The sequence below is a fragment of the Gilliamella sp. W8136 genome, assembly GCF_016101285.1.
GTDB classification, from domain to species: Bacteria; Pseudomonadota; Gammaproteobacteria; order Enterobacterales; family Orbaceae; genus Gilliamella; species Gilliamella apicola_N.
On the sequence record NZ_JACFQU010000015.1, the window covers coordinates 1 to 57,671 of the forward strand.

Below are 57,671 nucleotides of genomic sequence, written 5' to 3' on the forward strand. Positions count from 1 at the left end.
TTTAGTCCGTAGACTTTAATCTTTCGTCTCGCAAGTGCCCACACAGATTGTCTGTTTCTTCTTTTTAAAGAGCTGACAGCTTTTTCATTTAACTAAATGTTTTGTTATTTAGTTTGCTGTCTCAAGGGTTGCGTATGTTACTCACTTCACTTGCACTCGTCAACCCCTATTTTAGAAATTTTGCTATTTTTGAATTGATTGATTGCTTTTTATTCAAAACAGTGCGTTATAGCGTTATTTTGAGTTGTTTAACTGCACTTACTGCTTTATTTACCGCTTCGGAATTCGTTTCGGCTTTCGCCAATGCGACTCCCATTCGTCTTACACCTTCTACTTCAGGTTTACCAAATAAACGTATATCTGTATGTGGTTCTTGTAATGCTTTTTCTAAATTAGCAAATGTAACTTGTTTTGAAGAACCATTTACTAAAATCACTGCTGAAGCTGCAGCTCCGTATTGTTCAATATTAGGAATAGGTAATCCCAATATAGCTCTGGCGTGCAATGCAAATTCGGACAAGTTTTGAGATATTAATGTCACCAAACCTGTGTCATGTGGACGAGGGGAAACCTCACTAAACCAAACTTGATCACCTTTTACAAACAATTCTACACCAAATAAACCTCGTCCTCCTAGCGCTTCAGTTATTTTTGTTGCAATTTCTTTTGCTAGATTTAAGGCTTGATTAGACATTTGCTGTGGTTGCCAAGATTCTCGATAATCCCCTTTTTCTTGACGATGACCGATAGGTTCACAGAATGAAATACCATTGATATGTTTGACAGTAAGTAAGGTAATTTCGTAATCAAAATCCACAAAGCCTTCTATTATTACTTTTCCCTCACCAACTCGACCGCCTTCTTGAGCATAGGTCCATGAGGAATCAATATCGACTTCACTTCGTAATAATGATTGACCTTTACCAGAAGAACTCATAATTGGTTTGACAAAACAAGGAAAACCGATCTCTGTTATCGCTTGTTTAAATTCTGTTTTATTTGCAGCGAAACGATAAGGTGAAGTCGGTAACTTTAATTTTTCAGCCGCAAGGCGACGTATGCCTTCACGATTCATTGTTAATTGAGTGGCTTTGGCCGTTGGGATTACAGTAAAACCTTTTTTTTCCATCTCAACTAAGGTATCAGTGGCAATTGCTTCTATTTCAGGAACAATATAATCAGGTTTTTCAGTTTCAATGACGTTTCTTAGTTCATCACCATCTAACATATTGATTATATGATAACGATGTGCAACTTGCATCGCGGGGGCATTAGCATAACGATCAACAGCAATAACTTCGCAACCTAATCGTTGTAATTCAATCACAACTTCTTTAGCTAGTTCTCCAGCGCCACAAAGTAAAACTTTTGTTGCACTAGGTGATAATGGTGTCCCTATTTTTGTCATAATATCCTCTTATAGGTTTAATCATTATACTTTGTTAATTAGCTTAAAATAAAAAATCGGGATAATTATCCCGATTTTTCTTAATTTAAAATTATACTGAATATGGATCTCGTAAAATCATGGTTTCACTACGATCCGGACCTGTTGAAATAATATCAACGGGTGTTTCCGTTAATTCTTCAATTCGTTTGATATAGGCTTTTGCAGCTTGTGGTAGTGCATCATAGTTCTTGATTCCAAATGTTGATTCACTCCAACCAGGCATTGATTCATAAACTGGTTTTACTAAACTCCAATCTTCAGCTGCTGCTGGTGCATTTTTTATTACATCACCATTTGGTAATTGATAGCCTACACAAATTTTAACTTCTTTAAGACCATCGAGTACATCCAGTTTTGTTAAACAAAATCCAGAAACAGAATTAAGTTGTACTGCTTTTCGAACAGCAACCGCATCTAACCATCCAGTACGACGACGACGACCTGTTGTTGCACCGAATTCATTCCCTTGTTTACAAAGGTATTCACCCGTTTCATCGAATAATTCTGTAGGGAAAGGTCCTGCCCCAACTCGTGTGGAGTAGGCTTTAACAATCCCTAATACATAACCAACATAACGAGGACCAAAACCAGAACCAGTTGCTACTCCACCTGCGGTTGTATTAGAAGAGGTCACGTAAGGATAAGTACCATGATCAATATCAAGTAATGTACCTTGTGCTCCTTCGAACATAATTTTTTCGCCTTTTTTTCGTGCATCTTCTAAAAGTGCAGGAATATCGGCAATCATAGACACTAAAGTATCAGCAATTGCTAATGTGTCATCAAGAACTTTCTGATAATCAACTGCATCGGCTTTATAGTAATTAACTAATTGAAAGTTATGGTATTCCATCACTTCTTTTAATTTTTCAGCAAATACCGCTCTATCAAGTAAATCCCCGACACGAAGTCCACGACGCGCAACTTTATCTTCATAAGCAGGTCCAATGCCGCGACCAGTAGTACCAATAGCTTTATTACCACGAGCTTTTTCTCGAGCTTGATCTAATGCAATATGATAAGGCAAAATTAATGGGCACGATTCAGAGATGAGTAGTCTTTCTTTAACGGGGATACCTCTAGTTTCAAGTTCTTTCATCTCTTTCATTAAAGCATCAGGGCAAAGCACTACGCCATTAGCAATAATACTAATAACATTATTATGCAGAATTCCTGATGGAATTAAGTGTAGTACAGTTTTTTCACCATTAATAACTAATGTGTGACCTGCATTATGTCCGCCTTGATAACGAACAACATATTTTGCTTTTTCAGTAAGTAAATCGACAACTTTACCTTTGCCTTCATCACCCCATTGTGTACCTAACACAACAACATTATTACTCATAGACTGTTTACTCATTCTGTTATTTATTTGATTTCAATTTCATATACTGGAAAAACTCACTATCAGGACTAATGACCATCACATCATTGCCTGTAAAGCTTTGTTCATACGCTTTTAAACTACGAATAAAACTAAAAAACACCATATCTTTGCCAAAGGCATCAGCGTATAGTTTTGCCGCATTAGCATCACCTTCACCGCGGATAATACGAGATTGACGCTCTGCTTCTGATAATATTTTGGTTGCTTCAAGTGTAGCTGTTGCTCTTGTTTCCTCAGCTTTTCTAACACCTTCAAAACGTTTATCACGTGCAATAACTTCACGTTCTGCTCGCATTCTTGCATAAATGGAACCAGAAACCTCAGCAGGGAAGTTAATCTGTTTAATTCGCACATCAATGACTTCAACACCAAATGCTCTTAGGCTGGTTTTATTGCTTTCAGGATCTTTTTGAGTGTCAGCAACCAATTTGTCAATTGGTGCTGAGTCAACTGAGTCTTGATGATTGCCATTTAAAGCATCTTTAACTCGAATCATCAAAGAATTTCGTGATTTAGTATCAGCGTTAGAATCATTAATAATGTCTTTATTGCTTAATTTACCGATTTCAGCTCTTAGACGACCATTTAAACGCGCTAAAAGTAAATCTTCAACATTATTACCACCAGCAACTGTTTCATAATATCGGTTAAAATCAACAATTTTCCACTGAACAAAATAATCAACAATCAATTCTTTCTTTTGTACGTTAAAAAATCGTTGTTCTTTGCTGTTATTAGAACTATTAGTTGTTTGAATTTTTGCATCAATAACTTTGATGCTATCCATACCCGGAACTTTAAAATGTAATCCTGGATTAGATAATCCAATAATTTTATTAAATCTTAAAACAACACCACGTGTCCCTTCTTCTATCACATAAGCGCTGGAAAAGAACATACCAATTAAAATTAAAACAACAGGAATCAATAATTTACGCATATTCATCTTTCTCCTTATTATTGTCCCATAGTTCGCATAGTTCTTGCTGTGTTACCAGTAGAACTACTGTTACTTGTTGTGGCACTTTTTTGTGATTCACTTGCTGTTTGAGGTATACTTTTTATCGCTTCAGAAGAACTTGGCATATTAAAATTATAGTCACTATTTTGATTTACAGTTGGTGTAGATACTTTTTCGCTTTTATTTTTTAATAATTGTTCTAATGGTAACACCATTAAATTACCGCTTTTATCACTAACGATGACTTTATTAGTTTTCTCTAATATTTTTTCCATCGTTTCAATATATAAACGCTCTTTAGTTATTTCAGGAGCTGCTTTATATTGCGGTAAAATTTGTTCAAAACGTGCAACATCACCTGCCGCTTCAAGTTCTACTCGAACTTTGTAGGCATTAGCATCAGCTAAAATTCTTGCCGATTTACCTTCAGCTTGCTGAACTAATTGGACTTTATCAGCTTCTGCTTGTTTGATTTCACGCTCACTATCGCCTTGAGCACGAATTGCATCATCATAGGCATCTTGAACCTCATCCGGTGGACGAGCCACTTGGAAGTTTAAATCAACAATATTAATTCCCATATCATAATGGGTTATTACATTAACAAGTTCATCTCTGGTGCTACTTTCAAGAATTGAACGACCATCGGAAATGATAGCATCAATATTAGAGCTACCTACAGCGGTTCGAAGGGCACTATCTGCAGCTTGGCGTAGGCTATCTTCAACATTAGTAACATTGAATAAATATTTTAATGGGTTGCTGATACGATATTGTACATTCATCTCAACAAAGACAAGGTTTTCACCTGTAGTAACAATAAAGCCTTGAACATTGAAATTTCGAGTACCTTGGGTGTCAACAACATAGACTTTATCGATTAAGGTAGGTTTCCAATTTAATCCAGGTTGAACAATTTCAGGTTGAACTTGACCAAAGCGGGTAATCACGCCTCTCTGACTTTGATTAATGGTATAAAACCCACTTAGACCCCAGATAAAAATTATAGCAATAAATGCTATAGCAATAATTTTTGATGGACTCATCGGTAATTTAGTTTTTGATGAACCACCATTGTTATTGCCTAAATTACCTTTTTTTAGAAAATCTTTAATTTTATCCAATATATCATTTGTTGAATTGGAAAGTTTTTTGTTGTTACTTCCCCATGGATCGTTATCTTGTCCGTTATTTCCGGGCTGATTCCACGCCATATTTTATATGCTCCATTTAACGATTAGTTGTTATTTTGCGTATTAATTAAGTATAACAGATCTGGCTCCTGTTTACAGAGACGATTCCATTCAATAGACGGCATTCTCACATCTAGTCGAAAACTACCATCATCATTAATAAATTCACGTTCTACTGCATTTAACTGGTAAAAACGACTTCTGAGTTTTGCCAAATGAGCTGGTAAATTCAACTGGCAAACTTGAATCTGTTTAGCAAGCCTTTCTTTTAATGCTATAAATAATAGATCTAATCCTAAACCATTTTGTGCAGAAATCCAAACACGAATTGGGACTCCTTCTTCATCACGATCAATACTTGGCTGTCTACCTTCAATTAAATCAATTTTATTCATTACTAACAATGTTGGAATATCATGTGCATCAATTTCAAATAGTACTTCTTCTACTGCATGTATATTATCCAACATATTAGGATCCGCCGCATCTATAACATGCAACAATAAAGCGGCTTCTTGCGTTTCTAACAATGTTGCTTTAAAAGCCGCAATCAGATCATGAGGTAAGTGACGAATAAAACCTACGGTATCAGCCAATACCACTTCGCCTACATCATCGACTGTAATCCTTCTTAAGGTAGGATCAAGTGTAGCAAATAACTGATCAGCCGCATAAACATCGGCATTCGTTAGAACATTAAATAGTGTTGATTTACCTGCATTGGTATATCCAACTAAAGATGCCGTAGATAAATCGGCTTTATTTCTTGATTGACGATTTTGATTACGCTGTTTTTCTACTTTAGCCAATCTTGATAAAATTAACTGAATTCTATGACGAATCAAACGTCTATCGGTTTCTAACTGTGTTTCACCAGGTCCTCGTAAACCAATACCACCTTTTTGTCGTTCTAAATGTGTCCATCCGCGGACTAAACGAGTGGATAAATATTGCAATTGTGCTAATTCAACTTGTAATTTACCTTCATGCGTTCTTGCTCGTTGAGCAAAAATGTCTAAAATCAAACCAGTTCGATCCACAACGCGACATTCACATAGTTTTTCTAGATTCCGTTCTTGAGTAGGCGTCAATGTATGATTAACTAAAATAACTGAAGCTTGTAGTTCTTTAACTTTTTCTGCAATTTCTAGGGCTTTACCCTCACCAATAAAATATTTGGCTTGAGGTGTTTTTCTTGATGTTGTCACAATATCGAGAATCTCTATTTGAGCAGAAGTAACCAATACTTCAAACTCTTTTAGATCCTCGATATCGCTTTCTTGAGGAAGGAAAACATGGACTAATAAGGCAGATTCTCCGCCCTTATATCGCTCAAACAATCAGATTCTCCGCTGATTTAATCAGTTTCCATTTTCCTCTTCTGGCTGAGATACTAATCCAGAAATTGATCTTGATGGTACAACTGTTGAGATAGCATGTTTATAAACCATTTGGCTTACAGTATTTTTTAGTAATATAACAAATTGATCGAATGATTCGATTTGACCTTGTAATTTAATACCATTAACCAAATAAATTGATACAGGAATATGCTCGCGACGAAGCAAATTCAAATAAGGATCTTGTAATGACTGCCCTTTTGACATGAGATTATCCTTTAAAATGAAATAATATGAAGATTGAAATTATATTTTCAAAAATAAATATCTACTGTAATTGCAATTATAGAATATTTACGTAAGTAAATACCAAAATAACATAAAAAAGACGGCACTTGAACCGATCAATAGCAATTTATGCACAAATAACTAAAATTTTAATAAATTTACATTAACTAGACAAAAAAATATACGAAACCGCCTCATTAACTTAAAATATTTTAACAAAACTAAATAAACTATCAATAAATAAAAAGACCAAGGAATAAGCAACAAAAATATCTATTTGAAATTAAAAGAGATGATTGAAAATATTTTCCATATTATTTTTATTTAACCACGTTATAGGCTGCTTCCAACCACGAAGCCAGGTAATTTGCCGTTTTGCTAATTGACGAGTCGCGCAAATTCCTTTGAATACCATTTCATCATAACTGGTATCTCCATTTAAGTATTCCCACATTTGGCGATAACCAACACAGCGTATAGAGGGTAAGTTTAAATGTAAATCAGATCGTTGCATAAGCGTCTTGACCTCATTTTCAAAACCTTGATCTAACATCTGTAAAAAACGCTGCTCAATACGCTGATGAAGTTCAGCCCTATCATCTGGCATGATAGCAAATTGCATAACATCATATGGCAAAGCTTCACCACTTTCTTGGGTTAGCTCAGTTAAACTTTTACCTGTAATAAGATAAACTTCCAAAGCACGATTTAGGCGCTGTGGATCATTAGGATGGATACGCTCAGCCGATACTGGATCAACTTTTTGCAATTCTTCATGAATCGCTTGCCACCCCATTTTATTGGCTTTTTCCTCTATTTGTTTACGTATTTCCGTGTTAGCAACAGGAAGCGGTGACAACCCCTCAATTAACGCTTTAAAATATAACATGGTGCCACCGACTAACAATGGAATACGTCCTTTACTTAGAGTCTTTTCGATTTCGACAATCGCATCATGCCGAAAATTAGCTGCCGAATAGCTTTGTGCAGGATCGCAAATATCAATCAATTTATGTGGATATTTCTGTAGCTCTGCTTTTGTTGGTTTTGCTGTTCCAATATCCATGCCACGATAAATGAGCGCTGAATCAACACTTATAATATCAATAGGATAACGCTCATAAAGAGCCATAGCAAATGCCGTTTTACCAGATGCAGTCGGCCCCATTAAAGAAATAATTTTTGGTTTGTTCATGATAAAATCGATTGAGTAAATAATTGTATATTAACTGGATATAAAAATGTTTGTTGCTGTAACAGATTAATATCTATCTGTTCTAACTGAGCTAATAACTGAATCACTTTCGCTACGCTCCAACATACTGCATGGCCGTCATCATATTGATTGGCTAACCAATTAGCTATTTGTGTTGGATCTAATACTACTTGTTCTGATTCTGATAAAAAACTAATTAATGCTGGCAAGATTTGTTGCCAATTCATAGTCCGCAACATTTTTGGCACACTTTGTAAATGTAATTTTGCTTTATCTACATAAAAATCAAAACCTAAAAAATTTAATTGTTTTTGATAACTCGTAAAAACTTGCTGTTCTTTATGATCAATTAATATCGTTAAAGGAATTAATAATTTTTCAGATTCTTGAGATAATAATTTAATTGCCGTTACTTTTTGTTGGGCAACCGGTAATTTCATCAACATTAATTTTTGCTGATTATCTTCATACTTTTCAAGCAATGCCACATCAGATTGAATGACCGTTAATACTCGGCCAAATTGCACTAACGATGAACTGTCAAGTTGTTGTTGTAATGATTGTAATGGCACATTTCGTTTAGGAAATAGTGCCTCAATAACTGCCTGTTGTGATGCGGTTATTGCATCCTTATCTTCTGTCGATTGAAAGGATTGTGGCTGAGTTTTTTCTAATTCAACTTTTGGTTTCGTTTCGACTAACTGACCATAAATTGCATTTTCTTTAATATGATTAATTGGTTTTTTAGGTAACGAGCCAATTGTTGGATAATTTTTCTGCTCAGTTTCGATTTTTTGATTAAAGATGTTTTCACCAGCAGCTTGTCGATTTGGAGCCATTACCATTTTTTCGTTATATGCGAGCTGTTGATTTGATTCAAGTGCCATGACAATTGCTTGATAAACAAAATCATGTACTAATCTCGCTTCATGGAAACGAACTTCGTGTTTTGCTGGATGTACATTAACATCGACTTGCTTAGGATCAATTTGTAAAAATACAACATAACTCTGTTGTTCATGAGTACGGCTATTGTAAGCTTGTCGCAATGCATGATTGAGCAATTTGTCTTTTATGACACGACCATTAACATAAAAGTATTGCAGTTCGCTACTTTCACTACTAGTAACCCAGCCTTGAATCACTAAATCATCGTGTTGCCAATCCAGTTTTACCGCTTTTTGCATAAACGCTCGGCCGCAAACTAATTCCACCCTTTTTTCTAATTTTGATGCTCGATACTGTTTAACCAATTTACCGTTATGTTGCAAATTAAAAGAGACATCAGGACGAGCCAGTGCAATGCGACGTACAAATTCCTCGATATGCATAAATTCGGTTTTTTCTGTTTTTAAAAAACGGCGCCTTGCTGGAGTATTATAAAATAGGTCAAGAACTTCAACTGTTGAGCCAATGGGATGAGCCGCTGGTTTAATAGTTGGCGTCATATCTCGACCTTCCGCATAAACTTGCCATGCTTCAGACTGTTCAGCGGTTCTCGATGTTAATGTTAATCTAGAAACAGAACTAATACTTGCTAATGCCTCGCCACGAAATCCAAGACTAATAATTGCATCTAAATCATCTAACGTACTGATTTTACTGGTTGCATGACGAGCTAAAGCAAGGGCTAATTCATCTTTATTAATTCCACAACCATTATCACGAATACGAATTAATTTACAGCCGCCTTGCTCAAGATCTATATCAATTTGAGTACTGCCCGCATCAAGGCTGTTTTCAACTAATTCTTTAATAACCGATGCGGGGCGCTCTACTACCTCACCTGCTGCAATTTGATTTGCTAATTGGGGAGATAGAATGTGGATTGCCATTAATGTTGTTCTCCAAATTTAGGGTTCTGTTTTACGTAGTTTTTTATACCTTGATAAATGGCTTTAGCAATCTTATCTTGATGGGCATTACTGCTTAACAGACGCTCTTCTTCTTGGTTAGAAATAAAACCAACTTCAATTAAAATCGATGGGATATCAGGTGAACGTAAAACACCTAAACTTGCATGTTCCGGCAGATTTTTATGAAGATTAGTTACACTTTTGATTGATTTTAAAACTTGCGTTGCTAATTCATAACCTACTCGCTGAGAATAAGAAAATTGTAAATCTAACACCGCTTGATTTAAGTGACGATTATTATCGTCAGCGAGAACATCACCAGCCCCGCCTAATAATTGAGATTTTTTTTCATCTTGTTCAAGCCATCGACCAAGCTCAGTATCGGCTCGTTTGGTCGATAAAACCCAAACTGATGCGCCAGTTGCATTACGATTTGGCGCTGCATCAGCATGAATTGAAACTAATAAATTAGCTTTATTTTTTCGAGCAATGTCTGAACGCTGGGGAACCGAGATAAAAGTATCACTGCTCCGGGTTAATACTCCTTTAAAACTAGGATCTTTATTTAACAAATTAGTCAATTTTTTGGCAATTGAAAACGTAACAGTCTTTTCATATAAATTACTTTGACCTATTGCACCAGAATCTTTACCACCATGCCCTGCATCAACGGCGATCACTACTTTAGTTGCATAAGCTGAACTACAAAACACTAATAACATTAAGAAAGTAAGTAATTTTTTCATGATCTTTTACCGTTAATGTTTATTGTTAAAGATTAATAATAGTTCGACCCTTTTCGCTTTTTGCTTGCACACAAGCCGTTCGCTCACAGGCTAAATAAGCCAAATGAATTTCGAGATCAGCACTTGGTAATATACCTTGTGCTTGTTCAGGCCATTCAACTAAACAGATCGAACGCGAAGAAAAATATTCACGAATACCCATAAACTCAAGTTCTTCAGAATCAATTAACCTGTATAAATCAAAATGATAAACAGAGAAATCACTAAACTGATAAGGTTCAACTAAAGTATATGTTGGACTTTTGACATTACCTATATGACCTAATTGTTGTAAAAATCCACGACTAAATGTGGTTTTACCTGCACCAAGGTCACCCATTAAATAAATAACTATCGTATCATCATGTGTGGATAAATAGTTTAAACATTGCTTAGCAAGTTTGCCACCCAATGAAATGGTTGCTTGCTCATCGGCTAAAATAATAGGTTTCATGATGAATTCTTTGCTCAATAAATAGTCCTTATTATATACTAATAACCATTAAAGATGTACCAAGCAAGATTAACTTGCTTTTCTGTCAAAAAGTTTCAGGTTAACTATACGTTTCAGTATAAAAAGTGAGAATTATGTTACATACTATTTCAACCGCTAATCAATCAATCGTAGATACACAATTAATATCGCAACAAGATGCCGTTTTATTTTGGCAAAACGGTGTGATTATTGCGCTACAAGATAATCCATTATTGGATGAAATTATCAAGAAAACTGCACATTGCTACATTATTGATAATGATATTCAAGCACGTGGTTTACAGCCATTTATTGATCCAAGAGTCAAAATTATCAATATGCAGCAAGCAGTTGAATTAACAGCAATCAATTACCCACAAATGAATTGGCAATAATAAGGTTATTTGTAAACCTGCCCAAACTGTCAGTTTTAATTCTTAATCATTGTGTTTTATTATCGATAATTGTGATGTTTTAAATTAATCTCAGCTAATTTGCAAATCTAAATCCCTAGGTTTAATATAATTTTCAATCGTTTTAATTAACATTTAAATCTTAATGACAAATTTATTAACACTATCAGAATGTAATGATCGTTTAAAAAAGGGTGATGTTATTGCTTACCCGACCGAAGCGGTTTTTGGATTGGGTTGTGATCCTAACAGTGAAGCTGCTGTACTAACCCTACTAAAGTTAAAGCAGCGCTCAATTGATAAAGGGCTAATTTTAATTGCAAGTCATTATCAACAATTACTCCCTTATATTGATGATTCATCCCTTAATAAAGAACAAAAGCAGTTAGCATTTACGAGCTGGCCCGGACCAGTCACTTGGATTTTTCCCAAAAATAGAACGACTCCCTATTTTTTAACGGGTAAATTTGATTCTATCGCGGTGCGAGTCACTGATCATCCTTTAGTTTGTCAGCTTTGTGATCTATTTGGTAAACCACTCGTTTCATCAAGTGCTAATCTTTCAGGTCATAATCCCTGTCGAACTGTTTTGGAAGTCAAAAGACAATTTGGGGACGATTTTCCTGTATTAAACGGTGAAACCGGCCATCGCTTACAACCTTCTGAAATTAGAGATATAAGAACGGGTAAAATCATTCGACAAGGATAACATTATGCAAAATTTATATATTGGTGTAATGTCTGGTACCAGTATGGATGGTATTGATATTGCTTTAGTGAATATAACAGAAAAAAAAGTTACATCAATCGCTAGTGATTGTTATCCAATGCCAGCCCATTTAAAACAACTTCTACTGACGTTATGCGAAACCAAACAAACCTCATTGCAAAATTTAGGTGAAATTGATCACATACTTGGGCAGCTTTTTGCTGATAGCATAAATCAATTTTTAAAAGATAATCAGATAAAAAAACACCAAATTACAGCTATAGGATGTCATGGGCAAACCATTTACCATGCACCAAGTGGCGCAAATCCGTTTACCATGCAAATTGGAGATGCCAATATTATTGCAGCCAAAACAGGCATAACCACTATCGCAGATTTTCGCCGTAAAGATATGGCTTATGGTGGTCAAGGCGCACCACTGGTGCCAGCTTTTCATAAAGCTGTATTGCAAGATCCACATATCAATCGTGTGATACTTAATATTGGAGGAATAAGTAATATCACTGTTTTAATACCTCAATATCCTGTAATAGGTTATGACACAGGTCCAGGTAATGTATTACTCGATGGATGGATCAAAGAGCAGTTAGGTAAAAACTATGATCAAGATGGATTATGGGCAAAAACGGGGAACATTAACCAAGATTTATTAGATTATCTTTATAAGGAAAATTATTTTCAAATGCCTGCACCTAAAAGTACGGGTCGAGAACTATTTAATTTACCTTGGTTACACAATAAATTAGCAGGCTTCAATTTAGCTGCGCACGATATCCAAGCAACTTTAGTTGAGTTGACTGCTTTATCTATTTCCAATGAAATAAAGAAATTACCAATAGAAAATAGATTATCTTGTGAGCTGTTAGTGTGTGGAGGTGGCGCAAAAAACCCTCTTCTTATGGCGCGTTTATCTCGATTGCTTCCGTCATGGACAGTATTAACAACAGATACAAAAGGCATAAATGGTGATGATATGGAAGCGATTGCTTTTGCTTGGCTTGCTTATTGTAAAATCAATAATCTTCCATCAAATATTCCAGAAGTAACAGGAGCAAGCCAAGCAGTAAGTTTAGGGGTTATTTATCAATAATTATCGTTAATCTGATGATTTTGACTGCTTATTATAACCAATTAATTCAGATATTTTTGCTGCAGCTTGACTAATTTCACTCACTAGTTTAGCTTCATCTTCCTCAGTACTGCATCTAAAAATTGAGGTTGATAGACTTAAGGCAGCAATAATATTGCCTAAACGATTATAAATGGGTACCGCAAAACAACGTAAACCAAGCTCAGATTCTTCATCATCTTTGCCGTAGCCTAAACGTTTAACTTCATCAAGTTCAGCAAAAAATGCCTCTTTACTTGTAATAGTTTTAGGTGTGTATTGAACAAAATCTATACCATCAACTAAGCTTTTTTTGCTTTCATCATCTAACCAAGCTAATAATACTTTACCTAATCCACTAGCATGAACAGTCGCTTGATTACCTATTTTAGACGTTAAACACAGACTATATTGTTCTGATGCCACTTTATTAATGTAGATAATTTGGTCACCTTCACGAACGGCTAAATGAATCGTTTCTTTTGTTTTATCCCTTAACTTTCTCATCTCTAAATCAGCAATAGCTAAAAAGTTTTGGTGATAAAGCACACGGTTACCTAAATCAAGTAATTTCAAATTAAGAGAATATTTATCTGAATCTTCTTCTTGATTAACATAACCTAATGATTTCATGGTTTGTAAAAATCGATAAGCTGTGCTTTTTGGCATCATTACTTTTTGCGATAATTCTGATATAGCAATGTCTTTAGATTCAGATAAAGCTTCTAAAATTCCGAAAACTTTTAAAACCGAAGCAACCGATTCTGGTGAGCTATCATTCATTATTAGCACATCTCCTTACTAAAAATTAGTCATTATTCTATTATTAAACGATCAACTAGAACAAATAAAAACTATCGAAAGTATATCATAATTAATAATGAGTCGTTACTAGCTATTTTATAAAAAATCTAATCTCTGCGGAGTAAACATATCAAGCAACACACCCGCTTGTTTGCAAACGCAACCATGCTCAATATTAGGCTTTTTATATAACGTATCGCCAGTACGAACAATTTTGGTTTCATCACCAATAGTAAATTCGAATTCACCCGATAAAACATAAGTGAGTTGTTCGTGTGGATGATGATGCATTGCACCAATAGCGCCTGTTTCAAAATGAACTTCAACCGCCATCATATTACCATCATGCGCTAAAACTTTACGTTTAACGCCATTTCCTAAATCAATTAATTCAATATCCGAATTAAAACAAAACATGACATGACTCCTAAATTCATAAAATAAACAAGAGATAATAAAAATATATCTTTATTTTATTATCTCTTAAATTAACTAATTTTTAAGCTTATTTAATTAAGGTTGTTTACCAATATAAGCCAAAATACCACCATCAACATAAAGAATATGACCGTTGACAAAATTTGAAGCTTCAGATGCTAAAAATACGGCTGCACCGGCTAAATCATCAGGAGTACCCCATCGTCCTGCAGGTGTTTTAGCAATAATAAACTGATCAAATGGGTGACGAGAACCATCTGCTTGTTTTTCACGTAATGGTGCAGTTTGAGGAGTGGCAATATAACCCGGACCAATACCATTACATTGAATATTGGCATGACCAAATTCAGAACAGATGTTTTTAGTTAACATTTTTAAACCACCTTTAGCGGAGGCATAACCAACAACCGTTTCACGGCCAAGCTCACTCATCATTGAACAGATGTTAATAATTTTACCACTGCCTTTTTTGATCATTGAAGGAAGAACCGCTTTTGCCATAATAAATTGACCGGTAAGGTCGATATCAATAATTTTTCGATAATCAGCAGCACTTGTTTCAAGCATTGATTTGCGTTGAATAATGCCAGCATTATTCACTAAAATATCAATCACACCATGTTCTTTTTCAATTTGAGCAATGGATTTTTCAACAACCGATTCATCTGTAATATCAAATAGATAGCCATGTGCATCAATACCAGCCTCTTTATAAGCATCAAGGCCTTTTTGTAAATTTTCAGGTACCACATCATTAAATACGATTTTCGCTCCAGCACTCGCTAATGATTTTGCTATCTCAAAACCGATGCCATATGAAGCGCCGGTTACCAGCGCTATTTTGTTATTGAGTGAAAATTTATTTAAAATCGACATAATTATATTCTCCGTTATCGTTATGATAGACAAAAAGGGTCTATCACATTTCTTCTAATATGTTAGCAGGCACTTTGGTTAAATAAAGTGCAGGTTCATCTTGTGCATCACATGAGTATAAAACGTATTTATTATCAGGTGAAAATGATGGATGAGGATGAGTCACTTGACGATCGCCATCTAAAACTCGCCATGTACTATTATGTTTAACCAATTTATGTGCTGTTTTTGTTTTAGGTGCTAAAATATAAAGCCATGGATCATTTTCAATTTTGTAACCACTGGTATCAATTACGTCAACTGGGCTGCCAGTTCCATCTCCAATATACAGCGTACCATCAAAATTACTCATTAAGTGTGAACAAGCTGGCATCTCCATAATTTCTTTATCTTCATTCGTCACAGGATTATAAAGACGAATATATCGTTCTTGTTGTCCTTTCATATAAGACACATAAGCAAGTCCTGATCCATCTGGAACCCAAAATTCATGAGTACAACTCTCACCAGGTAAATTATCATGGGCTTTTCGTTCATTTTTACCATCACGATCGACCAACCAAATTCTTGCATCAACTAAATCATGAGGCCCTTCATGGCAAAATGCGATAGTATTATCATCAAAAGGTCTAAAAATTGGATGTCCTAACCATACATTTTGATCAATTACTGTTTTAGCTACACCCGTTTCAATATCAATCTTGATTAAACGGCAGTGTGGATTTTTATCATAAAATGCTTTAAATATTGTCCAGTCGGTAAGTGGTGTCCAATCTTTTTTATCAATTTCAATACCGACAATTTCATTACAATCACTATTGGCAACCCATGTACCATAACCTACCCATTCATCGGGTACAGTATAAACATTTTTTTCTTCTAAAGTTTCAAGATTAACTTGTTGTAAATTGCGTTCGTTTTTTACATAGTATAAAAATTTATCATCTGGCGATAAAAAACCACCAAAGGTATTATCACCAGGCCCTTCGGTTAGTTGTTTTGCTGTTTGGTTTTCAATATCAAGTAAATAATAGTTACGATTAGTATCAAACTCACCAGCAAAAAGTAGCTTTTGGCCATCATTAGTAAAGCACTTTTGATAGAAATAATTGCGATGGCATAAAATACCTTCTGGTGTTAACCGAATAATTTCATTTTTTGAATCTTCATCAGTAAATGATGAATATGATAGCTTTACGATATTCCCCTTAGCCATATAAACTCCCTGAATAGAAATACACAAATGTTTAAAAGATATTCATTTATAAATATAGTAATATAAAAAGATTGATGATTTTGTGACTTTCATCACATTGCAATAAATTTATTAAAACATCGTTTTATTTTACTTAAAAAAATTGATATATTTTTTTTCAAGTTTATAATGAAAGTAAAATGTACTAATAACCAATTACAACACTTTGTTATGTAATAAGTTATTATCTCAATCAAAATAGAGGGAAATTATGAAAATAGCACTAATGAACGAATTTAGCCAAGCAGCTAAAAATCCAATTATTTTAAATGAATTAAAAAACGCAACTGAGAAACATGGACATACGGTTTTTAATGTTGGTATGGATGGCGACAACGATAAAAAATTAACTTATGTTCATTTAGGTATTATTAGCGCTATTTTATTAAACAGCAAAGCTGTTGATTTTGTTATCACAGGCTGTGGAACGGGACAAGGCGCATTAATGGCATTAAATGCATTTCCAGGTGTTAACTGTGGTTATTGTATTGAGCCTACTGATGCTTACTTATTTGCACAAGTGAATAATGGTAATGCTTTATCGCTTGCTTTTGCTAAAGGCTTTGGTTGGGGCGCAGAACTGAATGCTCGTTATATTTTTGAAAAAGCATTCGATGGCGAAAAAGGGTTAGGTTATCCGCCTGAGCGTCGCGAATCTCAAAATGCTAATGCCGTAATTTTAAATGATATGAAAAATGCAGCTGGAAAAAGTTTAATTGAAGCCTTGAAATCGATTGATCAATCATTACTTAAAGATGCGATCAGAGGCGAACGTTTCCAAAAATGTTTATTTGAAAACAGTCAAGATCCTGAGATTACAGATTTTATCAAAAGTTTACTAGCTTAATTTAGAATTAATTACTTATTGCATCCTAAAAATTTGTGTCATTTCAACTTAATTGATGAAATGGCACATTTCTCATTACTTCTTATAATCTCTTTATTTAATAGATTCAAATAGAGTGATATTAAATATCACTATTAAATTTAATTAATTTTTTAGCAACAAATCTTAAATACAATTAATTATCATGTAATAAAAATTGAGCAATTAGATTGGAAAAGGAAAATTTGAAGATAAAAAAAGCGCTAAGCCTGATTATTAGACTTAGCGCACTATCTTTTAATTATATCGTTTGATTATTTTGCTTTATTTTTTTCGATTAAGGTTTTTAACTCTTTTGGTAATACAATATTACCCTTTTCATCTCGAGTTATTTTAAATTCAACATCACGTTGCCATAATTCATCACTGGCCACTGATTTAAAATGTTTACTTTTGATCTGTGGTCCAAATGAATCTTTGATTGCTGATTCCCAGCTATCACGAATAGAATAGTTATTTTCAAACGTCACCTTTGGTTTTAAAAACGCATAAGGATTAGCTCGTAAAATATAATTATATCTTGCACTATTAATCGAAATATTATTGTTCATTATATAAGAACCAGTATTAAAGTTATCTGTAAATCCATCCATATTATTGTTTAATGAAATAGAATTGATAATTTTATGATTTACTGGTTGTCCTTCAGCACCTAATTTAAAGCCATTACCAATACTTCCTTTAGCAATGTTTGGTTTAGAGAAAGGAAAACCATTTGAATAAGTGACTGAACTGTCAATTAATACTGGTTCATTTGGACCATCTTCAATTTTATTATAAAGATCAAACCCATCATCGGTATTATTATGTGCAATACATCCTCTAAAGACATTCCCTTTACCAACACCTAATTTAGCAGCAAAGCCATCCGCATTTTTACCTGATTTATCCATATTATTATAAGAATCAGAGTTAAGAATTAAGTTATAAGATGGCCAATAAATTCTATTTTCGTTTTTATTTTTGGCTGATATTGCAAGCCCTGTATCACTATTATTACGGGTAATAACTTGATCAATGACATTATGACTACCCGAAATTCTTAAATAGGCTGGCTTATTATCTTTATCATCAATATTTCCATCAAAGATAACGTGTTTAATAGACCAATAGTTGCTGTCTAACTTAAATGTGTTATTGATAAAAATGGCTTTATGTTTATTAATTGCTTGTATCGTTTTTAATTTATCTGGCAATCCGCTTAATTGAGCTGGAAGAGTGATACCGTCGTAATAGCCATCCATCAAATGAATAACACCACCTGGAACAACACTATTAACGGCGGTTTTAAAATCCACTGGTGATTGCTCGGTACCTTTATTATCTTTTTTACCTTCTGGTGAAACAATGATGTTAGATAAATCTTCAATTGATGATTGATTTAAATCTACTATAAAAGTTTGTGTATTAGTTTTTCTTTTATCTTTAAACTCTACAGTAAAGACATTGCTACCCTCTTTTAGCTGAGTTGGGAACTGTAATAATTTACCCGTTTGCGCCTTTAATTTTTTATTAATTTCTTTAACGGTTACAGTACCTGAAGTATTTGGGAAAAACTGTAATGTATAATTTTTACTAAATACATTTTGTGGTGATGATAAGGTTAAAGTTGGCTTAATATCCACAATAACTTCTGGTTTAACCGGCAATTTATCATAGTTAACTTTTTCATCATTAAGCGTTAATTTAGAATTTTTAAATTCAACTTTTGCATTTCTAGACGCAAAAAAACCAACATAAATATTTTTATTATCTTGTTGATTTAAAAATCCTGAATAATCATTGGTTGCCCACTGTTTCTCTTCACCTGTCGCATTATTTTTCATCGATAAGATAAATTGATTGTCTGTTCTTGTCATTGTTAAATGCATACTTTTCACATTAACATAGTTAACATTTTCAACATAACCAACTTTCTCAATTGATATGCCTTCATTACCCCATGCTTTTTTTACGCCATCACGTACTAAGCCAGTTACTTTTACTAAATTATCATTTTTTTGATTTTGAGTAATTAATGCATTCATAATTACATTTGAAGCATTAGGAAACTCTTCGTAACCCGCTGGTTGCGGTTCACTTCTAGCAACGCCAATGGTATCACGAGCAAATAAACCAACCGCTTCTTGAGCAGCAGGAGTTTTACCATCCACTTCAGGTCCGATTTGCTCTAAGGTAACATCACTTTCTAATATAAAAGTTTGGTTAGCCGGTAATTGGGTATAAAACACCACCATTCCATCATGCGAGTTAGCAATTTTACCTCCACGACTTTCTAAATAAAAATCAGCAGGTAACTGATAAGATTGATTTGGAACTAAATAATCGTTTTGACCAGCTATCCAAGCATTATTGGTTCCCACTTTTTCTGGTTTTATAAGCGATGCAAAGTTTAAGTCTGTCGATTGACCAAAGGCTATCGTTTTCCATTCTTGTGCAGAAGCAACATTAGCATAAAGCGTAGATAGACAAAGTATTGAAGTTAATATTTTTTTCATTATGGGTCCTAACATTTTTTATTACAAATTTTAAAGCTTTCCATTACCGACTAATTGATTGTAGTTATTGCTAAACTGTTTGATATCATCCAAGTTATATTGATAAGGCACAGACCAATTCAAATTATCATCAAAATCACAAGAAGATAATTTCAATTTAGATTCGTTAAATAAAGATTTTCTATCTAGTAGATTATTACCTTTAAATTGTTTAGCTACTTTGCAGTGATCTTTCAAACCATCAATCATAAATTGGTTATTTTCAGAAATAACACTACCTCTATAGCCTAGACCAATTGAATATTGGTAAGGATAGATCGTTTTTGATTTATTAACTGACCCTTTAAAAAGGTTGTTATACATGTGGATTTTGCCAAACCTAACTCGTGGAGCTCGCTGAGTAATATCAGAAAAAACATTATGATGAAGTGTGATATTTAATTTATTTTCATCTTGTTGAGCATTTTTATCACTGTGCCCAATTAACATGGTTTTATCATGATTTTCAAATAAACAATAAGAAATAGTAATCAAATCGCTACCACTCTTAATATCTAATAAACCATCATGTTGTACATATTTCCAGCCATCTTTTTCTTGATACATATCATCAGTAAATTTACCGTCAGTAAAAGTGACATGATCAACCCAAACATAATTTGAAGAAATAATATTAATACCGTCCCATTCAGCATTCCAACCATCACCCTCTTCAAATTTTGGTTCAACATCAATTGGTGCTTCAATTTTTAAATTACGAATAATAATATTCTCTACATTAGATAAAATAATTGAGCCATTGATAAAACCCGCATCGTCACCCACACCAATTAACGTCGTATTACTAGGAATTTTGATCAGGGAACGTGATTTTTGATCTTCAAAATTTTTATAAGGTTTATTTTCACTAACATCAATCACTCCTGAAATTTGAATAATCCGCGGTTGATTTTTGTTGATCTTAATAGCATCAAGAAGATCTTTCTTATTATTCACTAGGAAGATCATCTCTTTTTTCGCTTTAGAACCACCTGTTGTTCCACGCTTTGTTGCGGAATTGAATCCACCAAAGCCATTGTCAGGTGCAACATCAAGTGCCTGTTTAACTTTTATGGGTGCGGGTGATAATGCGTAACTGTTAAAGCTATATGAGTTAATTGCTAATGGAATTAACACAGCGATAAGTCGTTTTTTCATTTTAATTGATACCTTAATTTTTATTGATGAATTTTATTAAGATCAACAACCAAATCTTGTTTTAACTGAGGATCGTTGTTGATAGCTGTCGCGATAATTTTAGCTATCGCTTGTGCACCTTTTTCTTGAAAATGGGTAGCATCAGGATTACTAATCACGCCAGAAGTTTGATTTTTATAGTAGGGGTATTTAGGATCATTAGGATCAATAACTAACCAGTAAGACTGCCAGTCATTTTTATGTTGATTAGCAAAGTCAATACTTAATGATTCTAAATCAATTAAAGTTACTTGATTGACTTTAGCGGTATGTTTAATGGTACTGGAATAATCCCCCCAATAAGCAAAACCGGGTTTATTGGCGGTATAATGCATATGACTAACAGGATCGTTACTCTTATTTTGATAAGCAATTTTATTATTTTTATCTTTAAAACGAGTAACTGGCGTCATTAAAATAGGTGTCATCTCTAACTCTTTTGCCACAACAAGGTAATTTTCCAGAGAAGATTGAAATGACATACTCTCTTGTTTTAATGGATGTTGTTTTTGATTGTTATCGTCATTAGGGTAAGTACATAAATTAGCAACATCTACTTTACCTCGTTTCGGATTGTTACCATCACATTTTTCATCATTATGTCCAAAAGCAATGATCATATAATCGCCTTTTTTCATAAAAGGCTTCATCAAGTGAAACCAACCTTCTGTTTTAAAACTACGGCTTGAACGACCAGATTGTGCGCCATTAATGACAATCGTATCTGCTTTATCATTGATGAACTGATCAAAAACTTGTCCCCACCCCATTCTTGGATAAACTTTTTTATCGTAATTCGAGGCGGTTGAATCTCCCAAAATGAAAATACGTTTTTTAGCGTTTATATTTTCTTTTTTTTGTTTAACCGATTGTTGATAATCAAAAGGTGAATCTTGGCTTATTGGTTTAAAACGCATATCAAGCAATACCGTTTCACTTATTTGACCTGTTGCGGAATGATATCCTCGATTAAATAACATAACATCAAGTAAGTCTTTTATTTTTCGACTATTCGTCGTAATTGGATCAAAAGAGTTATCCTCAATACCTACTTGAAGCAATGCTTTATCAAATAATAGATGAAATTTATTATACGTTTTCTTTAATAAATCATCTTCCACAAGAGAAGGTAACGGATTATCAACAAATTTTTCAGGCCCAATAAGATTAACTTGCTTAGCCAGCTCACTGGTTAAATAATCAGTTAACGGATTAATATTAACCGTATTTTTTTCATCTTGTTGTAAGGTATAAACATATGAAAACAGACAATTACCATTACAAAATTGATCATCATGCGCTTTACGTTCTAGCGAATTTTTGTTCGTAAAAACAATCAGTGGTGGTGTAAGATTTGATACATCTTGCCGATAAAACCCATCATTATTGGTGGTTGTTTGTAAAACTTTATTATTAGCATCACGAATAATCACGGATGCGTCTATGGGTTTATTTGCATAAGCATAACCTTGTATGATTGTATTTGCTGATACTTGATTAATTGAAACGCCAACTAATAAAAGTCCAAAAAAGGTTTTCTTCATCATCTTTTCACCACGAACTGTTTTTCCTAACTTTTTATTAACTCACTGAAATTAAAATAAATATGATAATCCTAGGGCTAATTTAGTTTCCCTTGAGTCAGAATGAACACGTTTAGCCACATCTTCTGCGGCAAAATTCACTTGCCAAGCTTTTGTTACTTGCCAATTTATATCTAACTCTTGCTGATAATCATGTCGTTTATCATTTTGTAATACATAGTTCCCTTTTAAGTATGAAAAGCGATAACCAATGTTCCAATCAGGAGATAGGTTAATATCGGTTCCAATATCAAAGCGATTACGTGATCGGTTATCAACATAACCTTGAACACTATCTTCGCGTTTGCTTCTTGAAACTTTACGATATTCAAATCGATATTGACTATAAAACGATACATCATCGCTTTGTAACCAAGTCAATTTTAATGCTGGAGAATATCGAACACCTGGGCGTTGTGAATCACTTACATCACCCAACTGGTAATGAGGTAAGTTTTCGACACTTTTCGCTTTATAACCCCCGCCAGAATAGAATCTAACTTCGATATTTGGTGTCAGAACCCATTGATCAGCTAAATAGAAGTTATAACCGCCATAGATTTGATAATGACTTGAAACAAGATCATCAAATAAAATTCTATTTTTTATTTGGTTATAGGTATTTAAACTAAGGCCGATATAGCCTTTTTTATCAAAATCTGCGTATAAACCAAAACTATCGCCATGATAATGAGAACTTAAACCATAATGGTGTGCATATTTAAAATAGGTTTTGTAGGAAAAATCGGAATCTTTACTATTTGATTGACCAAAAGCATAATTGAAACCAACTTTAAACTTAGCTTGCCTTGTATCGGTTGTTTTATTTTTTGATACATCAGAAATAGAAAAATAAGGACGAAGTAATTTTGAATAATTGTAGGTTATTTTAAATTCTTGTTCATAATCATTTTTTTTGTTGTTATAAGCAATATATTTATTCTTTTCAAATGTCCCTTTAGAAAATTTATAAGAATTATTAGTAAAATCACCAAGGTAATAATTAAAGGTATAAGCAAGATTGAATGCTTTAAATCCAGAATAGTTCAATGCCCAATCAAAGCGGTGTCTACCACTATTACTTGTGGCTTTATATTTAACTTGCTGGCCAGATACTTTTGCTGTTTTGTAGCGTTCAGCTTGGGATATTTTTTTCCATTCATAGCGATAACGTATACTGCTTGACCAATCACTATTAAATTTATAACTGTATTTTAAACCTGGCTGATATAGAACTAAATCTTTACTAAATCCTAATTCTAATGCTGGAATTATCGATCCCCATCCATTATCAAGAGTGATATTTTTTTGAATAACGACACCACCTGATCCACCATGCATATCATCATATAAAACATCGCGTTTGTTTCCTCCACCTTCAGTAACACCAAATTTGAATTCATATTGCCAATTATTATCTGTTTTATGTATTAGTTTAATGGTGTCTCCATGAATTCTATCCATTGATTTCCAGTTATGTTCATATTGAAAAACGGTTTGACCTGAACCAGCAAAGCTATAGATAGGAAAGGTAGATAGAAACATTAAAAGCGGTATTTTTTTTAATTTAAAATTACTCATTATTGTTTTCCTATTTTTTAAAATGCTGTTTTATATTTTTTAACATTTTATTAATGTTTTCTGTTAATAAGATCACAATTTAAAAAAACAGTTCTAAAAAAATAATAAAAACATGATATTTATAATGTTACTTTTTAATACTACACATATAGTAATTTTCACATTAACCAAATTGTTACCAAAATCACATTTCTAAAAAAAATTTTGAAATAAACTTGTATAAATTAAATATTATTTTAATAATATTTTTAAAACAGTATTTCATAATTATTAAGGAAAAATAGATTTATGGCTAATAATCAGAAAAAAATAACCTTACTAACTCGATTTTCGTATGGTAGTGGTAATTTAATAGGAAGTGGTGCGTTAGCTATCAGTGCTGCTTGGTTATTGTACTTTTATACAACCTTTTGTGGACTTTCGGCAATTCAAGCAACGTTGATTTTTTCAATTGCGACTTATTTAGATGTGATTTTAAATCCATTAATGGGATTTATTACTGACAATTTTAACCACACTAAGCTTGGGCGTCGATTTGGACGTCGTCGATTTTTCATCTTATTTGCCATTCCATGTATGATTATTTACCCATTACTTTGGCTTGATGGAATGAATTTCTGGTATTACTTAACGACCTATATTTTATTTGAATTCATCTATACCATGATTATGATCCCCTATAATACGTTACCAGTAGAGATGACTAAAAACTTTGATCAACGTACTTACTTAGCGGGTTCAAAAGCAATGTTTGGTAAAGTTGCTAACTTCTTAGCTGCGGCTATCCCTGGCGTATTTTTCTATTTATTTGATGGAAAAGAATCACCATTACCATTTTTATTAACCGGTATAACTTACGCATCTATCATGGCAGTTGCACTTATTTTACTTTACTTAAACAGTTGGGAAAAATCAGTTGATGAAATTGAAGATGAAACAACTTCTGGTCTTGGTGAAAGTATTATTAAATTATTTTCCGATGTCTTTTCAACTTTCCGTTTAAAAACCTTTAGAAACCACTTAGGTATGTATCTATTTGGCTTTGGTGCTGAATGGTTATTTGCTGCAACGTTTACTTATTTCGTTGTCTTTAACTTAGGTCAACCAAAAACCTTTGTTTCGCAAATGAACAGTTTAAGCAGTATTTGCCAATTAATTTCAACTGCTTTCTTCATGGCTTGGTGTGTAAAACGTGGATTTAAAAGACCATTTGTCATTGCTATATTAATCGTAATCTCTTCAGTAGTCGGTTATATCGGTGTCTACTACCTTAACATGCCTCATGTTACTTGGATTGTTATTGGTATCACTATTTGGTTCGGTTTAGGAACAGGTGGTGTCTATTATATTCCTTGGAGCGTATACACATTCTTAGCGGATATCGATGAAGTACTAACAGGCAGACGCCGTGAAGGTATTTATGCTGGAGCAATGACCATGGCGGGTAAATTAATGCGCGCAACAATTGTCTTTGTCTTAGGTATTGTATTGAAATATTCTGGTTTTGTATCTGGTGTAGATGCGGTTCAACCACAAAGTGCAATTACAGCAATTAACTTAGTATTAGTTTTAGGTGTGTGTGGAATGGCATTGTTAGGTATTTTCTTCACATATCGTATGAAATTAGACAAATCAACTCATGCACTTATTATTCAAGAGCTTGATAGATTGAAAAATGGTGGTAAAAAAGAAGATGCAACACCAGAAATAAGAAGCTTAGTTAAAGAGTTAACTGGTTTTGATTATGATAACTGTTTTGGTAACAATAACGTTGGTTTTAAACAACACTAATAAAAATAAATAAAAATAAAAATAATAATAATAATATAATCAATTACAAATCATCTAATCTAACCAATTAGATGATTTTTTTTATATTCTAGATTAAACCAAATTTTTCTAATGCCTTAGCAATACCATCATTATCATTGGTATCTGTTATATATTCAGCTTTGTCTTTTAACCCATCAACCGCATTTCCCATAGCGATTGGATGATCAACAGTAAGAAACATTTCTAAATCATTCATACCATCACCAAAGGCATAAGTTGGCACATCATCAAACCCTTTCATTTTTAAAAGTTCCTTAATACCTCTGCCTTTTGAACCACCATGATTAAACACATCAACACAATAAGGAGTATTACGAATAAAAGTGAGTTCAGGAAACAACTCACAATAAGCCGATTCACCTTGTTCACAAAGTAATAGCAACATCTGAATAGGTTCTTTTAAATAGATTTCATCATCAACTGGTGGAACATCTTGTTTTAAATAGTGATAAAATTTTTGTGCTGGTTGACTATTTTCACTAATTCGCATTGTCTTGTAATTATAAAAAGACAAAGGAATATTTGTCTTTTCTCTAGAAAATTCATATAACCGAGTGATGACATTTTTATCAATATTATTGGTAAATATCACCTCTTTTTCATAAACAACGACTTGTCCATTCATCCCTATAATCGAGTCTATGTTGGTTTCTTTCATCAAATTAACAACTTCAAGCGGAGTTCTTCCTGTTGCAATCATTGGTATCATATTATTTTGCTTAAGTTTTTTTATTGCATCATAAGAACTCGGCAATAGATCTATATTGCTATTAAATAAAGTACCATCTAAGTCAAAAAATACGATAGCTTCAGGTTTTTTAGTCATATTACAAATCCAAGATATTTTTAATAAAAGGAATAGTTAACTTACGTTGTTGAGCTAATGTTGCTACCTCAAATTTCTCTAATAACGAAAATAAGGTTCGCATATCACGATTTACACGTTTTAATAAAAATAACCCAACTTCTGTTGATAATTCAAACCCACTTAATTGAGCTCTTAGCTGTAAAGCTTTAAGTTTATCATCATCACTTAATTCTTTTAATTGATAAACTTGCCCCCAAGACAATCTAGAAACCAAATCTGGTAAGATAAAAGAGATCTGTTTAGGTGGAGCACTTGCAGTAATTAATAACTTAGTAATGTTCTTTTCTGTTAATCGATTAAATAAATCGAAAATAGCCTCTTCCCAATCCCTATGACCCGCTATAGCATCAATATCATCTAAACATACTAAATCATAATTATCTAATCCCTGTAAAATTTCTGGTACCAAATGATAATACTGTTTTAAAGGAATATAACTGGCTAACTTATTTTGACTTGATGCATGTAATAGATGAGTACGGCCAGAAACCGTTGCTGACCATATATAAAAGGCATTAAAACTCTCTTTACCTAATAAGGTTTGCAAAGAATCAAACAATAATTGATTATCACCTACATAAAAACTATCAAAAGTTTCATTATTAGGTAATGAAAAAGGTAAAGGTAGCTGTGAAAGAGTAATAAAGAAACCTCACAATAAAAAACGAATCGTATTAAGTATAAATTTGCTTTTATAAAAATCAATCACTTTTATGGAAAAGTAAATAAGATCCTATAAATGTCTATAAAATATTTAATTTTAAAGCAACAAAATACTTTGTAAACTTTCTAAGTTATAACTTCAAATAATTAAATATACAATTTGTATTGGTATGAAACTAATCACATTATCATTATTTATTAAGAACAAAATAACTGATGTTCAATTACATAAAAATACGTTGAGTCGTTCAAATATCATTACACAATTTTCATCATGCTAATTTTGTTTTTTTATAATAAATAATTTAAGCACAAATACTCTTATATACTATTATAAACGAACTTTAATATATCATAAAATCATTGAATTAACCTGAGCTATATTTTCTGATCTAAAAGTAGTTCTGCTAAGTAAAAAAATTAAAAATATTTTCAAAGATCCTCTTATTAATTTGATCTCGGAATCAATATTATAAAAATAGATCATATTAACAAGTGTAAAAATAACCCAATAAAAAGCTAAAAATTAAGCAAACAAACTTATTTTTTGTGGATAACTCTGTGGTAAAACCGGATCATAAGCTGTGATAAGCATATTAACAACCTAAAAAAATAAATTAGTTGTGGATAAGTAATATAGTTATCAACAATCTTAAACAGGAAAAGATCCGATCAATTAACAGAGTTTATTCTTCAATAAGATCTTATAAAATAATTAGAAATAAAAGTTATCAACACAAAGGATCCACACTAATAGTAATAAAAATAAAAAGATCATATAAAAGATCTTATTTAATTTAGATCGCGATCAAAATAGATCATTTGACGTAATGAAAAAGATGAGTAAAATTCCTTACGCTAAATAAAACCAAATCACTTGATCAAAAAAATTGATCACCTATATATAAAATAACAAACGAGGCTTTTTTATGTTTTATCCAGATCTTTTTGATGTCATTATCGTTGGTGGTGGACATGCTGGAACCGAAGCCGCTATGGCATCAGCAAGAATGGGGCGGAAAACACTACTTTTAACCCATAATATCAATACATTAGGACAAATGTCTTGTAATCCAGCCATCGGTGGTATAGGTAAAGGTCATTTGGTAAAAGAAATTGATGCTATGGGAGGATTAATGGCACATGCCATTGATCTGACAGGGATCCAATTTCGAATATTAAACAGCAGTAAAGGACCCGCGGTAAGAGCAACACGCGCGCAAGCAGATCGATCTTTATATCGAAAGGTAATTAGAACGACACTTGAAAACCAAGAAAATTTGATGTTATTTCAACAATCAGTTGAAGATGTGATCATTGAAAACGATCAGATCACAGGTGTTGTCACGCAAATGGGTGTTTCTTTTAAAGCAAAAGCAGTAGTATTAACCACAGGTACCTTTTTAGACGGTAAGATCCATATAGGACTTGATAATTATAGTGGTGGACGAACAGGCGATCCTGCTGCTATCGGTCTATCTAAAGCATTGCATCAATATCCATTTAGAATGGGGCGTTTAAAAACCGGTACTCCACCAAGAATTGATGCCAGAACAATTGATTTTTCACAATTAGGTACACAATATGGTGATGATCCTGTGCCGGTATTTTCATTCTTAGGTAAAGCAAGTGAACATCCTAGACAGATCCCGTGCTATATCACCAGCACCAATGAAACGACACACGAGATCATTCGTAATAGTTTGGATCGCAGCCCTATGTATACAGGCGTTATTGAGGGTGTTGGGCCACGATATTGCCCATCAATAGAAGATAAAATTATGCGTTTTGCGGATCGTAATTCGCATCAGATCTATTTAGAACCAGAAGGATTAGACAGTAATGAGATCTATCCGAATGGGATCTCAACAAGTTTACCGTTTGATACTCAACTTGCTTTTGTTCGAAGTATGAAAGGATTAGAGAATGCGAATATTGTCAGACCGGGTTATGCGATCGAATATGATTATTTTGATCCTCGAGATCTCAAACCAACGCTTGAAAGTAAAGTGATCAAAGGATTGTTTTTAGCAGGACAGATCAACGGTACTACAGGTTATGAAGAAGCCGCAGCTCAAGGTATGTTGGCAGGATTAAATGCCGCACGCTTTGTTTATGATCAAGATCAATGGTATCCAACTCGTGATCAAGCTTATTTAGGAGTATTGGTTGATGATCTTTGTACACTTGGTACCAATGAACCTTATCGTATGTTTACTTCACGTGCTGAATATCGTTTAATGCTTCGTGAAGATAATGCAGATATTCGCTTAACGGAAATTGGCCGTAAATTAGGTATGGTTGATGATTATCGTTGGCAACGTTTTAACGAAAAATTTGAAGCTATTGAGCAAGAAAGAGCGCGTTTACGTGATATATGGGTACACCCGCATATTGAAACAATCGATGAAGTAAATGCGGTATTAAGTGCTAATCTAACCAAAGAAGCCAATGGTGAAGAGCTGCTTAAACGTCCTGAAATGAGCTATCAAACCTTAAAATCACTGTCACTTTTTGCGCCTGGACTGTCTGATGAGCAAGCTGCTGAACAAGTTGAAATTCAGGTCAAATATGACGGCTATATCAAATTACAGATAGAAGAGATTGAACGTCAAAAACGTAATGAAGAGACACTTATTCCTGATCATATAGATTATGCAGAAATTTCAGGTTTATCAAACGAAGTTGTTGCCAAATTAAAGCAACATAAACCTGTATCAATTGGACAAGCTTCACGTATATCAGGTATTACGCCGGCAGCGATCTCAATGCTATTAGTTTATTTAAAAAAGAAGAATTATGTTAAAAAAGAAACTCATTAATCTTATTGATCAAACGGATCTTTCGATCTCTGATCTGCAAATTGATCAGCTGGTTCACTATGTTGAAATGCTTAATAAATGGAATAAGGCTTATAATTTAACTGCGGTGCGCGATCCAAACGAGATGCTCATTAAACATATTATGGATAGCTTAGTTGTGTCGCCTTATTTAATGGGTCAATCTTTTATCGATGTGGGTACGGGGCCTGGGCTACCAGGCGTCCCATTAGCCATTATTAATCCTGATAAGCAATTTGATCTGGTTGATAGTTTAGGTAAACGTATTCGTTTTTTAAAACAGGTGCAATTTGAATTAAAACTTACCAATATCAATCCAGTGCAAAGCCGGATTGAAGAGTATACCGATAAAAAATTTGATGGTGTCATTAGTCGCGCTTTTGCTTCTTTGCAAGATATGCTTAGTTGGTGTAAACATCTGCCTAATCAACAAGGCGCTTTTTATGCCCTAAAAGGCAGTGATATTGATGCTATTCCTGTTGGTTTTACACTTAAACAACATATTAAACTTACCGTTCCACAATTAGATGCGGAGAGAAGTTTAGTTATTATTCAATAGTTTTATACTCAAACGTATAGCTTACCTGAAACTTCTTAACAAACTTATTTTTTACGTTTTTTCAGGTAATCTTTAATACCATTAACAATAGCATTAGATATTTCGATCTGGAATGCAGCTGTATTTAATTTTTTTTCTTCATCGGCGTTACTAATGAAGCCAGTTTCAACTAAAACAGATGGAATATCAGGCGCTTTTAATACCGCAAAACCGGCTTTTTCAATTGATGGTTTATGTAATTTATTGACATTTTTCATGCGATTCAAAATTGAACTACCTAAAATTACCCCATTGGTAAGCGTGGTTTTTTGTACTAAATCTAAAATAGTGTTATCTAAATATTTATCGCCACTGCGACTTACTCCACCTATTTGATCAGCTTCATTTTGAGTTTGTGCCAGATAACTAGCAGCTGAACTGCTTGCTCCTTTAGTTGATAGGGCAAAAACAGTTGATCCTTTTACGGATCGATCAATAAAGGCATCAGCATGAATGGAAATAAAAATATCTGCTTGTAAAGAACGAGCTTTCGCCACTCGCACATTTAAAGGTATAAATACATCTTCATTACGAGTCATATAGACTTTTATATTAGGCTCTTTCTTAAGTAAATTGTAAGTACGCCGAGCTATTTGCAACACAATATCTTTTTCGCGCGTTTTTTTTAAACCAATAGCCCCAGGATCTTCACCACCATGACCAGGATCAAGCACCACTACTACTGGTGCCGTTTTATTTTGTGTGTTTTTCTTCTGTGGTGGTTTCTTTTTATTGTGATCAACTTTGATTTCAGACTGTTTTTTACTAAGATCGCCATCTTTATACTCTTCTAATAGAGCAAGTAAAGGATCATCATCTTCAGCTGAAGCTACTTTAGAAGGATAAAGATCGATGACTAAACGATTCTTATATTTTTCAATTGGTGGAAGTGTAAAAGTATTTGGTTTAACATCCTGTTTTAAATCAACCATTATTCTTACGGTTTTGCTATTTAGCTGAGTAACGTTTATCGATTTAATATAAGGATCGTGACTTAACACTTTTGATGATATTTTTTTTAGAGTCGTATCTAAATTAATATCATTGATATCAATAGCCAGTCTTTTTGGTTTGTTTAATAAAGAATATTTATATTTTAGACGTGTATTGGTCTCTATTGTCATTCTTGTATAGGTAGATGAGGGCCAAACACGTACTGCAACTACTTTCGCTAATGTAGCAGCAAAGCCAACACGAGTGACAGATAATAAACATGTCGCAATGATACCTTTAATTAATAGGCGCTTTGTTGGACTGTGTGTTTTGGGCATATCTAAACTATTTACTTAAACAATTGACCGCGAATAATAACATAAAATATTTATTTTTTAAAAAGAATCATTATCATCTTCGCCTGCTTTTTTGATAGAAGATTTATCTATATTTGCTATTTTAGATGAATTGTTTTCTTAATAAATGATTAATTTTTATTTATCTTATTAATTTATTATTATTTTTTTATTAATAGATCCATTTTAATAAATATAATAATGCAAAAAAACTGCTTTAAATTCAACATGAAGTTAATTTTTATGTGATTTGCTCTTATTACTTTAAATTAAACATTGTTTTAGTTATCTCTTTTCTATATAACGAATTAATCAGAAATAGAGAGTTAACCAAATTTTAGCGTTTGTGTCGAAATTATGAAAATTTTGACTGGGGTTAATTTATAATCTGCAATATAGCCGTAAATTTTATTAAAAAATATAAAGTATTACCTTATTTTACCGTTTTTTATTTTATTATAGACCCTACAATCACAAAGGATTACAATATAAGGCGCTAAAATCGCGGATTTAAACCCGTTTTCATTTTAACAATTAATTATAGCTGAGTTATTGATGAGCAAAAAATTACATATAAAAACATGGGGATGCCAAATGAATGAGTATGACTCAACCAAAATGGCTGATCTCCTTGAATCCACCCATGGTTTAACATTAACTGAAAATGCCGAAGAAGCAGATATTTTACTACTTAATACCTGTTCTATTCGAGAAAAAGCCCAAGAAAAAGTGTTTCACCAATTAGGACGTTGGAAAAATCTTAAACAGCATAATCCTAATATTATTATTGGAGTTGGTGGTTGCGTGGCTTCTCAAGAGGGTGCTCATATTCGTAAACGTGCCCCTTTTGTTGATATTATTTTTGGACCACAAACGTTTCACCGTTTACCTGAAATGATAGAGCAAATTCGTAGCGGTAAAGGTCAGCATGTTGTTGATGTTAGTTTTCCAGAAATTGAAAAATTTGACCGTTTGCCTGAACCTCGCAGTGAAGGTCCAACAGCATTTGTCTCCATTATGGAAGGATGTAACAAATATTGTACTTATTGCGTGGTACCTTATACCCGTGGTGAAGAAGTAAGCCGACCTTGTGATGATGTTATTTATGAAATAGCACAACTGGCTGAACAAGGTGTGCGTGAAGTAAATTTATTGGGTCAAAATGTTAATGCTTATCGTGGACCAACTTTTGATGGTGATATTTGTTCATTCGCTGAGTTATTACGTTTAGTCGCTGCCATTGATGGTATCGATCGTATTCGTTTTACCACCAGCCATCCAATTGAATTTACTGATGACATTATTGATGTATACCGTGATACGCCTGAACTGGTTAATTTTTTACATCTACCAGTACAAAGTGGTTCTGATCGAGTATTAAATTTAATGAAACGAACTCATACGGCAATTGAATATAAATCCATTATTCGCAAATTACGTAAAGTACGTCCTGATATTCAAATAAGTTCGGATTTTATTGTCGGTTTTCCTGGTGAAACGCAAGAAGATTTTGAGCAAACTATGAAACTCATTGCTGATGTGAATTTCGATTTAAGTTATAGTTTTGTTTATTCTGCTCGTCCAGGCACACCTGCTGCAGAAATGGAAGATAACGTATCAGAAGAAGAGAAAAAACAGCGTCTGTATATTCTTCAAGAACGTATTAATCAACAAGCAATGCAATTTAGCCGTCGTATGTTAAATACAGTGCAACGTATTTTAGTTGAGGGTCCATCTAAAAAAGATTTGATGGAATTAACCGGCAGAACGGAAAACAATCGTATTGTTAATTTTGAAGGTTATCCCGATATGATTGGAAAATTTGTTGATGTTGAAATTACCGATGTTTATCCAAATTCATTACGAGGTAAAGTGGTTCGAACCGAAGATGAAATGGATTTACGCGTGAGTCAATCACCAATGTCTGTGATATCTCGCACTCGTAAAGAAAATGATTTAGGGGTGGGAATTTATCATCCATAATTATACAAATAGTAGTGTAATTTAATTAATAATTAAAAACGATTTTATAAATAAGGAATGTAAAATGTTTATTATATTTGGTACAAAAGGACGTGAAGTTAATGAAAAAACAGGACAATTTAATTGCCCAAAATGTTGTGCTCAGCAAAATATTGCCAGCGATCAAAAACAACATCGGTATACGCAAATAAAGATAGCTAAATATTTTACGCTTTTTTTTATTCCTATTTTTAGTTTTAAAACTTTAGGTCGATATATTAAATGTCAAGACTGTAATTCTGATTTTAATGATAGTGTTTTAACTTATATACCACCTACATTTGAACAGCAAGTGGCATCTTATGTCGAGCAAGAGTTAAAAAGCGGTACACCTATCACGATGGTTATAAATAAATTGAAAAGCCAAGGGCTAGATAATAATCAAGCAACTAGTGCTGTGAATAATATCGTTGGTGATGATATAGTGACTTGTCATCATTGCCATATGGATTTTCTTAAAGGCATTGAAAAATGTTCTTTATGTGAACAGTGTATTTAGTCATTAACCTGAATAATTAGAGGACTTATCATTGAATATTACGACATATGAAATCATGCTAGAACCAGCCGATAATAATAGACTTAATAGCCTTTGTGGTCCTCATGATGACAATATTAAACAACTTGAAAGTCGATTAGGTATTGAAATTAATCATCGAGGCAATCTATTTGCCATAACCGGTAATGCTATCTGTGTTAAAGCTGCAGAGGATATTTTACAGTCTCTTTATAAGCATACTAAAAGCAGAAATAAAATTGTAGAAATTGAATCTGAGCAAGTTCATTTAGCCATAAAAGAGTCAGGCGCACTGGAAAAAATAAGTGAACATCCACAACAAGTATACATTCATAACCAAGCAGGTAAATTGGTTATGATAAAAACTAAGCGTGGTGTTATAAAACCGCGAACCCCTAATCAAGCCCAATATATTGCGCATATATTGGATTACGATATCACTTTTGGTATTGGTCCAGCGGGAACAGGTAAAACTTATTTAGCTGTAGCTGCAGCTGTTGATGCGTTAGAAAAACAACAAGTTCGCCGAATTGTATTAACTCGCCCTGCCGTTGAAGCAGGTGAAAAACTTGGCTTTTTACCTGGCGATCTAAGTCAAAAAGTAGATCCTTACTTACGACCTCTTTATGATGCCTTATTTGAAATGCTCGGTTTTGAAAAAGTTGAAAAACTCATTGAGAAAAGCGTTATTGAAATTGCACCACTTGCTTATATGCGTGGACGCACACTTAACGATGCTTTTATTATTCTTGATGAAAGCCAAAATACGACTATTGAGCAAATGAAGATGTTTTTAACCCGTATTGGTTTTAATTCCAAAGCGGTAATAACGGGTGATGTAACCCAAATAGATCTTCCTCGCAATCAAAAATCTGGCTTGCGTCATGCTATAGAAGTATTAAGTAAAGTTGATGAAATAAGTTTCAACTTTTTTAATAGTGATGATGTGGTTCGTCATCCAGTCGTTGCCAGAATCGTTAATGCTTATCAAAAATGGGAAGAAGAACAGCAGCAGGCTACTAAAAGTGTTTAAAGGAGTATTACTATCCCTATCTCAAGTAACAAAAAGAAAGGCAATATTCGTGATCACTCGGCAGAAACCAATTTGTTTTTGCGACGAGCACTGTTTGCTTTTATTGTAATTATTTTATTATTATTAGTTTTACTTGTTAACTTAGCGGATCTTCAGATTGCTAATTTTAGTTATTACAGTACTAAATCTAATAATAATCGTATTGAAATTATTCCTATTCCACCTAGTCGTGGTATGATTTATGACCGTAATGGTACACCATTAGCCATTAACAATATCACTTATCAACTTAATATTATTCCTGATAAAGTCAAAAACCTGAATGAACAGTTTAATCAGTTAAAAGCTATTGTTGATTTAACTGATGAAGATATTGAAAACTTTCAAAAGGAACGCCGAAATTATAAAGCGCATCGTCCAGTCCCATTAAAAGATAATTTAACTCAACAACAGATAGCGCATTTTGTTGTTGATCAGCATCGTTTTCCTTATGTTTCCATTGTTGGGATACAACATCGTTATTATCCATATGGAGCATCATTAACTCATATTATTGGTTATATTTCCAAAATTAACAGCCAAGATAAACAACGTTTAGAAGAGGAAAACAAAAGTAGTAATTATGTCGCTACATTTAATATCGGTAAAATGGGAATTGAAAAATATTATGAAGATGTATTACATGGCATCCCAGGTTATGAAAAAGTAGAAGTTAATAGTCGAGGACGAATTGTCAATCAACTTAATCAACACCCACCTCAAGCCGGTGAGGATATCTATTTATCCATCAATCTTAAGTTACAACTTTATATAGAACAATTGTTAGCGGGCCGTAAAGCTGCGGTCGTCGCTATCGATCCTAATAATGGTGAAATTTTAGCCTTGGTTTCAAGCCCTACTTACGATTCTAACCCATTTGTAGGAGGGATATCGAGCGATAAATATAAAGCCTTACTTAACGATCCTAATAAGCCTCTTTATAACCGAGCATTACTTGGTTCATACCCACCTGCTTCAACGGTCAAACCTTATATTGCGATTGCTGCTTTAAGCGAAGGTGTTGTTACATCAAAAAGCGTAGTTAACGATCCCGGATGGTGGCAATTACCAGGAACCGAGCGACGTTATCGAGATTGGTTAAAATGGGGACATGGCAAAGTTGATGTATTAAGAGCAATTGAAGAATCCGTTGATACCTATTTTTATCAGGTTGCTTATGATATGGGCATTGATCGCTTAAATGCATGGATGACTAAATTTGGCTTTGGTGAAAGAACAGGAATTGATATTTCAACCAATGAAGAGAGCCGTGCTGTTATGCCAAGCCGTGAATGGAAAATACAACGCCATAAAAAATCTTGGCTACAAGGGGATACAATTCCTGTTGGTATTGGTCAAGGTTATTGGACCGCAACCCCAATACAAATGGCAAAAGCATTAACCATATTAATCAACAATGGTAAAACCTATACCCCGCACTTTTTATTATATAAAAAGAGCGACATTATAAATTCCAATGAGCAACAACCAATAATTAATCCTGAAAAATATGTAGAAAATAATAGTTTATCTGATGTTAATTCAAGTTATTGGGCACTTGCTAAAGAAGGTATGCATCGTGTTATGTTTGGTTCGCGAGGAACGGCTCGTAAAGTTTATGCTGATGCCAAATATCAAGCCGCAGGTAAATCGGGGACCGCACAAGTTTATGGGTTGAAAGTAGATGAAGTCTACAATGCCCATAAGATTCCTGAGCATTTACGTGATCATGCCTTGTTTGTTGCTTATGCACCTTATGATAAACCCCAAATTGCTTTGGCTATTGTGTTAGAAAATGGTGGAGGTGGAAGCTCAAACGGCGGTGCCGTGGCACGAAAAATATTAGATTTTTACCTTCTTGGTAATAATTCAACCGAGTTAGATGAATCATCACCAAATACAGGAACTGAAGATTAATTATGAGTAATATCAAAAAATCTTTTTGGCAAAAGATACATATTGATCCGCTATTTTTTCTATTTATTACCTTATTACTTGGCTACAGCCTCTATATTCTTTGGAGTGCAACCGGTCAAGATATCAATATGATTGAAAAACGCGTCATCCAAATTGTATTAGGTTTTATTGTGATGATTGTCTTTGCACAGTTTTCACCTAGAACATATGAAACATGGGCGCCAACACTGTATGTAATTTGTATTATCATATTACTGTTAGTGGATATTTTTGGGTATACCAGTAAAGGGGCACAGCGTTGGTTAGATTTGGGGATTTTACGCTTTCAACCTTCAGAAATAGCCAAAATAGCCGTGCCATTAATGGTGGCAAAATTCATTCATCGTGATGGTTGTCCACCACCACTAAAAACAACTTTACAGACATTGGCCATCATTGGTGTGCCTACCTTACTTGTAGCGATGCAACCTGACTTAGGTACGGCTATTTTAATTGTCATGTCTGGTATTTTTATTATTTTTTTAGCTGGGATCGATTGGCGTTTTATTCTGGTTGCTGTTGTTTTAATTGCTGCTTTTTTACCGATTATGTGGTTCTTCTTAATGCATGACTATCAGCGACTTCGAGTTTTAATGTTATTTAATCCTGAACTCGATCCTAGTGGTGCTGGTTATCATATCATCCAGTCGAAAATAGCAATTGGGTCGGGAGGGATCTGGGGTAAAGGTTGGCTTTGTGGCACTCAATCGCAATTAGAATTTTTACCTGAAAGACATACCGATTTTATTTTTTCGGTTATTGCAGAAGAATTTGGTTTTGTTGGCACAATCGTTCTACTTATTCTATTTTTATGTTTAATTATTCGTGGATTGATTATTGCTTCACAAGCTCAAACAACCTTTGGCAGAATCTTATCGGGTGGGCTAATTTTAGTCTTTTTTGTGTATGTGTTTATTAATATTGGTATGGTCAGTGGCATCTTACCAGTAGTTGGTGTACCATTACCGCTAATAAGTTATGGTGGCTCTTCTTTAGTCGTTTTAATGGCAAGTTTTGGCATTATGATGTCTATTCATACGCATCGATACATGTTATCTAAAAACATTTAACGGAATTCAAATAAATGAAAAAGAAATTTAAATTATCTTTCGCGTTTTTAGCACTCGCGATTTGTTCAACTGCGTCAGCTGAAATGGCTTTTCCTATTCCTGCTATTCCACAGTTAAATGCAGAGGCATATATTTTAATTGATGCCAAATCGGGTGAAATTTTAGCGCAATATAATGCGGAACAACAACGCGATCCAGCCAGTTTAACTAAAATGATGACCAGTTACGTTATCGGTCAAGCATTGCAATCTGGTCGTATAAAAAATGATGATATGGTTGTTGTAAGCAAAGATGCTTGGGCAACGGGTAACCCTGTACTAAAAGGGTCATCGTTAATGTTTTTAGAAGTGGGTAAAACCGTTTCAGTCGCTAATCTAAATAAAGGTATTATCATTCAATCTGGTAATGATGCCTGTATTGCCATGGCTGAACATGTTGCTGGTAGTCAAGGTGCTTTTGTTAATTTAATGAATGAATATGCTAAAAAAATTGGATTAGAGCATACCCATTTTGAAACTGTACATGGGCTTGATGCGCCAGGACAATATACAACAGCCAAAGATATGGCATTTTTAGGGCGAGCGTTAATTCGTGATCTACCCAATGAATACGCCATCTATAAAGAAAAAGAATTTACTTATAATCTCTCTAAACCGCAATTAAATCGTAACGGTTTACTTTGGGATACGACATTAAATGTTGATGGAATTAAAACTGGGCATACTAATGCAGCCGGTTATAATTTAGTGGCTTCTGCTGTAGATGGAAATACTCGTTTAATCTCAGCAGTATTAGGCGGTCGCACTTTTAAAGGTCGTGAAGAAGAAAGTAAAAAATTATTAGTTTGGGGATTCCGTTTTTTCGAAACGGCCAATCCTGTTAAAGCAGATAGTTCATTAGTGAATCAAACCATTTGGTATGGTGATCAAAATAAAATTTCATTAGGATCAATTGATGGTGCTTACGTTTCTGTACCAAAAGGACGCGCTGCCGATGTACAAGTACAATATACCATTGATAATTATATTTATGCGCCAATCACTAAAGGTACTCGTGTTGGTAAAATGCAATTTATATTAGATGACAAGGTAATTAATGAACAACCACTAGTTGCTTTACAAGATGTACAAGAAAGCGGCTTTTTTGGCACAATCTGTGATTGGATCGCTCTTCAGTTCAATAAGCTATTTAGTTAATTCTGATTGTTATTTAAAAAAGGGCTTATCAAAGCCCTTTTTTATGATGCTAATTTGTATTTTTATTAATTTTTAATCGCCTATTTTCATATATACTTGCTTTTTCTTACTTACTTTAATTCAACCTATCTAGCGAAATTCAACTGGATTTCTGTTACATAAATTACCTGCCATTATCTTCTCACTAGGTAATAACCAACAGATAAGCTTAACTGGTATAGATAGCCATAACCAAGCTGTTTAGTTGTCTTTGAGCTTATAATGAAAGAACGATAAATATCTTGTTAATATTCGAATGATTATTTTACTAAAACTCATTTATTAGGTTAGCAATCAGGTATCTTTTTATAGGTAACTTATTGATATTTTTAAATGTTATTTTAAAGTTAGTTGATGGCAGATAAACACTTTACTTTCTTTAATATTCAATTAAAACATAAATAAAAGTTGAAACGGTATAGACTCCTGAATAATTTTTACAAAACTTTCCAAATTCTTTTTTGTACAATTAATTTTCAAACCTTTCAAAAGGTAAATTAATGACAATAATAGAAAGTGGATAGCCAGAATGTAATCTAATCAACATTAGCTTTAAATAAAGCTAGTAATATTTACCTAAATGTGGTATAAAACGCGCGCTACTTTTTGTATTATATTTTTGAAAAGTTAATGCGAATAAGTAGCATTAAATTTAATTATTAATTAACGTTATAACACACACATATCATTACTCTTTGCCGGGGTGCCTTTTGCTAAGTACAAACAGGTCGGATAAAGCGGATATGTGGAGGCATAACCCCAACGTCAAAATGAGGAAATCATGACTACAGTATCAATGCGCGATATGTTACAAGCGGGTGTACACTTTGGACACCAAACTCGTTATTGGAACCCAAAAATGAAACCATTTATTTTTGGTGCTCGTAACAAAGTTCACATCATCAATCTTGAAAAAACAGTTCCTTTATTCAACGAAGCATTAGCTGAATTAAACAAGATTGCCGCTCGTAAAGGTAAAATTTTATTTGTTGGTACAAAGCGTGCAGCTAGCGAAGCGATCAAACAAGCGGCTGAAAGCTGTGGGCAATACTATGTAAATCACCGTTGGTTAGGTGGTATGTTGACTAACTGGAAAACAGTACGTCAATCAATCAAACGTCTAAAAGATTTAGAAACACAAGCTAGTGATGGTACATTTGACAAATTAACCAAAAAAGAAGCATTAATGCGTGCTCGTGAAATGGCTAAATTAGAAAATAGCTTGGGTGGAATTAAAAATATGGGTGGCTTACCCGATGTGATTTTTGTTATTGGTGCAGACCACGAACATATCGCTATCAAAGAAGCTAACAATTTAGGTATTCCAGTCATTGCTGTTGTTGATACTAACTCAGATCCTGATGGTGTTGATTACATCGTTCCTGGTAATGATGATGCGATTCGTGCAATTCAATTATATGCAAATGCAGTAGCTGAAGCAGTACGTTCTGGTCGTGAGCAAAACCAATCTCCAGTATCTGAAGAAAGCTTCGTTGAAGAAGCTCCAGCAGCTGAGTAATAAACTCAAATATTTTCAGGGTCGATAATAAATATCGACCCATTCTAATGACAATCATCACAATGGTTAACTAGAGGATTTAAAAATGGCTGAAATTACCGCTTCTATGGTAAAAGAACTGCGCGAAAGAACTGGCGCAGGTATGATGGAATGTAAAAAAGCATTAGTTGAAGCGAATGGCGATATCGATCTTGCTATCGACAACATGCGTAAATCAGGTCAAGCAAAAGCGGCTAAAAAAGCAGGTCGTGTTGCGGCTGAAGGTGTAATTATTTCTAAAATTGCTGCTGATAAAAAATCAGGTGTAATCTTAGAAATCAACTGTGAAACAGACTTTGTTGCTAAAGACGCTGGTTTCTTAGAATTTAGTGAAAAAGTTGCTACAGCAGCATTAAATGATGGCTTAACTGATCTTGCTGCATTACAAGCAAAATTTGAAGAAGAACGTACAGCTTTAGTTGCTAAAATCGGTGAAAACATCGGTATTCGTCGTGTTCAAGAAATTGCTGGTGACGTTGTTGGTAGTTATCAACATGGTGCCCGTATTGGTGTTTTAGTTGCTGCAAGCAGTGGCAGTGATGAAGAATTAGTTAAACATATTGCTATGCACATTGCTGCAAGCAAACCAGAATATGTTAGCCCAAGCGATGTTCCTGCTGATGTGGTTGAACATGAACGTAATATCCAAATTGATATCGCTATGCAATCTGGTAAACCACGTGAAATCGCTGAAAAAATGGTTGAAGGCCGTATGCGTAAATTCACTGGTGAAGTTTCACTTACTGGTCAACCATTCGTTATGGATCCAAGCAAAACAGTTGGTGATTTATTAGCAGAGAAAAAAGCGACAGTTGCTAAATTTATCCGCTTTGAAGTGGGTGAAGGCATCGAGAAAGTCGAAGTTGATTTTGCAGCCGAAGTTGCTGCGATGTCGAAACAATCTTAATTGTTTCATAAAAACCGCCGTTAAGGCGGTTTTGTTTATCTACAAAATATTTTAAAATTACTGTTAACAAGTATAGCTTGTCAGGTAATTAAGTATCGAAATAACGAATAGTGAGACTTCATATGGCAACCCCTTTCTACAAACGAATTTTACTTAAACTCAGTGGTGAAGCACTACAAGGCGACGAAGGTTTTGGTATCGATCCAACCGTTCTTGATCGTATGGCACGAGAAATTAAAGAACTGATTGAAATGAATGTTCAAGTTGCGGTCGTTATCGGAGGGGGAAATCTATTCCGAGGTGCGGGTCTTGCTAAAGCGGGAATGAACCGTGTTGTTGGTGATCATATGGGGATGTTGGCAACGGTAATGAATGGTCTTGCTATGCGTGATGCGTTGCACAGAATTGAAGTTAATGCGCGTTTAATGTCAGCCATTCCTTTAAATGGTGTATGTGATGATTATCGTTGGACTGAAGCGATTAGCTTGCTTCGTCATGGTAAAGTGGTTATTCTTTCTGCAGGTACTGGTAATCCATTTTTTACAACTGATTCTGCTGCATGTTTACGTGGTATTGAAATTGAAGCTGACGTAGTTTTAAAAGCGACTAAAGTTGACGGTGTTTACTCAGCCGATCCTGTTAAAGATCCAACAGCAACATTGTATAAAACGTTAAATTATGAAAAAGTATTAGATGACGAATTAAAAGTAATGGACTTAGCTGCCTTTACTTTAGCACGCGATCACAATTTACCTATTTGTGTATTTAATATGAACAAACCAGGTGCATTACGTCGAGTCATTTTAGGTGAACAAGAAGGAACATTAATTAATAATCAGGCAACAGTGAGCTGTTAGTCTTTTTTATTTCAATATAAGGTTTTTATTATGTTAAATGAGATTTTAAAAGAAGCGCAAACGCGCATGGAAAAAAGTATTGATGCGTTTCAAACTCATATTTCTAAAGTTAGAACAGGCCGTGCATCGCCAAGTTTATTAGATGGCATTATGGTTGAATATTATGGTAGCCCAACACCACTTCGTCAGTTAGCTAATGTGGTTGCGGAAGATGCCAGAACGTTAGCAATTACTGTTTTTGATAAATCATTAACGCCTCTAATTGAGAAAGCAATTTTAACTTCAGACTTAGGACTTAATCCAGCATCAGCAGGTACGGTAATTCGTGTACCATTGCCACCATTGACTGAAGAACGCCGTCGTGATTTAACGAAAATTGTGCGTAATGAAGCTGAACAAGGTCGTGTATCAATTCGTAATATTCGTCGTGATGCCAATGATCAAATTAAAGCATTGTTAAAAGACAAAGAAATTTCTGAAGATGATGAACGCAAATCACAAGATTTAATTCAAAAAGCAACCGATGCGGCAATTAAGAAATTAGATTCAGTACTTGCTGATAAAGAAAAAGAACTAATGGAATTTTAATCTCAAATTATAATTTTATTGCTAAGACGCTCAGTTTTTAACTGGGCGTTTTTTTTGGTATTTTTCAACTAAATTGATCATCTTTAACCATTATCTTGATTTTAAATTATCATAATTTAAGTATATAATGTTACTAAAATAACAATATTTGCCCATGTTTGTTATTTTTATAACATTGTTATTCATTTACATACAACAATATTTATATTAGACATCATTATTAACATAATTTAAGGATCCCATTATGAGTTATGCAAAGTATATTGATCATACTTTACTGGCGATGAATGCGACAGAAGATCAAATTCGTAAACTCTGTGATGAAGCGAAAGAATATCATTTTTATTCTGTTTGCGTTAATTCAGGCTATGTACCTTTAGTTGCAAGCTTATTAAAAGGCAGTGATGTAAAAGTTTGTTCAGTGGTTGGTTTTCCACTTGGCGCAATGTTAACTTCAGCTAAAGCGTTTGAAACTGAAATGGCAGTTAAAGCGGGTGCACAAGAAATTGATATGGTTATCAATGTTGGTTGGTTAAAAAGCAACGATTGGCAAGCCGTTAAAAATGATATTGAAGCTGTGTTTAACGCATGTGGTGATGTACCATTGAAAGTGATTTTAGAAACCTGCTTATTAAGCAAAGACGAAATTGTAAAAGTTTGCAATATCTGTAAAGAGATCGGTGTTGCTTTTGTTAAAACTTCAACAGGTTTTAGTGTGTCGGGTGCAACGGTTGAAGATGTTAAATTGATGCGTGAAACCGTCGGTGATAAAATGGGCGTTAAAGCTTCTGGCGGTATTCGCGATCGTGCAACAGCTGAAAAAATGGTTGAAGCTGGCGCAACACGATTAGGTGCAAGCGCAGGCATCGCTATCGTATCAGGTAACGGAACATCGTCAGGTAACTATTAATTTACCTTTAAGCTACCTTTATCAGGTAGCTTATTGCTGTTTATGGAATAGCAATGCAATCACAACCACAAAAAAGAGTAAATGCACTTATTGAACTCTTAAAAACGATGGATAAAATTCACTTAAAAGATGCTGCACAATTACTCGCTGTATCTGAAATGACAATTCGTCGTGATCTTAATCATTTATCAACCTCATTGACGGTTCTTGGTGGTTATATTGTTAATCAAGCTCGCCATTCTATCGCCACATATTTTGTATCCGATCAGCAAGATAAACAGGTGAAAGAAAAGCTTCATATTGCAAAACTGGTGAGCCAATTAGTAAGCGAAAATGATACAATCTTTTTCGATTGTGGCACAACTATGCCATTTATCATTGATGCAATTGATGATCAAATATCGTTTACCGCCATTTGCTATTCTTTCAATGCTTTTTTAGCATTACAACATAAACCCAATTGCAAAATTATTTTATGTGGGGGCAATTATCATATTAATAATGCCATATTTACCAGTATCAATCAGCATAACCAATTAGATACTATCTGCCCTAATAAAGCCTTTATTTCAGCTGCTGGCATTGATTTTACACAAGGTGTCACTTGTTATAATTTTGATGAACTTAGCATGAAGCACAAAGCAATACAAAAATCTTCTACGAATATTTTGATCGCCGACCATACTAAATTTAATCAAGTTAAGCCCGCTTTAATTGGCGATCTTAATTTATTTAATTTAGTTATCACTGATAGAGCGCCAAAATCGCAATATATCTCTTATTTTAAAGAAAATAACATTGGGTTAATGTATTAATTATGAAAAATATCACAATTTTAGGTTCAACGGGATCAATTGGTTGCAGTACCTTAGCCGTTATTCGGCAAAATCCGACTTTATATAAGGCTTATGCGCTAGTCGGTGGTAAAAATGTTGTCAAAATGACACAGCAATGCCAAGAATTTAAACCAAAATATGTGGCTATGGCTGATCAACATGCTGCAAGTGAACTTAAAGCCAATCTAATTAACTTAAATTTAGATATTGATGTTTTTTCTGGTGATGAAGCGATTTGTGATTTAGCTCAATTACCCGAAGTTGATCAGGTTATGGCTGCAATTGTTGGTGCTGCGGGGTTAAAACCGACGCTTGCTGCTATAAAAAAAGGTAAGTGTATTTTACTAGCCAATAAAGAATCGTTAGTCACTTGCGGTCATTTATTTATGCAGGCTGTTAAACGTTATGGCGCCCAGTTATTACCTGTTGATAGTGAGCATAATGCTATTTTTCAAAGTTTACCAGCATCAGTTCAACAAGATCTAGGTTTTGCCAAGTTAGCCGATCATGGTATTACTAAAATTGTATTAACCGGTTCGGGTGGTCCATTTCGAGATTTTCCTATTGATAAGTTGGCACTTGTCACGCCAGAACAAGCGGTTGCACATCCGAACTGGTCAATGGGTAAAAAAATTTCGGTTGATTCTGCAACCATGATGAATAAAGGACTTGAATACATTGAAGCACGCTGGTTATTTAATGCAAGTCCAGAAGAAATGGAGATTATTGTTCATCCTCAATCGATTATTCATTCAATGGTTCGTTATCAAGATGGTAGTGTGATTGCTGAATTAGGTGTACCTGATATGTGTACGCCGATTGCTTATTCGATGTCTTATCCTAAACGTATTAATTCGACTGTTCCAGCGTTAGATTTTACTAAAATAGCATCACTTACTTTTAATCAGCCTGATTTTGATCGTTATCCATGCTTAAAATTAGCCATTGATGCTTCTAATCAAGGTCAAGCCGCAACAACAGCATTGAATGCTGCTAATGAAATTGCTGTAGCTGCGTTTTTAGAAAATAAAATTGGTTTTATGGACATTGCTAAGCAGGTATCAAAGGTTTTAGAAAAGCTTACTTTTCCAGAGCCAACAACGATTGAAGACGTATTTGCTATTGATCTATGGGCAAGAGAAACCTGCTTAAAATTATAGTAATACGACCCAAAAGTTAAGATTAAGGCTCTTATGTTTCAATCTTAGAAATTATCGCTAGATAGATTATTTTGTGCTTGCTCAGTAAGTGCTTGCACAATAGCAGCTTTATGTACCTCATCACTATAATCTTGGCTCTGTTCTGGACTAATACCTAATTTTAAAAATAAAGCATTATCTTTATCGACTTGAGGATTGGATGTAGTTAATAACTTATCACCATAGAATATTGAATTAGCACCGGCTAAAAAAGCCAATGCTTGCATTTGCTCATTCATTTGTTCTCTTCCTGCTGATAAGCGTATATAAGATTTAGGCATCATAATACGAGCGACCGCAAGCATTCTAATAAAATCAAATGGTTCAATATCTTTTTCATTTGCTAACGGTGTTCCTTTAACTTTAACTAAATTATTAATAGGAACACTTTCGGGGTGTTGGTCTAAATTAGCAAGTTGAATCAATAAATTGGCTCGATCTTTTAATGTCTCACCCATACCCAAAATACCACCCGAGCAAATTTTAATACCGGCCTGTCTTACATAAGCCAATGTTTGTAAACGCTCACTGTAGGTACGAGTGGTAATTATTTGCTGGTAAAACTCAGGCGAAGTATCTAAATTATGATTGTAAAAATCTAAACCTGCATCGGCTAATGCGTAAGCTTGTAGCTGGGATAATAGTCCCAGAGTCATGCATGTTTCCATACCCAGAGCTTTAACGCCTTTTACCATCTCTAAGAGATAAGGCATATCTCGGTTTGTCGGATGTTTCCAAGCAGCGCCCATACAAAAGCGTGTAGCGCCTACAGCTTTGGCGGCTTTCGCTTCTTCAACTACTCTTTGTACTTCAAGTAATTTTTCTTTTTCTAAGCCAGTATCATGATGGATAGACTGAGGACAATATTTACAATCTTCAGGACAAGCACCTGTTTTTATTGATAACAGAGTAGAAACCTGTACTTTATTTGCATCAAAATATTGTCGATGTATGGTTTGTGCTTTGAAAATAAGATCATTGAAAGGTAATTGAAAAATATCCATTACTTCAGACAATACCCAGTCATGACGAATGGCATTTAATGACATAGAAAATCCTATTAAGAATCAACATAAATCTGTATGCATCATAATACATAATCTTATATTGTCAACTTTTTTGATTAAATATAGTTGACAATATAAGAGGATCATTAATGCCTTTTGTTATGCAAAAGTTGATTTAACTCAAAACAGATATCTTGCGCATAAAGCCGTTCATTAGCGAGTAAGTTGATACAAGGATCGTACAGCAAGCCTGCTAATATTTTTCTTTTTCTGTCATTTTGTTACGCTATTTGTTTGGCGTATAAAGTGGGATTATCGCTTATAAATGGTTGCAAAAATGCGCTATCAAGTAGTGCTGTTAATACTCTTTTAATGTTTTATGTACACGGCAAGGGCTGCCCATTGCAACCACATTACTTGGTATGTCACGATCAACAATGCTTCCTGCTGCAATAACACTGTTATCACCGATTGTTACATTAGGTAATACAATTACATTGCCACCAATCCAAACATTATTGCCAATCGTAATTGGCTTAGCAAATTCTAAGCCACTATTTCGAGTTTGGCTGTCAATTGGATGCCCTGAGGTATAAAAACCACAATTGGGTGCTACCAGCACATTATCACCAAATGAAATTTTGGCTGCATCTAACATGATACAGTTAAAGTTAGCGAAAAAATTTTCGCCAATTTCGATATTATAGCCATAATCACATTGAAACCCTGGCATGATAGTAAATTGTTGCCCTGTTTTTCCTAATAGTTTTTCAAAAAGACGTTGCCGTTGGTTTTCGGCTAATGGCGATAATTGATTAAGTTGAAAACAGATATCTTGTGCATAAAGCCGTTCCTTAGCAAGTAAATTGATACAAGGATCGTACAATAAACCTGCTAACATTTTTTCCTTTTCTGTCATTTTGTTATGCCATTTGTTTAGCACATAAAGCAGGGTTATCGCTTATAAATGATTGCAAAAATGCGCTATCAGGTAGTGCTGTTAATGCCCCTTTTTTGGTAGTGGCTAAGGCACCACAGGCACTGGCAATGGTCATCATACTTTCTAACATTAATTTATCTTCAGGCATTCCTGATGAAGCGATACTACTAAGTAAACCCGCAACAAAAGCATCCCCCGCACCTGTTGTATCAACGCTATTAACATGGTATGAATCAAAAGAGAATATTTTGCCTTGCCATAACACGATGCTACCATCTTTGCCTTTAGTGACCAGTTTTAGTGGTGCATTATAGTGTTGTTGCAATTTATTCAAGGCAATATGCCAATCATCGCTTTCAGTTAGCCAAAAAAGTTCTTCGTCTGATAATTTGAGGATATCGGCATCATGGCAAAATTGAGTAATGGTTGTGCGCATTTCATCTTTATTTTCCCACATTTGTTCACGAAGATTAATATCAAAACTGATTAAACCATTTTTAGCAGTGAGATTTTCAATAGCTGTTTTTAATGTTTTTCGACAGGTATGACCAACTAATGCTAAAGAGCAAAAATGTAATATGTCTTGATTGAAACTAGGAATTGCCTGTTCTGATAAAAATTGGTCAGCAGAGGGTGAAACTAAAAAGGTAAAACTTCGCTCACCATTATGCCCTAAATCTACCACCACTGTACTGGTTCTATGATGATCATCTTTTTCAAGACTCTGACAATCAACATTATATTCACTAAATGTCTTTTCCATAAAGTGACCAAATGGATCGTTACCCACACGACCAATAAAAGCGGAAGGTAGACCTAATTTTGATACACCAATTGCAACATTAGCAGGCGCACCGCCAGCACAAGCTTGATAATTCATATCACCAAATGGCAACAAATCGATAACAGCATCCCCAAGAGACCAAACTTTAGTATTATTCATTTTTTTACTCGATTATAGTTAGTTGCTACGGTAATTTAGCTTAGTATAAATATAAGTTATTGCCAAATTCCGTGAAATTAGCCATCTTTTATCTTTTTTACAAAATAGTTGATGTACAGTTTATTATGAGAATTAATAAAAATCTTTTTTTTAAAGTTAGACATAGACTAAATGATTTGCCAAAAAATTCATTGTTAACGTTAAAAATGTGTGACGTTCATCACAAATTTTATCTATTTTCTTAACAATAGTTAACGTTAACAATTAATTTAGAGTAGTATGCTTAATCATGATATGTCATACTGGATAAAAAAGGGAGGGGTTTTTTATGTCTACTGCCATTGATGAAGCTAATTTAGCTGTGAAAGAACTAGAAAAAGTGATGAATAAACAATATTATCCACATTTCCATCTAGCGCCACAATCTGGCTGGATGAATGATCCTAACGGTTTGATCTATTTTAAAGGTCAATATCATGCTTTTTACCAGCATCATCCTTATGATGAAAATTGGGGACCCATGCATTGGGGTCATGCTGTTAGCGATGACCTAGTGACATGGCGAAGGTTACCTATTGCTATCGCACCGGGTGATGAATGTGATAAAAGTGGCTGTTTTTCTGGTTCGGCCGTGGACAATAATGGCGAGTTATACTTAATCTATACCGGTCATATTTGGTTAGCAGGTCAAGGAAATGATGAAAAAATTTCTCAATCACAATGCTTAGCAACCAGTAAAGATGGGATCCATTTTAAAAAATATGGCACCATACTTGTACCAGAAAACGGTATTATGCATTTTCGAGATCCGAAAGTTTGGCTACAGGATGATACATGGTGGATGGTTGTTGGGCAACGTGATACAAATGATGTTGGACAAATCTTACTTTATCATTCAAAAGATCTAAAAAGTTGGACATTCGACCATGTTGTTGTAAGCAATATCGATCCTAATGTATACATGCTTGAATGTCCTGATTTTTTTAAGCTTGGTAATAAATGGGTTTTGATGTTTTCACCACAAGGCATGAAAGCTAAAGGCTATCAATATCGAAATCGTTTTCAATCTGGTTATATTGTTGGTGATTGGCAGCCAGGTAAAAAGTTTTCAATAATCAAACCATTTCAAGAAATGGATTTTGGTCATGATTTTTATGCACCACAATCGTTTCTCGCCGCTGATGGACGACGCATTGTATTTGCTTGGATGGATATGTGGGAATCGAGTATGCCAAGTAAACAAGATAAATGGATGGGTTCATTTACGCTTCCTCGTGAATTGATATTGGATAAAAACAATAATGTACGTAATCGCCCAATTAAAGAGCTGGTAGCGCTGCGTCAACAACCACAATCATTAAGTGAAATAATCCTTAATAATGAACTGAAAAATACCCATATTCAATCGATTAGTTGTGAACTCAATGTTGAGTTTGATTTATCACAAAGTACCGCAGAACGATTTGGTTTGCAGCTATCGGCAACCAAAAATGGTGAACAAGCAACATTGTTATATGTAGATTTGCAATCAAAACGTATTGTTCTTGATCGCAGTCTTTCAGGACTTGAGTTAAAAGGCTATCGTAGTGTGCCACTACCAAAAACAAAAAAACTATCATTACATGTTTATATTGATGCATCATCGGTTGAAGTATTTGTTAATAATGATTTGTATAGTCTTTCGAGTCGTATCTATCCTAAATTACCAGCAGAACGTAAGATAAATTTATTTGCGGAAAATGGTAGTGCCAAAATTACTCAACTTGACAGTTGGCAACTAAAATCTATTTATGCTTAAGGTGTACTTAAATTGACCGCTTGATAGCGGTCAATTCATTTATATTTGTTAATAATGATTTGTATAGTCTTTCCAGTCGTATCTATCCTAAATTACCAGCAGAACGTAAGATAAATTTATTTGCGGAAAATGGTAGTGCCAAAATTACTCAACTTGACAGTTGGCAACTAAAATCTATTTATACTTAATGTGTACTTAAATTGACCGCTTGATAGCGGTCGATTCATTTATATTTGTTAATAATGATTTGTATAGTCTTTCCAGTCGTATCTATCCTAAATTACCAGCAGAGCGTAAGATAAATTTATTTGCGGAAAATGGTAGTGCCAAAATTACTCAACTTGACAGTTGGCAACTAAAATCTATTTATGCTTAATGTGTATTTAAATTGACCGCTTGATAGCGGTTGATTCATTTATATTTGTTAATGATGATTTGTATAGTCTTTCCAGTCGTATCTATCCTAAATTACCTGCAGAGCGTAAGATAAATTAATTTGCGAAAAATGGTAGTGCCAAAATTACTCAACTTGACAGTTGGCAACTAAAATCTATTTATGCTTAATCTGTATTTAAATTGACCGCTTGATAGCGGTCAATTCATTTATGTTTATTACAAAGAGTTCCTTTCTAAATAAGGCGAAGCCACATAGCTGATTTCTGTTTCTGTTTGACCATTGATGATATGTAGCGCTGCTTGCTCGCCTATTTCATAATGCGGTAATTGAACCGTCGTCAGCGGTGGGAAAAATAGTTCGCCAGTGCCGACCATGTTGTCGTAACCTAATATGGCCACATCTTTGGGTATATGAAACCCTTGACCAAGTAAGTATTGGTAGGCAACAAAAGCAATGCGATCATTACCACAAATTAATACATCAAAATCTGGTGTGTTATTACAATGTTGTTTCAATATATCAATTGTCATCATATATTCTTGGGCGATATTATTTTCCAATATCGGCATATGATAACTGGTCATTTTTTTCAAATTTTTACCTGCATCAAGCCAAGCTTGTTCTGCACCCTTACGACGGGTTTTACCAGCTAATGTTTTTTCTGATAAATAGATGCATAACGGTTTCTTATAGCCTTTTTGTATCACTTGTTGCATCGCTTGGTATTGACCTGTGTAGTCATCGGGAATATAGCAAGCCAGTTTTTCACTGTCAGTAACACAATTCGCCAAAACAATATTTTTGCCAAGCAGCTTTTCTGGAAGATCAACTTTTCTAAGTCCCATTGTGGTGTAAATAATACCGTTAGGGCGATAGGATAAAAGAGTATTAATTGCATGGTCAGGATCTTTATCATCAAATAAATTAACAATAAAAGTATTCCAACCATGATTTTGGGCTGTTTTTTCTATAGCTTGTAATAACTCTACTGAAAATGGTGTCATTGCTGTTTCTAAGGCTAAAACACCAATAGCACAAGGGCCTGAGTTATCGCCACGAATTTTTCTGGCTGAGAGATCAGGGACATAATTAAGTTGCTCAATGGCTTGTTTGACGCGTTGATATGTCTGTTTATTTAATTTTTCAGGATTATTAATCGCACGAGAAACTGTCATCAGTGATACTGATGCCAATTTTGCCACATCCTTTAGTGAAGCCATAGTTAGATCCTTTTGCTCAATATAATAAAAATTGTTATCAATCATTGCCTAAATGTGATGATACCACAAAAATTAATGATAAAAAGTGTGAGCTAAGTAACAATTATGATAATCGATCGTATCTATTTTGTTTCAAATATGACAATAATGTTAACATTAACATGTTAACGTTAAACTTCAACAATAAAAGAGTTATAAACATGAATATGATGCAAAATAGAAATTATTGGTTCTCGTCAGGTTATCTTATTACTTTCTATGCCGCTTGGTCACTTTGGTGGTCTTTTTATGCTATTTGGTTAAAAAGTAAAATTGGCTTATCCGGTGAGCAACTTGGTATTGTTTATGCCGCTAACTCTGCTGCTGCTATGTGTTTTATGATTTTTTATGGCATTATTCAAGATAAATTACAGATAGGCAAAGCGGTAATTACCTTTCAAAGTATCGTTATGATTCTTATTGGACCGTTTTTAATTTATGTGTATGAACCGTTATTACGAAATGATTTTTTGTTAGGTGTCTGTATTGGTGCGCCAGTGTTAAGTGCTGGTTTTATTTCTGGATGCGCTTTGATTGACTCTTTTATTGAACGAATTAGTCGATTGTTTGGTTTTGAATTTGGTCCTGCGAGATTTTGGGGATCGTTTGGTTATGCTGCTGCAACTTTTGTAGCGGGTATTTTATTTGGTATCGATCCCCATATTAACTTTTGGATGGCATCTGGGATTGCGGCTATCTATTTTATAATCAATTTAGTTTATAAACCTAACCAAGAATTTTCTGCAAACAGTGAAACACAAGCAGTTATACAAAAGCCAACCATCCCAACTCTGAGTGAAATTCTTTCCCTATTTGGTATGAAAAAGTTTTGGTTATTTGTCTTTTTTATCATTGGTACTAATAGCTTTTATACTATTTATGATCAGCAACTGTTTCCAAATTTTTATACCAGTTTCTTTGATAAACCAGAGGAAGGCTATCAAGTCTATGGTTATTTAAATTCGTTCCAAGTATTTTTAGAAGCAGCTTGTATGATTTTAGCACCTTTCTTTATTAACAAAGTAGGAGCAAAAAAATCACTATTAGTGGCGGCCATGGTGATGATTTGCCGAATTTCATTATCAGCAACCTTAGATAATGTTTGTCTGATTTCGTTAGTTAAACTGTTTCATGCAATTGAAACACCACTATTTATCTTAGCTGTGTTCAAATACGTGGTAGGTAATTTTGATGAAAGATTGTCATCTACTTTGTATTTAGTCGGTTTTAATATTTCATCAAATATTGGTGTGATTGTTTTATCATGGTTAGTGGGTAAATTATTTGATAAAACAGGCTATTCAACTACATTTTATGTATTGGCAAGCATTGTGCTATTTATTTTGATAATTGCGATATTTACCTTAAGTGATGATAAAAAAACCAAACAACCATAATATTAAAACGTATGCAATGCGATGTTATTTTGTATCAAAATGGGAACAGTTGCTTTCCATTTTGATTATTAAATTAGGATAAATGAATACAAAACTTGCTTCCTGCATAAGTTTGCGAAACAATGTTAGCAATACTGTTTAATATAGGGACTTGTTGTGAACAATACAAAAATAGTTGTTAAGCCTGAATTATTATGGCAAACCATCCGACAAGAAGCATCCGAATTGGTTGAAAGTGAACCGATGCTTGCTAGTTATTTCCATGCTACTTTACTCAATCATGAAAATCTAGGCAGTGCTTTAAGTTATATTTTAGCGAATAAACTTTCAACGCAGGTTATGCCCGCTATTGAAATTCGTGAAATTGCTCGGCAAGCCTATCAAGCAGATGAAAATATTATTCAGTCGGCGATAAGTGATATTATAGCCGTTTATATTCGTGATCCCGCGACCAATCATTATTCAACCCCACTTCTGTATTATAAAGGTTTTTTATCATTACAAGCTTATCGAATCGCACATTGGCTTTGGCGGCAAAATCGCAAGTCTTTGGCGATTTTTTTGCAAAGTCAGATTGCAATAGTGTTTGGCGTTGATATTCACCCAGCGGCTAAGATTGGCTGTGGGGTAATGTTTGATCATGCAACGGGTATTGTCATTGGTGAAACCGTTGTTATTGAAAATGATGTCTCTATTTTACAATCAGTGACGTTAGGCGGTACGGGCAAAGAAAATGGTGATCGCCATCCTAAAATTCGTGAAGGGGTGATGATTGGTGCCCATTCGACTATTTTAGGTAATATTGAAATTGGAAAAGGGGCTAAAATTGGCGCAGGTTCCGTTGTTTTGGAATCTGTACCGAAACACACAACGGTTGCGGGCGTTCCTGCTAAAATTGTTGGTTGCCCTGATTGCGATAAACCTGCATTAAATATGGATCAAGATATTTAGTTTTATAAGGGGATTTGTATTCCGTTGCTGATTAACAACGGAATACATTAATTAAAAATTATGACTGGGTGTTTAGATTTACATCCATTGTAGGATATGGAATATTAATACCATTTTCGGTTAATCCATTTTTAATATTTTCAAGTAATTCAGCCTTAACTGGCCCGTAATTGGCATTTGTTGTCCAAACTAACACATTGAAATTCATTGATGAAGCATCTAGCTGATCCAAACGAATAGTCGGCTCTTTCTTTGTTAAAATATTGCTGGTTTTATCAACGGCTTGTTTTAACACTTGATAAACTTTTCGAATGTCAGAATCATACCCAACATTTACAACTAAATCTAAACGTCTTTCCGGTAATCTGGTATAGTTAATAATATTGGCACCCACTACCTGACTATTAGGTATTACTACTAATTCGTTGGTTGGCGTAACGATGGATGTTGAAAAAATTTGAATCGAATCAATAACCCCTTTTTGGTTATTAATAATCACGGTTTCCCCCACTTTGAACGGACGAAAAATAATTAAAATAACCCCAGCAGCAAAATTAGATAGTGAACCTTGTAGTGCCAAACCAACGGCTAAACCAGCTGCACCAATAATGGCAACAATTGATGCGGTTTGTACACCAAGTTGCCCCAACACCGCCACCAGAGTCATTACAATAATGGCATAATAGGATAGAGAACTTACAAATTTAACTACTGTTGGATCAACATGACGATTGGTTAATATTTTTCTGAGTTGACGAGCGACAAATCTAGCAATGGCTCGTCCAATGATAAAAATAAGAATGGCAAAGCAAAAATGAGCAATATAACTAAGTACTACACCATCATATTTTTCAATAATAGAAATGGCATTATTGATTAGATCTTCAAAATTCATTTAATTATCCTTATCAATGGGTAATAGACATTACGGGAAAATATCTAGTTACAAAACCAATTAAACGAGCTGTTTAGATAATAATGTCCAGCGAGTATCAAAATTAGTTGTAGGTAGATATTTAAAACCCGAACGAGAATAACGCACCATCATACCTTCACAAAATGCAAGTAATTGGCTAGCTAAAATGCGTTCATCTGTAGTAAACGCAACACCTTCACGAATCTTCCTTTCTCGTATAACTTGTTTTATCTGCGTTTCGATTCGCTCAAAGAGTTGACTAATGCGTTCTTGCAACTGTTCTTGTTCAAACATCAATGCATGGCCTGTCATAATTCTAGTTAATCCTGGGTTTTTTTCAGAAAAACCTAGAATTAATGCAAGGATAAGTTTTAATCGAGTAAAGGTATTCGGTTCATCTTGCATGATGATATTAATGCGGGACAGTAAGATATCTTCAATATAGACAATTAAACTTTCAAACATTTTGGTTTTACTTGGAAAATGTCTATACAGCGCCGCTTCAGAAACGCCTACCGTGGCTGCTAATTTGGCGGTAGTAATTCGCTGAGTCCCTTCATTAGATTCAAGCATTGTTGCTAATGCTTGTAAGATATCTTCTTTGCGATTTTTATTTTTGTTGTTCACAATCATTTTTTACCCGAATGCCCAAATCCACCTTCACCACGAGCTGATTCAGTAAATTCATCAACAATGTTAAATTCTGCTTGCACAACCGGTACGATAATTAGTTGAGCAATACGATCGCCGGCTTCAATAACAAAAGGTGTTTGGCTGCGGTTCCAAACCGGAACGAACAATTGACCTTGATAATCCGAATCAATTAAACCAACTAGATTACCAAGTACAATACCATTTTTTGAGCCTAAGCCAGAACGAGGCA

53 protein-coding genes and 1 pseudogene (1 of these 54 running past the window's edge) are annotated in these 57,671 nt (G+C 34.2%); 25 read left to right on the forward strand and 29 right to left on the reverse strand.

The annotated features are described in order from the left end of the window. Window positions 1-226 precede the first annotated feature (226 nt). From purT to tsaE, 10 genes and pseudogenes are all read right to left on the reverse strand, one after another. A complete protein-coding gene (gene purT, locus H3T96_RS10695) occupies window positions 227-1,408 on the reverse strand; it encodes a formate-dependent phosphoribosylglycinamide formyltransferase (protein WP_144092576.1) in 1,182 nt (393 codons plus the stop codon). 91 nt (window positions 1,409-1,499) lie between these two features. Then, window positions 1,500-2,798, reverse strand: coding sequence for an adenylosuccinate synthase (locus tag H3T96_RS10700; protein WP_065602006.1), 1,299 nt, complete (start codon window positions 2,796-2,798; stop codon window positions 1,500-1,502). Window positions 2,799-2,817: 19 nt separating this feature from the next. Beyond that, window positions 2,818-3,780, reverse strand: a complete 963-nt coding sequence (gene hflC, locus H3T96_RS10705) for a protease modulator HflC (protein WP_144092665.1) — start codon at window positions 3,778-3,780, stop codon at window positions 2,818-2,820. 17 nt (window positions 3,781-3,797) lie between these two features. Beyond that, window positions 3,798-5,015, reverse strand: coding sequence for an FtsH protease activity modulator HflK (gene hflK / locus H3T96_RS10710; RefSeq protein ID WP_144092578.1), 1,218 nt, complete (start codon window positions 5,013-5,015; stop codon window positions 3,798-3,800). Between the two features lie 23 nt (window positions 5,016-5,038). Further along, window positions 5,039-6,334, reverse strand: coding sequence for a ribosome rescue GTPase HflX (gene hflX, locus H3T96_RS10715; RefSeq protein WP_144092580.1), 1,296 nt, complete (start codon window positions 6,332-6,334; stop codon window positions 5,039-5,041). Between the two features lie 21 nt (window positions 6,335-6,355). Beyond that, window positions 6,356-6,601 (reverse strand): RNA chaperone Hfq, encoded by a 246-nt coding sequence (gene hfq, locus H3T96_RS10720; RefSeq protein WP_065738153.1) that lies wholly within the window; start codon window positions 6,599-6,601, stop codon window positions 6,356-6,358. Window positions 6,602-6,905: 304 nt separating this feature from the next. Beyond that, window positions 6,906-7,817, reverse strand: coding sequence for a tRNA (adenosine(37)-N6)-dimethylallyltransferase MiaA (miaA, locus tag H3T96_RS10725; RefSeq protein WP_086326193.1), 912 nt, complete (start codon window positions 7,815-7,817; stop codon window positions 6,906-6,908). Next, a complete protein-coding gene (gene mutL, locus H3T96_RS10730; protein WP_144092582.1) occupies window positions 7,814-9,673 on the reverse strand; it encodes a DNA mismatch repair endonuclease MutL in 1,860 nt (619 codons plus the stop codon). The genes miaA and mutL overlap by 4 nt, the downstream gene beginning before the upstream one ends. Before the next feature lie 20 nt (window positions 9,674-9,693). Beyond that, window positions 9,694-10,398, reverse strand: a pseudogene (locus H3T96_RS10735) (N-acetylmuramoyl-L-alanine amidase); the annotation flags it as partial. A 67-nt stretch (window positions 10,399-10,465) separates the two neighbouring features. After that, window positions 10,466-10,933: a tRNA (adenosine(37)-N6)-threonylcarbamoyltransferase complex ATPase subunit type 1 TsaE gene (gene tsaE, locus H3T96_RS10740; protein ID WP_065738149.1), complete on the reverse strand. Its 468-nt coding sequence runs from the start codon at window positions 10,931-10,933 to the stop codon at window positions 10,466-10,468. Window positions 10,934-11,067: 134 nt separating this feature from the next. Between tsaE and tusB the strand changes: the two genes are divergently transcribed. From tusB to H3T96_RS10755, 3 genes are all read left to right on the forward strand, one after another. Continuing rightward, window positions 11,068-11,349: a sulfurtransferase complex subunit TusB gene (tusB, locus tag H3T96_RS10745; protein ID WP_086271722.1), complete on the forward strand. Its 282-nt coding sequence runs from the start codon at window positions 11,068-11,070 to the stop codon at window positions 11,347-11,349. A gap of 163 nt (window positions 11,350-11,512) precedes the next feature. Beyond that, window positions 11,513-12,076, forward strand: coding sequence for an L-threonylcarbamoyladenylate synthase type 1 TsaC (gene tsaC, locus H3T96_RS10750; protein WP_144092584.1), 564 nt, complete (start codon window positions 11,513-11,515; stop codon window positions 12,074-12,076). Window positions 12,077-12,080: 4 nt separating this feature from the next. After that, window positions 12,081-13,187 carry an anhydro-N-acetylmuramic acid kinase gene (locus H3T96_RS10755; protein WP_144092586.1) on the forward strand — a complete coding sequence of 369 codons (1,107 nt, stop codon included), beginning with the start codon at window positions 12,081-12,083 and terminating at the stop codon, window positions 13,185-13,187. Between the two features lie 6 nt (window positions 13,188-13,193). Here the strand turns inward: H3T96_RS10755 and kdgR are convergent, their stop codons facing one another. From kdgR to H3T96_RS10775, 4 genes are all read right to left on the reverse strand, one after another. Then, entirely contained in the window at window positions 13,194-13,988 is a 795-nt protein-coding gene (gene kdgR, locus H3T96_RS10760; RefSeq protein WP_086271719.1) for a DNA-binding transcriptional regulator KdgR, read from the reverse strand. 117 nt (window positions 13,989-14,105) lie between these two features. Continuing rightward, window positions 14,106-14,426, reverse strand: coding sequence for a cupin domain-containing protein (locus tag H3T96_RS10765; RefSeq protein ID WP_065601995.1), 321 nt, complete (start codon window positions 14,424-14,426; stop codon window positions 14,106-14,108). Window positions 14,427-14,522: 96 nt separating this feature from the next. Next, entirely contained in the window at window positions 14,523-15,317 is a 795-nt protein-coding gene (locus tag H3T96_RS10770; protein WP_144092667.1) for a gluconate 5-dehydrogenase, read from the reverse strand. Between the two features lie 49 nt (window positions 15,318-15,366). Then, on the reverse strand, window positions 15,367-16,539 hold the full coding sequence (locus H3T96_RS10775) for an oligogalacturonate lyase family protein (protein WP_086326199.1): 1,173 nt from the start codon (window positions 16,537-16,539) through the stop codon (window positions 15,367-15,369). Between the two features lie 250 nt (window positions 16,540-16,789). Between H3T96_RS10775 and H3T96_RS10780 the strand changes: the two genes are divergently transcribed. Continuing rightward, window positions 16,790-17,425 carry an RpiB/LacA/LacB family sugar-phosphate isomerase gene (locus tag H3T96_RS10780; RefSeq protein ID WP_065738144.1) on the forward strand — a complete coding sequence of 212 codons (636 nt, stop codon included), beginning with the start codon at window positions 16,790-16,792 and terminating at the stop codon, window positions 17,423-17,425. 293 nt (window positions 17,426-17,718) lie between these two features. Here H3T96_RS10780 and H3T96_RS10785 read toward each other — a convergent pair whose 3' ends face one another. Genes H3T96_RS10785 through H3T96_RS10800 form a run of 4 tightly spaced genes read right to left on the reverse strand, consistent with a single transcriptional unit; the run spans window position 17,719 to window position 24,362 of the window. After that, a complete protein-coding gene (locus H3T96_RS10785) occupies window positions 17,719-19,962 on the reverse strand; it encodes an exopolygalacturonate lyase (protein ID WP_144092588.1) in 2,244 nt (747 codons plus the stop codon). 30 nt (window positions 19,963-19,992) lie between these two features. Next, window positions 19,993-21,159 (reverse strand): polysaccharide lyase family 1 protein, encoded by a 1,167-nt coding sequence (locus H3T96_RS10790; RefSeq protein WP_144092590.1) that lies wholly within the window; start codon window positions 21,157-21,159, stop codon window positions 19,993-19,995. Between the two features lie 20 nt (window positions 21,160-21,179). Further along, the gene (locus H3T96_RS10795) at window positions 21,180-22,745 is read right to left on the reverse strand and encodes an SGNH/GDSL hydrolase family protein (protein ID WP_144092592.1); all 1,566 of its coding nucleotides are present in this window, start codon (window positions 22,743-22,745) and stop codon (window positions 21,180-21,182) included. A 48-nt stretch (window positions 22,746-22,793) separates the two neighbouring features. Continuing rightward, window positions 22,794-24,362 (reverse strand): oligogalacturonate-specific porin KdgM family protein, encoded by a 1,569-nt coding sequence (locus H3T96_RS10800; RefSeq protein ID WP_144092594.1) that lies wholly within the window; start codon window positions 24,360-24,362, stop codon window positions 22,794-22,796. Window positions 24,363-24,650: 288 nt separating this feature from the next. Here H3T96_RS10800 and H3T96_RS10805 point away from each other — a divergent pair, with 288 nt between their 5' ends. Next, window positions 24,651-26,153, forward strand: a complete 1,503-nt coding sequence (locus tag H3T96_RS10805; RefSeq protein WP_086308166.1) for an MFS transporter — start codon at window positions 24,651-24,653, stop codon at window positions 26,151-26,153. A gap of 88 nt (window positions 26,154-26,241) precedes the next feature. On the opposite strand, the gene H3T96_RS10810 is transcribed toward H3T96_RS10805, so the two are convergent. After that, window positions 26,242-27,021 (reverse strand): Cof-type HAD-IIB family hydrolase, encoded by a 780-nt coding sequence (locus tag H3T96_RS10810; protein WP_144092596.1) that lies wholly within the window; start codon window positions 27,019-27,021, stop codon window positions 26,242-26,244. Between the two features lies 1 nt (window position 27,022). Next, window positions 27,023-27,706, reverse strand: a complete 684-nt coding sequence (gene hda, locus H3T96_RS10815) for a DnaA inactivator Hda (protein WP_065738138.1) — start codon at window positions 27,704-27,706, stop codon at window positions 27,023-27,025. Between the two features lie 949 nt (window positions 27,707-28,655). Between hda and mnmG the strand changes: the two genes are divergently transcribed. Then, complete coding sequence (gene mnmG / locus H3T96_RS10820) at window positions 28,656-30,548, forward strand: tRNA uridine-5-carboxymethylaminomethyl(34) synthesis enzyme MnmG (protein ID WP_144092598.1); 1,893 nt, start codon at window positions 28,656-28,658, stop codon at window positions 30,546-30,548. Beyond that, on the forward strand, window positions 30,526-31,125 hold the full coding sequence (gene rsmG / locus H3T96_RS10825) for a 16S rRNA (guanine(527)-N(7))-methyltransferase RsmG (protein WP_086326515.1): 600 nt from the start codon (window positions 30,526-30,528) through the stop codon (window positions 31,123-31,125). Before mnmG ends, rsmG begins: the two co-directional genes overlap by 23 nt. Before the next feature lie 44 nt (window positions 31,126-31,169). Here rsmG and H3T96_RS10830 read toward each other — a convergent pair whose 3' ends face one another. Further along, window positions 31,170-32,435 carry an N-acetylmuramoyl-L-alanine amidase gene (locus H3T96_RS10830; RefSeq protein ID WP_144092600.1) on the reverse strand — a complete coding sequence of 422 codons (1,266 nt, stop codon included), beginning with the start codon at window positions 32,433-32,435 and terminating at the stop codon, window positions 31,170-31,172. 573 nt (window positions 32,436-33,008) lie between these two features. Here H3T96_RS10830 and miaB point away from each other — a divergent pair. From miaB to ispC, 13 genes are all read left to right on the forward strand, one after another. Next, window positions 33,009-34,436, forward strand: coding sequence for a tRNA (N6-isopentenyl adenosine(37)-C2)-methylthiotransferase MiaB (gene miaB, locus H3T96_RS10835; RefSeq protein WP_086326513.1), 1,428 nt, complete (start codon window positions 33,009-33,011; stop codon window positions 34,434-34,436). Between the two features lie 64 nt (window positions 34,437-34,500). After that, window positions 34,501-34,974, forward strand: coding sequence for a zinc-ribbon domain-containing protein (locus tag H3T96_RS10840; RefSeq protein WP_144092602.1), 474 nt, complete (start codon window positions 34,501-34,503; stop codon window positions 34,972-34,974). 31 nt (window positions 34,975-35,005) lie between these two features. Next, complete coding sequence (locus H3T96_RS10845; RefSeq protein ID WP_086326511.1) at window positions 35,006-36,025, forward strand: PhoH family protein; 1,020 nt, start codon at window positions 35,006-35,008, stop codon at window positions 36,023-36,025. A 72-nt stretch (window positions 36,026-36,097) separates the two neighbouring features. Continuing rightward, a complete protein-coding gene (gene mrdA / locus H3T96_RS10850) occupies window positions 36,098-37,981 on the forward strand; it encodes a penicillin-binding protein 2 (protein ID WP_216355835.1) in 1,884 nt (627 codons plus the stop codon). Window positions 37,982-37,983: 2 nt separating this feature from the next. Next, window positions 37,984-39,090 (forward strand): peptidoglycan glycosyltransferase MrdB, encoded by a 1,107-nt coding sequence (gene mrdB, locus H3T96_RS10855; RefSeq protein ID WP_144092604.1) that lies wholly within the window; start codon window positions 37,984-37,986, stop codon window positions 39,088-39,090. Between the two features lie 14 nt (window positions 39,091-39,104). Continuing rightward, complete coding sequence (locus H3T96_RS10860) at window positions 39,105-40,286, forward strand: serine hydrolase (RefSeq protein WP_144092606.1); 1,182 nt, start codon at window positions 39,105-39,107, stop codon at window positions 40,284-40,286. A gap of 820 nt (window positions 40,287-41,106) precedes the next feature. Next, window positions 41,107-41,844 (forward strand): 30S ribosomal protein S2, encoded by a 738-nt coding sequence (gene rpsB, locus H3T96_RS10865; protein WP_065738129.1) that lies wholly within the window; start codon window positions 41,107-41,109, stop codon window positions 41,842-41,844. An 85-nt stretch (window positions 41,845-41,929) separates the two neighbouring features. Then, window positions 41,930-42,790, forward strand: coding sequence for a translation elongation factor Ts (gene tsf, locus H3T96_RS10870; protein WP_144092608.1), 861 nt, complete (start codon window positions 41,930-41,932; stop codon window positions 42,788-42,790). Between the two features lie 122 nt (window positions 42,791-42,912). Next, window positions 42,913-43,647 carry a UMP kinase gene (pyrH, locus tag H3T96_RS10875; RefSeq protein ID WP_086326127.1) on the forward strand — a complete coding sequence of 245 codons (735 nt, stop codon included), beginning with the start codon at window positions 42,913-42,915 and terminating at the stop codon, window positions 43,645-43,647. Window positions 43,648-43,677: 30 nt separating this feature from the next. Continuing rightward, window positions 43,678-44,235, forward strand: coding sequence for a ribosome recycling factor (frr, locus tag H3T96_RS10880; protein ID WP_086308174.1), 558 nt, complete (start codon window positions 43,678-43,680; stop codon window positions 44,233-44,235). A 244-nt stretch (window positions 44,236-44,479) separates the two neighbouring features. Next, the gene (gene deoC / locus H3T96_RS10885) at window positions 44,480-45,145 is read left to right on the forward strand and encodes a deoxyribose-phosphate aldolase (protein ID WP_144092610.1); all 666 of its coding nucleotides are present in this window, start codon (window positions 44,480-44,482) and stop codon (window positions 45,143-45,145) included. 53 nt (window positions 45,146-45,198) lie between these two features. Beyond that, window positions 45,199-45,960: a DNA-binding transcriptional repressor DeoR gene (gene deoR, locus H3T96_RS10890; protein ID WP_144092612.1), complete on the forward strand. Its 762-nt coding sequence runs from the start codon at window positions 45,199-45,201 to the stop codon at window positions 45,958-45,960. Between the two features lie 2 nt (window positions 45,961-45,962). Continuing rightward, a complete protein-coding gene (gene ispC / locus H3T96_RS10895) occupies window positions 45,963-47,141 on the forward strand; it encodes a 1-deoxy-D-xylulose-5-phosphate reductoisomerase (protein WP_144092614.1) in 1,179 nt (392 codons plus the stop codon). Window positions 47,142-47,185: 44 nt separating this feature from the next. Here ispC and bioB read toward each other — a convergent pair whose 3' ends face one another. The 4 genes from bioB to H3T96_RS10915 all read right to left on the reverse strand — a co-directional run bounded on the left by bioB (window position 47,186) and on the right by H3T96_RS10915 (window position 50,070). Then, entirely contained in the window at window positions 47,186-48,229 is a 1,044-nt protein-coding gene (bioB, locus tag H3T96_RS10900) for a biotin synthase BioB (RefSeq protein WP_144092617.1), read from the reverse strand. Between the two features lie 104 nt (window positions 48,230-48,333). Then, window positions 48,334-48,447 carry a maltose acetyltransferase domain-containing protein gene (locus H3T96_RS15095; RefSeq protein WP_144092669.1) on the reverse strand — a complete coding sequence of 38 codons (114 nt, stop codon included), beginning with the start codon at window positions 48,445-48,447 and terminating at the stop codon, window positions 48,334-48,336. A 98-nt stretch (window positions 48,448-48,545) separates the two neighbouring features. Continuing rightward, entirely contained in the window at window positions 48,546-49,106 is a 561-nt protein-coding gene (locus H3T96_RS10910; protein ID WP_086326122.1) for a sugar O-acetyltransferase, read from the reverse strand. Window positions 49,107-49,110: 4 nt separating this feature from the next. Beyond that, window positions 49,111-50,070 (reverse strand): aminoimidazole riboside kinase, encoded by a 960-nt coding sequence (locus tag H3T96_RS10915; RefSeq protein ID WP_086326121.1) that lies wholly within the window; start codon window positions 50,068-50,070, stop codon window positions 49,111-49,113. 328 nt (window positions 50,071-50,398) lie between these two features. Between H3T96_RS10915 and H3T96_RS10920 the strand changes: the two genes are divergently transcribed. The 3 genes from H3T96_RS10920 to H3T96_RS15105 are packed head-to-tail and all read left to right on the forward strand — an operon-like array spanning window position 50,399 to window position 52,244. Next, the gene (locus tag H3T96_RS10920) at window positions 50,399-51,868 is read left to right on the forward strand and encodes a glycoside hydrolase family 32 protein (RefSeq protein WP_086326120.1); all 1,470 of its coding nucleotides are present in this window, start codon (window positions 50,399-50,401) and stop codon (window positions 51,866-51,868) included. Window positions 51,869-51,888: 20 nt separating this feature from the next. Continuing rightward, the gene (locus tag H3T96_RS15100) at window positions 51,889-52,056 is read left to right on the forward strand and encodes a GH32 C-terminal domain-containing protein (protein ID WP_370545733.1); all 168 of its coding nucleotides are present in this window, start codon (window positions 51,889-51,891) and stop codon (window positions 52,054-52,056) included. Between the two features lie 20 nt (window positions 52,057-52,076). Further along, window positions 52,077-52,244 carry a GH32 C-terminal domain-containing protein gene (locus H3T96_RS15105; protein WP_370545734.1) on the forward strand — a complete coding sequence of 56 codons (168 nt, stop codon included), beginning with the start codon at window positions 52,077-52,079 and terminating at the stop codon, window positions 52,242-52,244. Between the two features lie 236 nt (window positions 52,245-52,480). Here the strand turns inward: H3T96_RS15105 and H3T96_RS10935 are convergent, their stop codons facing one another. Continuing rightward, a complete protein-coding gene (locus H3T96_RS10935; protein ID WP_086326119.1) occupies window positions 52,481-53,485 on the reverse strand; it encodes a LacI family DNA-binding transcriptional regulator in 1,005 nt (334 codons plus the stop codon). A 200-nt stretch (window positions 53,486-53,685) separates the two neighbouring features. Here H3T96_RS10935 and H3T96_RS10940 point away from each other — a divergent pair, with 200 nt between their 5' ends. Then, window positions 53,686-54,921, forward strand: a complete 1,236-nt coding sequence (locus H3T96_RS10940; protein ID WP_198248649.1) for an oligosaccharide MFS transporter — start codon at window positions 53,686-53,688, stop codon at window positions 54,919-54,921. 171 nt (window positions 54,922-55,092) lie between these two features. Further along, window positions 55,093-55,872, forward strand: a complete 780-nt coding sequence (gene cysE, locus H3T96_RS10945; RefSeq protein WP_198248651.1) for a serine O-acetyltransferase — start codon at window positions 55,093-55,095, stop codon at window positions 55,870-55,872. 58 nt (window positions 55,873-55,930) lie between these two features. Here the strand turns inward: cysE and H3T96_RS10950 are convergent, their stop codons facing one another. The 3 genes in view from H3T96_RS10950 to dut are tightly spaced (at most 60 nt apart) and all read right to left on the reverse strand, a layout consistent with a single transcriptional unit that may run on beyond the window. Beyond that, window positions 55,931-56,767 carry a mechanosensitive ion channel domain-containing protein gene (locus H3T96_RS10950; protein ID WP_086326117.1) on the reverse strand — a complete coding sequence of 279 codons (837 nt, stop codon included), beginning with the start codon at window positions 56,765-56,767 and terminating at the stop codon, window positions 55,931-55,933. 60 nt (window positions 56,768-56,827) lie between these two features. Then, window positions 56,828-57,415 carry a nucleoid occlusion factor SlmA gene (gene slmA / locus H3T96_RS10955; protein WP_253248242.1) on the reverse strand — a complete coding sequence of 196 codons (588 nt, stop codon included), beginning with the start codon at window positions 57,413-57,415 and terminating at the stop codon, window positions 56,828-56,830. 2 nt (window positions 57,416-57,417) lie between these two features. Next, window positions 57,418-57,671, reverse strand: partial view of a dUTP diphosphatase gene (gene dut, locus H3T96_RS10960; RefSeq protein WP_025316822.1) — the 3' portion only. 205 nt of this gene lie beyond the right edge of the window; the window shows 254 of its 459 coding nt (coding positions 206-459); its start codon lies beyond the right edge, outside the window; its stop codon occupies window positions 57,418-57,420.

What these genes read in the sequence shown, in the direction of transcription:
- purT (WP_144092576.1), bottom strand. Translation starts at nt 1,408, where the DNA reads ATGACAAAAATAGGGACACCATTATCACCTAGTGCAACAAAAGTTTTA.
- H3T96_RS10700 (WP_065602006.1), bottom strand. Translation starts at nt 2,798, where the DNA reads ATGAGTAATAATGTTGTTGTGTTAGGTACACAATGGGGTGATGAAGGC.
- hflC (WP_144092665.1), bottom strand. Translation starts at nt 3,780, where the DNA reads ATGCGTAAATTATTGATTCCTGTTGTTTTAATTTTAATTGGTATGTTC.
- hflK (WP_144092578.1), bottom strand. Translation starts at nt 5,015, where the DNA reads ATGGCGTGGAATCAGCCCGGAAATAACGGACAAGATAACGATCCATGG.
- hfq (WP_065738153.1), bottom strand. Translation starts at nt 6,601, where the DNA reads ATGTCAAAAGGGCAGTCATTACAAGATCCTTATTTGAATTTGCTTCGT.
- miaA (WP_086326193.1), bottom strand. Translation starts at nt 7,817, where the DNA reads ATGAACAAACCAAAAATTATTTCTTTAATGGGGCCGACTGCATCTGGT.
- mutL (WP_144092582.1), bottom strand. Translation starts at nt 9,673, where the DNA reads ATGGCAATCCACATTCTATCTCCCCAATTAGCAAATCAAATTGCAGCA.
- tsaE (WP_065738149.1), bottom strand. Translation starts at nt 10,933, where the DNA reads ATGAAACCTATTATTTTAGCCGATGAGCAAGCAACCATTTCATTGGGT.
- tusB (WP_086271722.1), top strand. Translation starts at nt 11,068, where the DNA reads ATGTTACATACTATTTCAACCGCTAATCAATCAATCGTAGATACACAA.
- tsaC (WP_144092584.1), top strand. Translation starts at nt 11,513, where the DNA reads ATGACAAATTTATTAACACTATCAGAATGTAATGATCGTTTAAAAAAG.
- H3T96_RS10755 (WP_144092586.1), top strand. Translation starts at nt 12,081, where the DNA reads ATGCAAAATTTATATATTGGTGTAATGTCTGGTACCAGTATGGATGGT.
- kdgR (WP_086271719.1), bottom strand. Translation starts at nt 13,988, where the DNA reads ATGAATGATAGCTCACCAGAATCGGTTGCTTCGGTTTTAAAAGTTTTC.
- H3T96_RS10765 (WP_065601995.1), bottom strand. Translation starts at nt 14,426, where the DNA reads ATGTTTTGTTTTAATTCGGATATTGAATTAATTGATTTAGGAAATGGC.
- H3T96_RS10775 (WP_086326199.1), bottom strand. Translation starts at nt 16,539, where the DNA reads ATGGCTAAGGGGAATATCGTAAAGCTATCATATTCATCATTTACTGAT.
- H3T96_RS10780 (WP_065738144.1), top strand. Translation starts at nt 16,790, where the DNA reads ATGAAAATAGCACTAATGAACGAATTTAGCCAAGCAGCTAAAAATCCA.
- H3T96_RS10785 (WP_144092588.1), bottom strand. Translation starts at nt 19,962, where the DNA reads ATGAAAAAAATATTAACTTCAATACTTTGTCTATCTACGCTTTATGCT.
- H3T96_RS10790 (WP_144092590.1), bottom strand. Translation starts at nt 21,159, where the DNA reads ATGAAAAAACGACTTATCGCTGTGTTAATTCCATTAGCAATTAACTCA.
- H3T96_RS10795 (WP_144092592.1), bottom strand. Translation starts at nt 22,745, where the DNA reads ATGATGAAGAAAACCTTTTTTGGACTTTTATTAGTTGGCGTTTCAATT.
- H3T96_RS10800 (WP_144092594.1), bottom strand. Translation starts at nt 24,362, where the DNA reads ATGAGTAATTTTAAATTAAAAAAAATACCGCTTTTAATGTTTCTATCT.
- H3T96_RS10805 (WP_086308166.1), top strand. Translation starts at nt 24,651, where the DNA reads ATGGCTAATAATCAGAAAAAAATAACCTTACTAACTCGATTTTCGTAT.
- H3T96_RS10810 (WP_144092596.1), bottom strand. Translation starts at nt 27,021, where the DNA reads ATGACTAAAAAACCTGAAGCTATCGTATTTTTTGACTTAGATGGTACT.
- mnmG (WP_144092598.1), top strand. Translation starts at nt 28,656, where the DNA reads ATGTTTTATCCAGATCTTTTTGATGTCATTATCGTTGGTGGTGGACAT.
- rsmG (WP_086326515.1), top strand. Translation starts at nt 30,526, where the DNA reads ATGTTAAAAAAGAAACTCATTAATCTTATTGATCAAACGGATCTTTCG.
- H3T96_RS10830 (WP_144092600.1), bottom strand. Translation starts at nt 32,435, where the DNA reads ATGCCCAAAACACACAGTCCAACAAAGCGCCTATTAATTAAAGGTATC.
- miaB (WP_086326513.1), top strand. Translation starts at nt 33,009, where the DNA reads ATGAGCAAAAAATTACATATAAAAACATGGGGATGCCAAATGAATGAG.
- H3T96_RS10840 (WP_144092602.1), top strand. Translation starts at nt 34,501, where the DNA reads ATGTTTATTATATTTGGTACAAAAGGACGTGAAGTTAATGAAAAAACA.
- mrdB (WP_144092604.1), top strand. Translation starts at nt 37,984, where the DNA reads ATGAGTAATATCAAAAAATCTTTTTGGCAAAAGATACATATTGATCCG.
- H3T96_RS10860 (WP_144092606.1), top strand. Translation starts at nt 39,105, where the DNA reads ATGAAAAAGAAATTTAAATTATCTTTCGCGTTTTTAGCACTCGCGATT.
- rpsB (WP_065738129.1), top strand. Translation starts at nt 41,107, where the DNA reads ATGACTACAGTATCAATGCGCGATATGTTACAAGCGGGTGTACACTTT.
- tsf (WP_144092608.1), top strand. Translation starts at nt 41,930, where the DNA reads ATGGCTGAAATTACCGCTTCTATGGTAAAAGAACTGCGCGAAAGAACT.
- pyrH (WP_086326127.1), top strand. Translation starts at nt 42,913, where the DNA reads ATGGCAACCCCTTTCTACAAACGAATTTTACTTAAACTCAGTGGTGAA.
- frr (WP_086308174.1), top strand. Translation starts at nt 43,678, where the DNA reads ATGTTAAATGAGATTTTAAAAGAAGCGCAAACGCGCATGGAAAAAAGT.
- deoC (WP_144092610.1), top strand. Translation starts at nt 44,480, where the DNA reads ATGAGTTATGCAAAGTATATTGATCATACTTTACTGGCGATGAATGCG.
- deoR (WP_144092612.1), top strand. Translation starts at nt 45,199, where the DNA reads ATGCAATCACAACCACAAAAAAGAGTAAATGCACTTATTGAACTCTTA.
- ispC (WP_144092614.1), top strand. Translation starts at nt 45,963, where the DNA reads ATGAAAAATATCACAATTTTAGGTTCAACGGGATCAATTGGTTGCAGT.
- bioB (WP_144092617.1), bottom strand. Translation starts at nt 48,229, where the DNA reads ATGTCATTAAATGCCATTCGTCATGACTGGGTATTGTCTGAAGTAATG.
- H3T96_RS10910 (WP_086326122.1), bottom strand. Translation starts at nt 49,106, where the DNA reads ATGACAGAAAAGGAAAAAATGTTAGCAGGTTTATTGTACGATCCTTGT.
- H3T96_RS10915 (WP_086326121.1), bottom strand. Translation starts at nt 50,070, where the DNA reads ATGAATAATACTAAAGTTTGGTCTCTTGGGGATGCTGTTATCGATTTG.
- H3T96_RS10920 (WP_086326120.1), top strand. Translation starts at nt 50,399, where the DNA reads ATGTCTACTGCCATTGATGAAGCTAATTTAGCTGTGAAAGAACTAGAA.
- H3T96_RS10935 (WP_086326119.1), bottom strand. Translation starts at nt 53,485, where the DNA reads ATGGCTTCACTAAAGGATGTGGCAAAATTGGCATCAGTATCACTGATG.
- H3T96_RS10940 (WP_198248649.1), top strand. Translation starts at nt 53,686, where the DNA reads ATGAATATGATGCAAAATAGAAATTATTGGTTCTCGTCAGGTTATCTT.
- H3T96_RS10950 (WP_086326117.1), bottom strand. Translation starts at nt 56,767, where the DNA reads ATGAATTTTGAAGATCTAATCAATAATGCCATTTCTATTATTGAAAAA.